We start from the raw sequence: 55,875 nt of genomic DNA on the forward strand, positions 1-55,875 counted from the left end.
CCGAGCATTGCGCGCGGTGATGGCCGGATCAGAGGCGGAGGTGGCCAGATGAGCGAGCACTCGCAGCTGGGCGCCTACGTGCTGGGCGCGCTGGACGCCGACGAGGCCCGCGAGGTGGAGGCGCACCTGGCGGACTGCGCGGAGTGCCGTGCGGAGCTGGTGGAGCTCGAGGAGATGAAGGAGTTCCTCGGGGAGGTACCGCCGGAGGCGTTCCTGGACGGCCCGCCCGAGGGCGGCGACCTGTTGCTGCAGCGCACGGTGCGTGAGGTCCGGGAGGCTGCTGCGCAGGCGCCTCCGGTGGCTGCGGTTGCTCCGGCCGCTCCGGTGCTGAAGAAGCGTGGCCGGTGGCTGTTGGTTGCCGCGGCGGTTGTCGTGGTCGCCGGTGCACTGGGCGGCGGCGTACTGATCGGGCGGCAGACGGTGGAGCAGGCCGACGGACCGGTGCCGGGGTCGGTGAAGGTGACTGCGACCGATTCGGCGTCCGGTGCGACGATGGCGACCACTGTGGAGCCGCGGGAGAACTGGACCTGGGTGCGGGTGCAGATCACCGGGCTGAAGGCCGGCGCCGAGTGTGAGATGTACGTGACCGACAAGGCCGGCAAGGTCTGGACGGCCGGCAGCTGGGTGGTCACGGAGCAGGCTGCCCGGGAGGGGAGCCGGTTCGGTGGCGGTGTGCTGATTCCGCCGGATCAGGTCGAGTCGGTGGAGATCAAGACGGTGCAGGGCGCGCACGTTGTGACCACCACCATCTGAAACCAGTTGTCCCTCGGGAGAGGATGGGCACGTGCCTCCTGCTTCCGCTGCTGACACTCCGGCCCGCCGCAAGGCCGCGGCTGCCAACTGCGACCGTTGGCTCGCCAACCCGCGGACGCCGATGGCGGACCGGCTCCGGCGGCTTGCCGAAGTGACGACCGAGGCGGACGCCGACATCTACGGTTCCGGCGGTGAGGTGAGCGCGCTGGAGCATGAGGTGGCGGAGCTGCTTGGCAAGCCGGCCGCAGTCTTCATGCCGTCCGGGATCATGGCGCAGCAGAGTGTTCTGCGGGTGTACGCCGATCGGGCGGGTACCAGCCGAGTAGCGGTGCACGGCCAGTCCCATCTGCTGGTGCACGAGCTGAACGCGTTGGAAGAGGTCCACCAGTTACGGATCGAGCGTCTGACGTCCGAACCGCGCCAGCCCCGGCCGGACGAGCTGGCCGCCATCCCGGGCAAGCTGGCAGCGGTGTCGTTGGAGCTGCCGCTACGCGACCCCGGCTTCCTGCTGCCGACCTGGGACGAGCTGGTCGTGTTCGCCGAGGCCTGTGCGGCGCGCGGCGTACCGCTGCATCTCGACGGCGCCCGGCTGTGGGAAAGCACGCCGTACCTGGAGCACAGCCTGGCGGAGATCTCCGCACTGGCCAGCTCGGTGTACGTGTCGTTCTACAAGGTGCTCGGCGGGCTGGCCGGTGCGATCCTGGCGGGGCCGGAGGACGTCATCGCCGAGACTCGCCGCTGGCAGCGCCGCCTCGGCGGCAACCTCTTCACACTCGCCCCGTACGCCGTCGCGGCACGCGAGGGACTGCGCACGGTCCTGCCGGTGATGGACGACCTGTACGACCGGGCCGTCCAGATCGCGACCGCCTTACAGGGTGAGGGATTCCGGGTCGTACCGGACCTGCCGCACACCAACTCGTTCCAGGTCTACGCGCCGCGCCCGGCCGAGCTGATGGAGGCAGCCGCGGTCGCCCGGATGGAGCGCACCCGCGAGTCGATCTGCGGCCCGTGGCACGCCGCCGCCGTCCCCGGCTGGTCCTGGATCGAGCTCGTCGTCACCCCCACCACCCTCGACTGGCCCCTCGACGAAATCACCAAGGCTTTCGGGGAACTTTTGCAGCCGTGAGGTCGTCCACCTGGTAGTTCACTGGGGATCTGTGGGGAATCGGGGAAATCGCACGTGGTGACGTTCGTCGTGATGATGGTTGTGCTGCTTCTGCTCGCGGGCCTGGTCCTGCTCGCCGTGGCCCGGAACGAAGGCAAACACTTCGGCTAGTTTGGATCGATGAGACGCCTCATCTTCCAGGAGTTCGTGAGCCTCGACGGCTACGCCGCGAGCGCGGCCGGCGAGGCCGACTTCTTCGACACCGTCCGCGACATCACCGACGAGGACAACCTCGCGCTGCTCGCCGGCGTCGACACGATGGTGCTCGGCGCGGAGACCTACCGGCTCTTCAGCTCGTTCTGGCCGACCGAGGCGTCGGCCGACGAGTCGATCGCCCCGCACCTCAACGCCCTCCACAAGGTCGTCGTCTCCACCACCCTCGAAGCGGCTCCTTGGGGCCCTTACGAACCCGCCGCCGTCGTCCGCGACCTCGACGCCGTCCGCGACCTCAAAGCCACTCCCGGCGGCGACATCATCCTCTGGGGCAGCATCACCCTCTTCCACTCCCTCCTCGCCGCTCACCTCGTCGACGAGATCCAGCTCCGCATCTGCCCCGTCCTCCTCGGCGCCGGCAAACCCGTCTTCCCCCCAGCCAGCACCCCACTCGGCCTCCAGTTGCTGGAAGCCCGCCCCTGGATGACCGGCGGCGTCCTCCTCCGCTACGGCGTCAGCTGACGGCGTTGACGATGGCGATGACGATGGGCGCGGCGACGGTCAGGGTCGGGACGACCAGGAGGGCCACGGCGGCGGTGTAGGTGCTCGCCGCGAGGACGGGGCTGCCTGGGTCGGGGTCGGCCAGGCGCTGGACTCGGAGCAGCGTTCCGGACTTGGCGGCGGCCAGGCCTGCTTCGGGCGCGGGGGAGCCGGCCAGGGCGACCAGAGCGCGGGCCAGCGGGCGGGGGCCGTTGCGGCGGCGGGCGTCGTCGTCGGCGAGGAGTTCGACGAGGGTGCGGGCCTGTTCTAGGGCCAGGTCGCTGCGGACGAAGCGGGGGAAGGCCTGGTGGAGGGCGGTGAAGGCCTCCAGGACGAGGTCGTGGCGGGCGCGGAGGTGCGCCTGCTCGTGGGCCAGGACGGCTCTGAGCTCGCTGTCGTCGAGGCGGTCCAGCGCGCCGACCGAGACGACGACGCGCGCCCCGCGGAGGGCTGGGAGGCAGTAGGCGAGCGGCGTCTGCTCTTCGAGGACGCGCAGGCCGGGGATGAGGCCGTCGGGGGTGGCGAGGATGTCGACGAGGTCGCGGTGCCGCCGACGGCGCGCCCGCGTGCCGACCGCGACGCGGCCGGCGGCCCAGAGCAGCCTGATCACGACGAGAGCGGTCAGGGCGAGGACGGCGGCGGCCACGAGATCACGCGCCGACGACGGGTCGAAACGCGGCTCGCCGGGCTGCCCGGCGGTCGAGTACGACAGGGAGATGCCCGCGCCGAGCGCGGCCAGCACCGCGGCGATCGAGATGGACTGCCAGAGCGCGACCGCCGCGCGCGGCACCCGGTACGGCCACTCGGAACGGGCCAGCAGTGCGGGCGCCGGCCCCGCCAGCACCAGGGCTAACGCGGCCAGCAGAACCGGGGTGATCACCCGGCTCGCCCCGAGGCGTCGCCGTCCTCCAGCTTGGCGAGGGCCTCGCGGAGCAGCGCGGCCTCCTCGTCGCTGACCTGACCCACGAAGCGCACCAGCGCCTCCCGCCGGTCGCCCGCCCGGTCGAGCGCGTCGCGCATCAGGTCGGCGGCCAGCTCCTCCCGCGGAGCGGCGGCGCGGTACCGCCACGCCTTGCCGTCGCGCTCGCGATCGGTCAGCTCCTTCTTCGCGAGCCGGTCGAGGACCGTCATCACGGTCGTGTAGGCGAGGTCGCGGGTCGTCGCGACCCGCTCGTGCACCTGGCGCACGGTCAGCGCGTCGGGCGCCGCCCACAGCTGCTCCATCACCAGGCGCTCGAGGTCGCCGAGCGGGCGCGGCGCCTTCTCCTCAGTCGTCACGTGACCAGTGTAACTACACGTCGTAGTAGATAAGAACTACATCGCGTAGTAGATCCGCGCTACGATCTACTACGTACCGTCGTAGATGCGTCTGGAGGGGTTCGTGGACATCCTGGATCTGGCCCGCTGGCAGTTCGCCGTCACCACCGTGTACCACTTCTTCTTCGTGCCGGTGACGATCTCCCTGGTCGCGATCACGGCCGGGCTGCAGACCGCCTGGTACCGCACCGGCAAGGAGAAGTACCTGCGGCTGACCAAGTTCTACGGCAAGTTGTTCCTGATCAACATCGCGATGGGCGTCGTCACCGGCCTGGTCCAGGAGTTCCAGTTCGGGATGAACTGGTCGGACTACTCGCGCTTCGTCGGTGACGTCTTCGGCGCCCCGCTCGCGCTCGAGGGTCTGCTCGCCTTCTTCGTCGAGTCGACGTTCATCGGCCTCTGGATGTTCGGCTGGGACCGGCTGCCCAAGCTGGTCCACCTGGCCTGTATCTGGATGGTCGTCCTCGGTACGCAGCTGTCGGCCTACTTCATCCTCGCCGCCAACTCCTGGATGCAGAACCCGGTCGGTTTCCGGATCAACCCCGAGCGCGGCCGGGCCGAGCTGACCGATCTGTGGGCGGTGCTGACCAACAAGGTCGTGCTCGTCACCTATCCGCACACGATCTTCGCCGCGTTCATGGTCGGCGGCGCGTTCGTCGCGGCGGTCGCGCTGTGGCACCTGCTCCGCCGGCCCGGCGTCGATCGCGACGTCTTCCGGACGGCGCTGAAGATCGGCGCCGTGATCGTGCTCGCGGCCAGCGCCGGGGTCGCGCTCACCGGGGACCAGCAGGGCAAGGTGATGACCGAGGTGCAGCCGATGAAGATGGCCGCCGCCGAGGCGCTCTACGAGACCGAGAAGCCGGCAGCGCTGTCGCTGTTCACGATCGGCACGCTGGACGGCTCGAAGGAGGTCTTCTCGGTCAAGGTGCCGTACCTGCTGTCCTTCCTCGGGACGGGCAGTTTCGACGGCGAGGTCAAGGGCATCAACTCGCTGCAGGAGGCCTACGAGAAGCTCTACGGCCCCGGCTCCTACAACCCGAACATCCCGCTCGCCTACTGGACGTTCCGGCTGATGATCGGCGTCGGGCTCTCGGCCGGCGCGATCGCGCTGTGGTTGCTCTGGGCAACCAGAAAGGGCCGGGCGCCGGCCCCGTGGCTGATCTGGCTGGTCGCGCCGCTGCCGCTGCTGCCCCTGGTCGCGAACTGCTTCGGCTGGATCTTCACCGAGACCGGCCGCCAGCCCTGGCTGGTGTTCGGCCTGATGCCGACGGCCTCCGGCGTCTCCCCGGGGACGACGGCGACCGAGCTGATCATCTCGCTGGCCGGTTTCACCGTCCTGTACGGCGTCCTCGGGGTCGTCGAGGTGAAGCTGATGCTGCGCACGATCCGGGCCGGCCTGGCCGGGACGGACGCGCCCCCGCCCGAGAGTGCCCCGGACGACGCGCCGGATGCCGCCGAACCGCTGTCGTTCGCTTACTGAGAAGGGCTGGATCATGGAGCTCACGACCGTCTGGTTCCTGCTGATCGCCGGGCTGTGGACCGGGTACTTCGTGCTCGAGGGGTTCGACTTCGGGGTCGGGGCGCTGGTTCGGGTGCTCGGCCGCGACGAGCCCGAGCGGCGCGCGGTGATCACCACGATCGGCCCGGTCTGGGACGGTAACGAGGTCTGGCTGGTGATGGCCGGCGCGGCCATGTTCGCCGCCTTCCCGGAGTGGTATGCGACCGTCTTCAGCGGGTTCTACCTGCCGCTGTTCGCGATCCTGGTCGCGCTGATCCTGCGCGGGGTCGCGATCGAGTACCGCGGTAAACGGGCCGACCTGGAGTGGCGCGGCCGGATGGACACGGTGATCACCGTCGGCTCGGTGCTGCCGCCGCTGCTGTGGGGGATCACCTTCGCCAACCTGGTCCGCGGCGTCCCGCTGGATGCCTCGCACGAGTACATCGGCGGGCTGAGCGAGCTGCTGAACCCGTTCGCCCTGCTCGGCGGGCTGACCTTCACGGCGGTCTTCGTCACCCACGGCGCGATCTTCCTGGCCTTGCGAACCACCGGCGTACTGCGGGAGCGGGCGAACCGGCTGGCTGGTCAGGTCGGTGTGGTCGCCGCAGTCCTCGCTGTCGCCTTCTTGTGGTGGGCTCAGGCGTTGCGCGGGGACACTGCCTCGGCTGTGGTCGCAGCGGCCGCCGCAGCGGCGTTCGTCGGCGGTCTGGTGGCCAACCGGCTCGGCCGGGAGGGCTGGGCCTTCACCGGGTCAGCGGTCGCGACCGGGCTGGCTGTGGTCTCGTTGTTCGCTGCGCTGTTCCCGGCCGTGCTGCCCTCGACGCTGAGCCCGGAGACGACGCTGACCGTGGCCGAGGCGGCGTCGACGGCGTACACGTTGAAGATCTTGACGATCATCGCGGGGATCTTCACACCGCTCGTGCTGCTCTACCAGGGCTGGACGTACTGGGTGTTCCGCAAGCGGGTCGTGGTGGTGGCATGAAGCCGCTTGATCCGCGGCTGCTGCGCCGGGCTCGTGCGGCTCGGAGCTTCCTGGCGGCCTCGGTCCTGATCGGTGTCGCGAGTGGTGCGCTGATCATCGTCCAGGCGGTGCTGCTGGCCAAGGTAATCGCCGGGGTGGTGCTGGCGGGTGCTGACGTGACCGGTGCGGCCTGGGCGCTCGCCGCTGTGGTTGCTGGGCGGGCCGCGTTGCTCTGGGTGCAAGAGGTGGTTGCGCAGCGGTCTGCTGCGGCCGTGAAGTCGACGCTGCGGCGGCAGACGCTGGAGCATGCGCTGAAGCTCGGTCCGGTCTGGCTGAGCGGTGAGCGGAGCAGTTCGCTGACGACCTTGCTCACCAAGGGTCTCGACGACCTCGATCCGTACTTCGCCCGCTACCTCCCGCAGCTGGTGCTGGCCGCGACCGTTCCGGCCGGTGTGATCGGCTGGATGGCGACCGGCGATCTGATCGCCGCCGGGACGGTCGTCATCACCCTGCCGTTGATCCCGATCTTCATGGCGCTGATCGGCTGGGCGACCCAGGCGCACAGCCGGCGCCGGCAGCGCGCGCTCGACCGGCTCGCCCATCACTTCACCGATGTGGTGACCGGTCTGCCGACGCTGAAGCTGTTCGGTCGCGCCAAGGCCCAGAGCGCCGCCGTCCGCCGGGTGACCGATCGGCATCGGGTGACGTCGATGAGCAGCCTGCGGCTCGCGTTCCTGTCCTCGCTCGCGCTGGAGCTGCTCGCCAGCATCTCGGTCGCGTTGGTGGCCGTCGGTGTCGGGCTGCGACTGATCGAGGGCCACCTCGGGCTGGAGACCGCGCTGATGGTGTTGATCCTCGCGCCCGAGGCGTACTTGCCGCTGCGCCAGGTCGGCATGCACTTCCACGCCAGCGCCGACGGCGTCGCCGCGAGTGAGGAGGTCTTCCGCGTGCTGGAGACGCCGCTGCCCGAGCGCGGCGACCGGTCCGACGTCCCGGATCTGCGCACCACCTCCCTGCATCTGTACGACGTGACCGTGCGCTACCCGGGTCGTGACGAGCCGGCGCTGGACGGGTTCGACCTGGAGGTGCGGCCGGGGGAGGTGCTCGCGCTGACCGGGCCGAGCGGCGCCGGTAAGTCGACCGTGCTGGCTGTGCTGCTCGGCTTCGTCGAGCCGGAGCGCGGTGTGGTGGTCGCGGGTGGCAGCGCGGCGGACGAGTTCGAGCCGAGTGCCTGGCGGCGGCAGTTCGCCTGGGTGCCGCAGCGGGCCGGGCTACGGTCGGGGAGTGTCGCGGACAACGTGCGCCTCGGGCAGCCGGAGGCCTCCGATGACGCCGTTCGGCTCGCGCTGCTGGCGGCCGGTGCGGGTGAGTTGGAGCTCGACAAGGCGGTCGGTGAGGGCGGGCAGCTGCTGTCGGGCGGGCAGCAGCGGCGGGTGGCGTTGGCGCGGGCATTGGTGACCGACGCGCCGGTTCTGCTCCTCGATGAGCCGACGGCCGGGCTGGATGCGGATACCGAGGCCGCAGTGATCGCCGGCCTGCGCGCGACCGGCCGCACGGTGTTGATGGTCGCGCACCGGCCTGCGCTGATTGCAGCGGCTGACCGAAGCGTTGTCGTGGGACCACGAGAGTTGGTGCTGGCGTGAGCAGCTGGGAGTTGATCCGGCCGGACCGGCGAGTGTGGTGGCGGCTGGCGTTGGCGCTGCTGGCCGGCGTTGGTGCCGCTGGGTCGGCGGTTGGCCTGTTGGCGACCTCGGCCTGGCTGATCACCACGGCGGCCGCGCAGCCGCCGGTGCTGATCCTGCTGGTCCCGATCGTCGCCGTCCGCGGGTTCGGCGTCGCGCGCGGCGTCTTCCGGTACGTCGAGCGGCTGGTCGGCCACGACGCGGCGTACCGGGTGTTGGGGGAGACCCGGGCCCGGATCACCACGCGGCTGGAGCGGCTGGCTCCGGGCGGGCTGAGTGGGCGGCGGCAAGGTGACCTGCTGGCGCGGCTGGTGCTGGATGTCGATGCGGTGCTCGATCTGTGGTTGCGCGTTCTGCTGCCGGTGGCCGTCGCAGCAGCGACCGCGACCGCGACCGTCGCCTTGATCGCGCTCCTGCTGCCGACGGCGGGTGCGGCCGTCGCTGTCGCCGTGCTGGTCGCGTGCACGGTGGTGCCGTGGCTGACTGCCTGGTCGGCTCGGCGGGCCGAGCGCAGCGTGGCCGGCGCCCGCGGTGACGTCGCAGCGGCGGCGACGGAGACGCTGCTGACCGCAGGTGAGGTGATCGCCTTCAACGCGACCGACCGGGTGCTGGAGGCGTTCAGTGCCCGCGACGCGCGGCTGGCGGCGGCAGAGCGGCGGTCGGCCTGGAGTGCGGGGCTGGGCGGCGCGTTGCTGGTGGTGTGTGTCGGCGGTGCGAGCATCGCCGGTCTGGTGCTGGGCAGTACGGCGAGCATTACCGGCGCGGTGTTCGCCGTACTCGTCCTCACCCCGTTGGCGCTGGCCGATGTCCTCGGCGGCGTCCCCGCGGCGGCGCAGCTGGCGATCAGAGTGCGTTCGGCGCTCGGTCGGGTCCAGGAGCTGGTCGACAGTCCAGAGCCGGTGGCTGAGCCGCAGAAGCCGGCCGCGCTGCCGCAGGGGCGGGGCCTGCAGGTCAGGCAGCTCCGCGTCGGGTACGGCGCCGACAGCGACGTGCTGAGCGAGCTGAGCCTGGACATGCCGGCCGGGAGCCGAGTGGTGATCACCGGGCCGAGCGGCGCCGGCAAGAGCACGCTGGCCGCCGTGCTGCTGCGATTCCTGGAGCCGCGCGCAGGTCAGGTGCTGCTGGACGGCGTCGACCTGGCCAGTCTGGAGGGCGACCAGGTCCGGTCCGTGGTCGGGCTGCTCACGCAGGAGAGCCACGTCTTCGACACGACCATCCGGGAGAATCTCCTGCTCGCGGACCCGGGCGTCAGCGACCTGCGGATCTGGCGAGCGCTCTACCTGGCCCGGCTCGGGGTCTTCGTCGAGCGCCTGCCGGAGGGGCTGGACACACTGGTCGGCGAGCACGGCGCGCGGTTGTCCGGTGGGCAGCGGCAGCGGCTCGCCTTCGCCCGGCTCCTGCTCGCGCAGCGCGACGTCCTGATCCTCGACGAGCCGACCGAGCATCTGGACGAGGAGACCGGCCGCGCGCTGCTGGCCGATCTGTTCGCGGCGGCCGGTGAGCGGACCGTCGTCCTGCTGACCCACCGGCCGGAGCTGGCGCCCGCTCACATAGCGCGACAGGAGGTGCATCTGCGGTGACGGATGCGCTGCGCGGGCCGTGCGTCTGCCAAGATGGGGAATCGTGTCGATCCCTTTGCTGACTGATCAGGTCCTGCTCGCGATCATCATCGCGGCGGTGGTCGTGCTGGGCGCTGTCGCCGGGCTCGTCATCGCCCGCCGCCGGAGGTCGGAGTTGCCGTCGGCGACCACGCCGACGCTGGACGCGGCCGAGCCGACCGTGGGCGAGGACGCCGAGCAGCCCCGGGACACCCCGACCCGCACGCTCGAGGACACCGAGCTGCCCGCCGAACCGGCCGCTCCGGCCGTCGAGAAGCCCGAGTCCGCGCAGGGCCGGCTGGTCCGGCTGCGCGCGCGGCTGGCGCGGTCGCAGGGATCGCTCGGCAAGGGCCTGCTGGCGCTGCTGTCCCGCGACAAGCTGGACGAAGAGACGTGGGAGGACATCGAGACCACGCTGATCACCGCGGACGTCGGCGTCGGCCCCACGCAGGAGCTGGTCGAGAAGCTGCGGACGCGGATGCGCGTCGAGGGCGTCGGCGCCGCGCAGGCCCGCGACGTCCTCCGTGAGGAGCTGATCACGCTGGTCGACCCGTCGATGGACCGTTCGCTCGCGGTCACCCGGAAGGAGTCGCAGCCGGCCGTCGTCCTGGTCGTCGGCGTCAACGGCACCGGCAAGACCACGACCGTCGGCCGGCTCGCCCGCGTGCTCGTCGCCGAGGACAAGCATGTCGTCCTGGGTGCGGCGGACACCTTCCGCGCCGCCGCCGCGGACCAGCTGCAGACCTGGGGTGAGCGCGTCGGCGCCCGGACCGTGCGCGGCCCTGAGGGCGGGGACCCGGCCAGCATCGCGTTCGACGCGGTCAAGCAGGGCATCGCCGAGGAGGCGGACGTCGTCCTGGTCGACACCGCCGGGCGGCTGCACACCAAGACCGGCCTGATGGACGAGCTCGGCAAGGTCAAGCGCGTCATCGAGAAGTCGGCCGAGGTCGACGAGGTGCTGCTCGTCATCGACGCCACCACCGGGCAGAACGGGCTCACCCAGGCGCGCGTGTTCGCCGACGTCATCAACGTGACCGGCCTGGTGCTGACCAAACTGGACGGCACGGCCAAGGGCGGCATCGTGATCGCGGTCCAGCGGGAGCTCGGCGTCCCGGTGAAGCTCGTCGGCCTCGGCGAGGGCGCCGACGACCTGGCGCCGTTCGAGCCGGAGCAGTTCGTCGACGCGTTGCTGGACTGATGTAGAGAACGCCCGCGCAGCTTCGTCCTTCGGTAAAACGGCCCGAAGAAGGAGACGAGAGATGACCAAGTTCCTGCTGCTGATGAACCACGACGGTGGCAACACCGAGACGATCATGCACGACTGGGACGAGGCCGATATGAAGGCCCACATGCAGTACCTGAGTGACAGCGTCGAGCGCCTGCGGGCCAGCGGTGAGCTGGTCGAGGTCCAGGGGCTGACCTGGCCGAAGCACGCCAAGGTCGTCCGCGCGGCGAGCGTCAGCGCGCCGGTGATCACCGACGGCCCGTACGCCGAGGCCAAGGAGGTCCTGGCCGGGTACACGCTGGTCGACGTGGACTCCGAGGAGCGGGCGCTCGAGATCGCCGCGGAGCAGTCCAGCGCGCCCGGCCCGGGTGGTGTGCCGCTCGAACAGCCGATCGAGGTCCGCCGGCTGATGGGGTCGGATGCCGACTTCTGGGACATCTGACGACCTCTTCGAGGGCCTGCTGCGTGAGCTGACGCCGCAGGTCCTCGGCGTGGTCGTCCGGCGCACCGGCGACTTCGCCGCGGCCGAGGACGCCGTACAGGAGGCGTTGCTGGCCGCTGCGACCACCTGGCCGCGGGACGGGCGTCCGGACAACCCGAAGGCCTGGCTGATCCAGACCGCGCTGCGGCGGTTCATCGACGAGGTCCGGCAGGAGCAGGCTCGGCGGCGGCGTGAGGAGAAGGCGGCGCTGCGGGACGTCCCGCCGGAAGAGGTCGAGGAGCAGGACGACACGCTGCGCCTGCTGTTCCTCTGCTGTCACCCGTCGCTCACACCGGCCTCGGCGATCGCGCTGACGCTGCGGGCCGTCGGTGGGCTCACGACGGCCGAGATCGCCACGGCGTACCTGGTGCCGGAGGCAACCATGGCGCAGCGGATCAGTCGGGCGAAGGGGCGGCTCAAGGGCGCCACCTTCGACCTGACGACAGATGCGGACGACCGGCTGCGCAATGTGCTGCATGTGCTGTATCTGATGTTCAACGAGGGCTACGCGAGTAGTAGCGGCCCTGAGCTGCACCGCAGTGACCTGTCGACTGAGGCGATCCGGCTGACGCGCGCAGTGCGCAGCCAGCTCAACAACGGCCAGGTGACTGGCTTGCTGGCGCTCATGTTGCTGACTGATGCTCGCCGCGCCGCGCGGACCGGTAGCGCCGGTGAGCTGATCCCGCTGGCCGAGCAGGACCGCAGCCTCTGGAACCAGGCGTACATCACCGAGGGCGTCGAGCTGGCCGTCCAGGCGTTCAGTTCGCCGCCGCTGGGGGAGTACCAGCTGCAGGCCGCGATCGCCGCGCTGCACGACGAGGTCGGCCGCGCCGAGGACACCGACTGGCCGCAGATCCTTGCGCTCTACGGCCTCCTGGAGAGCCTCTCCGGTAACCCGATGGTCAAGCTCAACCGCGCCATCGCCGCGGCCATGGTCGACGGCCCGGACGCCGGCCTCGAGCTGCTGGCGCCACTCGACGACGAGCTCCGCGGCAACCATCGGCTGGATGCGACGCGCGGCCACCTGTACGAGCTGCGCGGCGACCTCGAAACCGCCGTCGAGTACTTCCGGGCGGCCGCGCGCGGGACGACGAGCATCCCCGAGCGCGACTATCTGAGTCTGAAGGCGGCCGCGCTCAACGATATTGCGCGAAAGCCCCGCTGACGTCGTCCTCATCGGTTGCCAGCAGCAACCGAAGCAGCACCCGCGCCTTGTAGGGATCGAGGAAGCCGCCGTCGATCAGACCGCGCTGCAGCAGGTCGATCTCGGCGCCCGGGCCCGCGTAGGTGTTGCGGAGGATCGAGCCCGCGCCGGTCCGCGTCGTGAGGACGACGGGCATCGTCGCGGCGAGCGCTTCGAGCGCGGGCACGAGCGCGTGCGGGACATGCCCAGCGCCGAGCGCGGCGACGACCAGACCCTGGTGCGTGTCGGCCAAGCCGTTCAGCAGCAGGCCGTCGTCGTCCATCGTGATCGGGTACAGGGCAACCTTGGCCGAGGCGAGCGCACTCGGCTCAACGCTGCCCTGGAGGCCGTCCAGCCTCGCCGGCCGGGTGAGGACCCGGACCTGGTCCTCCACGACGTGGCCGATCGGCCCGGCCACCGGTGACGCGAACGCCGACGTACTGGTGCTGTGCGTCTTGCGGACCCAGCGGGCCGCGTGGATCTCGTCCTTGAACACGACGACCGCGCCGAGGTCGCGGGCCGCGGGGGAGCAGGCGACGCGGCAGGCGGCGAGCAGGTTGGCCGGGCCGTCCGGCCCAGCAAGGGTCGGGTTGCGCATGGCGCCGGTCAGGACGAAGGGCTGCGCGTGCGGCCACACCTGGTCGACCAGGAACGCCGTCTCCTCCAGGGTGTCCGTGCCCTGCGTGACCACGACGCCGGTCGCGCCGGCGGCGATCGCCTTGGACGCCGCGTCGACCACCTCGAGCACCTTGGCCGTGGTCAGGTTCGCGCTCGGCACCGCCTCGACGTCCTGGATCTCGACCGGCCGGCCCAGCGCGGCCAGCCCCGGCACCGCGGCCGTGAGATCGGCTCCGGTCAACCGGCGGTCGCCGGCCATGGCGATGGTGCCGCCCAACGTGAACAACGCGACGCTCACTACCAGCTCCTCACATGTCGACGGCCGCAGATTAGCGGGTCCGCGCCTTGACATGCATCCGCTCCCCTTGCGGCCCGTACAGGCAGAGGATCTCGGCCGGGCCGGGGCCGTCGTTACCGAACCAGTGCGGGACGCGGGTGTCGAACTCGGCCACCTCGCCGGCGCTCAGCACGAAGTCGTTGTCGCCGAGCACCAGGCGGATCTGCCCGGACAGCACGTAGATCCAGTCGTAGCCCTCGTGGGTGCGCTGGTCGACCTCGCCGCCCGGCCAACCGGCCGGCACGATCTGCTTGAAGGCCTGCAGCCCGCCCGGACGCCGGCTGAGCGGGATGACCGTCGCGCCGCCGTGTTTGACCGGTTTCGCGTGGATCCGCGGATCGCCGGTCGTCGGGGCGTCCACCAGCTCGTCGAGCTGCACCTGATGGGCACGGGCCAAGGGCAACAACAGCTCCAGCGTCGGCCGCCGCTGCCCGGACTCCAGCCGGGACAGCGTGCTGACCGAGATCCCGGTCGACTCCGACAACTGGGCGAGCGTCGTCCCGCGCTCGACCCGCAACGCCCGCAGCCGCGGGCCCACCGCTTCCAGCACCTCGTCGAACATCTTGCCATTCTGGCAAAGAAAGTTGTCGAAATCGAGAACGTCGGCGGATCCTCGGGGTAACGAGAGGAGCTGGACATCATGACGACGTACGACGTGATCGTGATCGGGGCCGGTGCGGCCGGGCTGAGTGGGGCGCTGGCGCTGGTGCGGTCGCGCCGGTCCGTGCTGGTCATCGACGACGGCCGGCCGCGCAACGCCCCGGCGGACCACGTGCACAACTTCCTGACCCGCGACGGCACTCCGCCGGCCGAGCTGTACGCGGTCGGCCGTGCCGAGGTCTCCGGGTACGGCGGTGAGTTCGCGACCGGCACCGTGGTCGGCGTCCGCCAGGGCGACGTTTTCACGGTCGAGGTGGCCGACGGGACGACGTACGCGGGACGGCGCGTTCTGGTCACTAGCGGGCTGACTGACGTACTGCCCGACGTACCGGGGCTGGCTGAGCAGTGGGGGACGGGTGTGCTGCATTGCCCGTACTGCCACGGCTGGGAGGTGCGGGACCAGGCAATCGGCGTACTGGCGACCACTCCGATGGCTCTGCACCAAGCGCAGCTGTTCCGGCAGCTGAGCGCTGATGTGACGCTGTTCCTGCACACTGCGGCCGATCCGACCGATGAGCAGTGGGAAGAGCTTGCGGCGCGCGGAATCGCCGTAGTGACCGGAAAGGTCGAGCAGATCGAGACAGTCGACGGGAAGCTCACCGGAGTCCGGCTGGAGGGCGGCAAAGTCGTTGCCCGCGACGTACTGACCGTGCAGACCGGGCTGCGCTCCCGCGCTGGCTTCCTGGTCGAGCTGGGGCTCGAAACCGCCGCAGTGGAGGCGAATGGGATGGTGATCGGCGATGCGCTCCCGGTCGATGCGATGAGCCAGACCGTTGTGCCAGGCGTCTATGCCGCCGGCAACGTGACCGAGCCGATGGCCCAGGTCGTCATGGCCGCGGCGGGTGGTTTGAAGGCCGGTTCGGTGATCAATGCGGATCTGATTCGCGAAGAGACGGGTTTGGCTCTCGCCGCACGAGGTAGTTGAGGAGTTAGATAGCGGCGGGAGGGGTGGATGCTCGAGACGGTCGACCCGGAGTTCGCGTCCTACGTGGACGCGCGACAGGGCAGATGGCTTCGTACTGCGTACCTGGTGTACGGCGACCTGGAGCGAGCCGAACACGCTCTGCTGCAGGCCTTCACCCGGCTGTCACCGCAGTGGTCCAAGGTGGATGACCCGGACGCGTACGTCCAAGGGGCGCTCTACCAACCGGCCCTGACCCGGTGGAGCCGGGTGCGGCCCTTTCCGGATACCGAGAGCCCAGTAGAACAAGCGCTTGCTGGACTGACGCCGACGCAGCGCACTGTCCTGGTGCTGCTGCATCTGGAGGAGCTGACCGAGTTCGAGACGGCAGACGTGCTGACGCTGTCGCAGACCGCCGTCCACGCCCAGGGCATGAGCGCTTTCAGCGCGATGCGCGGCCAGGGCATCGGTCGACGTGAGGACGTCGGTCCGGTACTCGCCGAGGTCGCAGACGAGCTACCCGAGGTCGACCTCGCCGACCGGGCCTGGACCGCCGGCAAGATCCTCAGACGGCGGAGGCGGCGCGCCACCGGGGCAGGAGTGCTGGCTGCCCTGGTGGTCGGCCTCATCGTTGCCCTGGCGTTCCTATCGGGCTGGCTCCCGGTCACGGGCTGACGGCTCGCGGATCACGCGCATCGTCAGCTCCACCAGGTAGTCGACGTCGTCGACGGCGGGCATCGGCTGGTTGATGACCAGCCGCAGGACGAACAGCCCGGACAGCCACTCCACCATCATCACCGGGTTGGCGGACCGGCGGATCGGCTCGCCGCGGGCCCACGCGCGCTCCAGGGCGGCGCGGGTGTGCTCGATACGGCGCTCCAGCAGGCTGCGGTAGATCGCGGCGGACCGCTCGTCGCGGTTCGCCTCGCTGATGCCGAGCCGCATCAGCGCGGCTCCCATCGGGTTGTTCACGAACGTCAAGGCGTTCCCGTAGACCTCGCGCAGGTCGCCTGCCAGCGACCCGGTGTCGGCGTCCGGGATCTCGATGTCGAACAGGTCGGCCATCGCGTCGTTGGCGAGCTCCTCTTTGCTCGCCCACCGGCGGTAGATCGTCGCCTTGCCGACTCCAGCGGCCTCGGCGACGTCGTCCACCGTCATTTTGTCGAACCCACGCTCCAGCAGCAGCTGGACGGCGTAGCGGCGGATCCTCGGCTCGGCGTCCGGATCGCGCGGCCTGCCGCGGCGTGGCGTCACCCCGTGGTCGATCTCCATTTCGTTCCCTACTTCGGACGGGAGCAGTGGCGCGGCTGCGACCCGTGTGGTCCAGGCCAGAGTGCCACAAGAGACCGCTCCGGGCGCTATGTCACGCCGATGTCACCTGGCCGGGCGCTTTGTCACCTGCCGGAAACAAACGAACCGATCGGCTGAAACGGCGCGCCGACACCGTGTGCGATGTGGCTGGGCGCGGGCTCCCCGGAGTTGTGGAGTTCACCCGATCGAGGACGCCGGCCACCCCCAGATGAGCATGGAAGGGATGACGTTGATGGAGATCAACGCCGGCGATACCGCCTGGGTCTTGGCTTGTGCCGCCCTGGTGATGCTGATGACACCGGGCCTGGCTTTCTTCTACGGCGGGATGGTACGCGTCAAAAGCGTGCTGAACATGATGATGATGAGCTTCATCACCATCGCCGTCGTCACTGTCCTGTGGGTGCTGGTCGGTTACTCGCTGACGTTCGGCGGTGACAACGGGCACGTGATCGGGAACTTCTCCGAGGTCGGGCTGAAGGGCCTGATGGCGCCCGAGGCGATCAGCGGCACCACGCCGGAGCTCGCCTTCGTCGCCTTCCAGCTGATGTTCGCGATCATCACCCCGGCGCTGATCTCCGGCGCCATCGCGGACCGGGTGACGTTCCGCGGCTGGATCGCGTTCGTGGCCGGCTGGACCTGCCTGGTCTACTTCCCGGTCGCGCACTCGGTCTGGTTCCTGGACGACGGCAACGGCGGCTGGATCGGCGACAAGCTGAAGGCCATCGACTTCGCCGGCGGTACGGCGGTGCACGTGAACGCCGGTGCGGCCGCGCTGGCCCTGGCGATCGTGCTGGGTAAGCGGATCGGCTGGAAGAAGGACCCGATGCGGCCGCACAGCCTGCCGCTGGTGCTGCTCGGCACCGCGCTGCTGTGGTTCGGCTGGTTCGGTTTCAACGCCGGCTCCGCGCTGAGCGCCGGTAGTACCGCCGCCATCACGTTCGTGAACACCCAGGTGGCCACCGCGGCCGCGGTCATCGGCTGGCTGATCGTGGAGCGCCTCGTCCACGGCAAGGCGACCACGCTGGGCCTGGCGTCCGGTGCGGTGGCCGGTCTGGTCGCGATCACCCCGTCCTGCGGTGCGGTGAGCCCGATCGGCGCGATCATCCTCGGTGTCTTCGCCGGCGCCATCTGCGCCTTCGCCGTCTCGCTGAAGTACAAGCTGGGCTTCGACGACTCGCTCGACGTGGTCGGCGTCCACCTGGTCGGCGGTTTGTTCGGCTCGCTCGCGATCGGCCTCCTCGGCACCGCCGCGGCGCCGTCCGCGGTCGACGGTCTCTTCTACGGCGGCGGCGCGGGTCAGCTCGGCCGGCAGGCGCTGGCCAACGTGGCGGTCGCCGTCTACTCGTTCGCGATCGCCTTCGTCCTCGGCAAGGTGATCGACAAGACCATCGGCTTCCGCCTCAAGGAGGAGGACGAGGTCACCGGTGTCGACCAGGTCGAGCACGCGGAAACGGCGTACGACTTCCTCAGCGCGACCGGCCTGCGCGGCGCGCTGTCGGCCCGGCCGGCGCCGGCTGCCGCCCCGGTCCAGGACAATGGCTCCACCGAGACTTCCGAGAAGGAAGGTGCCAACGCATGAAGCTGATCACCGCGGTGATCAAGCCGCACAAGCTGGACGACGTCCGAGGTGCCCTGGAGACGTTCGGCGTCACCGGGATGACAGTCTCGGAGGTGCTCGGCTACGGTCGCCAGAAGGGCCACACCGAGGTGTACCGCGGCGCGGAGTACGAGGTGGACCTGGTTCCCAAGGTCCGGCTCGAGGTCGTCGTCGAGGACGGCGACGCGGGTGACGTCGTGGATGTGGTCGTCAAGGCCGCGCAGACCGGCAAGATCGGCGACGGCAAGGTCTGGGTGACCTCGGTCGAGTCGATCGTCCGGGTCCGCACCGGCGAGCTGGACGGAGACGCGCTCTAGATGGTGAATCGGGCAGCACAGCGGTGCGCCCGGGCCGAAGAGGCCGACGCGCTGCTGTACCTGCTGCTCTCCAAGGCCTGCGACGCCCTCGGTGTACCCACCGAGGGCGTCGCCCTGGTCGCGGTGGGCGGCTACGGCCGTGAGGAGCTCTCGCCGTACAGCGACCTCGACGTGATGCTCCTGCACGTCGAGGGCTACCCGCGGCTGGACGAGTTGGCCGCCCAGATCTGGTACCCGCTGTGGGACTCGCGGACCAAACTGGACCACAGCGTCCGGACGGTCGCGCAGGCGCAGCAGTCCGCGGCGGACGACGTACGCGTCGCGCTGGGTCTGCTGGACGCGCGCCACGTCGCCGGGGACTCGCACCTCACCCTGCAGCTCCGATCGGTGCTGATGGCTGACTGGCGGCGGACGGCGAAGAAACGGCTGCCCGAGCTGGCCAAGGCGTGCCGCGACCGGGCGACCTCGGTCGGTGAGCTGGCGCATCTGGCCGAGCCGGACCTGAAGGAGGCGTACGGCGGACTGCGGGACGCCGTCGTACTGCGGGCGCTGGTCGCGTCCTGGCTGATCGACGTACCGCATCCTGTGGTGGAGCGGACGCGCCGGGATCTGCTGGATGTCCGTGATGAGCTGCATTCGGTGACTGGTCGCGCTACCGACCGCCTGGTGGCAGATGTGGCCGGGGAAGTCGCTGCCGGGCTTGGCCTGGGCGGACGGGACGAGCTGCTCCGGCATGTGTACGAGACCGGCCGCGCGCTCGCTTACGTCTGTGACATGTCCTGGCGTCGGGTTGAGAGCCTGCTGACCCGGCCGCCGCGGTCCCGGCGGTTGCAGCGGACCGGGGGACCGTTGCTGGTGGCACTCGATGAGGGTGTCGGGCAGCACGAAGGTGAAGTAGTGCTGATGGCGGACGCGCGTCCGGAGCGGGACGCCGTCCTCGGTCTACGCGCTGCCGCGGTCGCTGCGGACCGAGAGCTCGGTCTGTCACCCGCAGTCTGCAATCGACTGGCCACAAAGGCGTTGGCGCTCTCAGAACCCTGGCCTGGTGAGGCGCGGCGGTTGCTGTGCGCACTACTTGGTGCGGGCAACGGTCTGCTCGAAGTCTGGGAGGCCCTCGACCAAGCCGGCTACATCTCACGCATCCTGCCGGAGTGGGACACCGTGCGGTTCCGGCCACCGCAGTCCGCGATCCACCGCTTCACCGTCGACCGGCATCTGCTGGAGACCTGTGTCGAGGCCGCCAAGATGGTGCGCGACGTACGCCGTCCGGACCTGTTGCTCGTCGCCGCACTGCTGCACGATCTCGGCAAGGCGGTCGACGGCGACCACAGCGTCACCGGTGCGGTGATCGCAGCGCGCATCGCGCGCCGGATCGGCTTCAACGACGCCGATGCGGACACCATCACGCTCCTCGTCCGGCAGCACCTCATGCTCGCCCAGGTTGCCACCAGACGCGATCTGGACGACCCGATGACCGTCGACCTCGTCGCCGGCATCGTCCGCGACACCGAGACCCTCGACCTGCTCGAAGCCCTCACGTACGCCGACGCCCGCGCAGCCGGCCCAGCGGCGTCCTCCCCGTGGCGCATCCGCCTCGTCGGCGAGCTGTGCCGTCGCGTCCGCGGTGAGCTCTCCGGCGGCCAGAGCATGTGGACCGACACCCCACCGATCCCAGTGCCCGCGCTCCACCAGGTCGTCGGCATCGGCGGCCTCGGAGTGGCCGTCACCGACCACCACGGCGACCTGCGCGTCAGCGTCGCCGTACCGGACCAAGTAGGCACCCTCTCGACCGTCGCCGCCGTCCTGGCCGTCGAACGGCTCGCAGTCCGCGCCGCCGTCGTCACCTCCGTCGACGGCCTCGGCATCTCCCAATGGACCGTCGCCGGCTCCCCACCCGACCCCGTCCGCCTCCGAGACCGCCTAGCGGTTGCCCTCCGCGACAACACCGACCTCGTCCGCCGCCTGGCCGCCCGAGACTCCTCAGCCCCCAGAGTCGCCAGCCGCGTAGACCTCCTCCCCGGCGCCTCCGAAACCGCCACCGTCCTCCAAGTCCGCGCCCACGACCGCCCAGCCCTCCTCTACGACGTAACCGCCGCCATAGCCGCCACCGGCGCCGACATCCGCTCCGCCCACGTCAGCACCCTCGGCGCCGAATGCGTAGACGTCTTCTACCTCACCGACCGCCACGGCTCCCCCCTCGAAGAAGAAGACGCCCGCACCACCGCCAAAACCGTCCTGGATCGCCTGACCTTCTAATCTCGGCTCTATGCGTCTTATCGAGTCTCTTCAGCGGCAGGCCGGGTGGTGTGAGGGGCTGGGGTCGCCGATGTATGCGGAGTTGTTGCGGCGGGTGGTGGACGACCTCGAGGTGGGTGGGGTGTCTGCTGGGGTGTTGGCGGGGTATGAGGACGCCGGGCCGGGGGATGCGGTGGGGTTGCGGTTGTTGGGGGGTGTGCATGGGCTGGTGCTGGCGGGGGAGGCGCCGGAGTTGGCGGCGTTCTATCCGAGTGTGGGTGGGGTTTGGGATCCGGTGCTCGGGTGGGAGGCGTTCGAGCAGGTGTTGGGGGCTCGGTCGGGTGAGGTGCGGGCGTTGTTGACGCAGCCGCCGCAGACGAATGAGGTGCGGCGGTCGGCGGCGCTGTACGGCGGGCTGTTGCAGCTGGTGCGGGAGGTGCCGTTGCCGGTGCGGCTGTTCGAGATGGGGGCCAGTGCTGGGCTGAACCTGCGGGCTGATCATTTCCAGTACGTCGTGGACGGGCGGTCGTACGGCGCGGTCGACAGCCCGGTGGTCATCGAGGACGCGTGGTCGGGGCGGGTGCTGGAGCCGGTTGAGCTGCGGGTCGCGGAGCGGGTCGGGGCTGACATCGCGCCGGTGAATCCGCTGTCGGAGGAGGGGGCGCAGACGCTGGCGTCGTACGTGTGGGCGGACATGCCTGAGCGGTTGGCGCGGCTGCGGGCTGCGGTGGAGGTCGCGCGGCGGGTGCCGGCTGATGTGCGGCGTGAGGATGCGGTGTCGTTCGTCCGGGGGCTGGAGTTGTCGCCGGGGCATCTGACCGTGCTGTGGCACTCGATCATGTGGCAGTACCTGACAGATGCGGACCGGGCGGCGGTGGATGCGCGGGTGGCTGAGCTGGGGGAGCGGGCCGACGAGACGGCGCCGTTCGCGCGGCTGCGATACGAACCGGGGCCCGAGCAGGGGTTCGTGATCGAGGTGGAGACCTGGCCGGGCGGCGTCCGGCGGGGGCTCGGACGTATCGAGGGTCACGGTCAGGGGCTGGTCTGGGAGCTTCCCTTCGGCGTCAGCTGACGATTAGGGTGAGTTAGGTAAGGCTTACCTATCTCAAGGGAGTTCCCGCTCAGATGATGCGCCGTATCGTTCTGACTCTCACCGCCGCCGTCGCGCTCTCCGCCGGGCTGGTCGCTCCGGCCTCGGCCGCGCCCGGTAGCGCTTCGAATCTTGGCAAGACCCTGAACGCCTCGAACGCGACCGGCCTCGCGAAGGCCGGCGAGACCATCACCGTGACCGGCAGTGGCTACAACCCGGCTCAGGGGTACTACGTGGCGCTGTGCGCCGTCCCGTCGGACTACAGCTACGGCACCAAGCCGAGCCCGTGCGCGGGTGGCGACGGCCAGGGCGGGACGACGGTCGGCCCGTCGGCGTGGGTGACGAACAACCCGCTCGGCGGCAGCGCGTCGTACCCGATCGCGTCGAACGGGACGTTCACCGCGCAGATCCGGATCGCCGAGGTGAACTCGGGTCTCGACTGCAGCGACCCGGACATCACCTGCGCGATCGTCAGCCGCCGCGACCACTTCGCGTCGAACGACCGCACCGGCGACGTCTACATCCCGGTCTCGTTCAGCTGAGCGCTGCCACCAGCGTGTCGGTGAGCTCGGCCGCGTAAATCAGGTCGGGATCGAGATCGGGGTCGTAGATGCCGATGTCGATCCCGACGCAGTTGTCGGCCGCCAGGAGCGGTCGGAGCAGGGCCTGGAGCTGGGCGTGGTCGATGCCGCCCGGGTCCGGGCTGTCGACCGACGGCATGATCGCGGCGTCCAGGATGTCGACGTCCAGATGCACCCAGAAGCCGTCCAGTTCCGGGCGGGTCAGATGTTCGAGGACGCCGTCCGCGGCGGCGGCCGGGTCGGCGCTGATCCGCTGCGCCGACCAGTGCGGGATTCCGGCCTCCTCGAGCGTTTCCAGGTAGGCCTCGTCCTCCCGGTAGCCGAGCATGACGGCGTCGGTGTCGCGGACGTACGGCCCGAGCCCTTCCAGGTCCGTGAGGTCGGCCTGCCCGCGCCCGGTGACGAGCGCGAGCGCCTCGCCGCCGGCGGCGCCGACGTACTCGTCGTTGTCGACCGTCCGCATGTCCGAGTGGCCGTCGAGGTAGGCGACGCCATACCGCCCCAGCCGCTTCAGCGCCAGCGCCGGCCCGAGCAGGTTGCTGCACTCGCCGCCGAGCAGGACGACGAACTTGCCCTCGGCAACAAATCCGCCGACCCGATCGGCCAGCCGCTCGCTGTACGCCGCCATCGCCGCCGCGTTGAAGACGCCGTCACCCGGCCGCCACCCCTCCCGGTCGTACCGCGGCGGCACCACGCAACCGCCGTCCAGTGCGCCGATCCGCTCCCGGATCCCCTGGTCCCGCAACGCCCCTGCCAGCTTGTAGCACCCGGGCACAGCTCCCACCGCCGGTGGCCGCAACCCCAGGTTCGACGGCCCGTCCACCAGAACCCGCATCTCCACCCCTAACCATTAAATACACTTCGACCGGTTATCGCACCTTATCTCGGCCGGGTCCGGTTGTCAGGCGCGAGCGGCCGCGGCGGGGCCGGTAGACTCGGGGAGTTGTTCGAGGCTCGCTAGAGGATGGGTGTTCCCGTGTTCGACACGCTTTCCGATCGGTTGTCCGCTGCGTTCAAGAATCTGCGCGGCAAGGGCAAGCTGACCGACGCCGATATCGAGGCGACCACGCGGGAGATCCGGATCGCGCTGCTGGAGGCGGATGTCGCGCTGCCGGTGGTGCGGGAGTTCATCGCCAAGGTGCGCGAGCGGGCCGGCGGCGCCGAGGTGCGCGGCGGGCTGAACCCGGCGCAGCAGGTGATCAAGATCGTCAACGAGGAACTGGTCAGCATCCTCGGCGGCGAGACGCGCGAGCTGCGGATGGCCAAGCGGCCGCCGACGGTCATCATGCTCGCCGGTCTGCAGGGCGCGGGTAAGACGACCCTGGCCGGAAAGCTCGCCAAGTGGCTCAAGGAGACCAAGCACCAGACGCCGATCCTGGTCGCGGCGGACCTCCAGCGGCCGAACGCGGTGACCCAGCTGCAGGTGGTCGGCGAGCGGGCCGGCGTACCGGTCTACGCGCCCGAACCGGGGAACGGCGTCGGTGACCCGGTCGAGGTCGCGCGCAAGGCGATGGACGAGGCGCGCGCCAAACAGCACAGCGTGGTGATCGTCGACACCGCCGGCCGGCTGGGCGTCGACGAGGAGCTGATGAAGCAGGCCGCGGACATCCGCGACGCCGTCACACCTGACGAGATCCTCTTCGTCGTCGACGCGATGATCGGTCAGGACGCCGTCACCACCGCGCAGGCCTTCCTGGACGGCGTCGGCTTCGACGGCGTCGTCCTGTCCAAGCTGGACGGCGACGCCCGCGGTGGCGCCGCGCTGTCGATCGCCCAGGTCACCGGCCGCCAGGTGATGTTCGCCAGCAACGGCGAGAAGCTCGAGGACTTCGACGTCTTCCACCCCGACCGGATGGCATCGCGCATCCTCGGGATGGGCGACGTGATGAGCCTGATCGAGCAGGCCGAGCGCACCTTCGACGCGGAGGCGGCGGCCAAGACCGCGGCCAAACTGCAGAAGAAGGGCGGCAAGGACTTCACCCTGGACGACTTCCTCGCCCAGATGCAGTCGGTGCGCAAGATGGGCCCGCTGACCAAGATCTTCGGCATGCTGCCCGGCGCGAACCAGTTCAAGGACCAGCTGGAGAACTTCGACGAGCGGGAGATCGACCGGATCGAGGCCGTCATCCACTCGATGACGCCGGCCGAGCGTAACGACCCCAACATCATCAACGGCTCCCGCCGGGCCCGGATCGCCAAGGGCTCCGGGACGGAGGTGGCCACCGTCAGCGGCCTGGTCGAGCGGTTCTTCGAGGCCCGCAAGATGATGGCGGCGATGGCGTCCGGCAAGGGCATCCCCGGGATGCCGGGTATGCCGGGGATGCCCGGCGGCGGTGGCCGCAAGGCCAAGCAGCAACAGCAGAAGAAGGCCAAGAAGCGCGGCTCGGGCAACCCGGCCAAGCGGGCCGGCCAGGGCGCTCCGCAGCCGCAGGAGCCGCAGCCGGGCCAGCTCCCGGCGGCCTTCGGCGGCGGCGCGGGCGGCGGCGACTTCGAGCTCCCGGACGACCTGAAGAAGATGCTCGGCGGGGGTAAGTAGCCCCGCCGCGCCGCCCGTCCGGACAACCGGTCACTGCAGCAAGTGACACCCCGTTACCGGTTGTCGATGATCCGGAGCCCGCTAAGATCGTCCCTACGCCCGGATGGACAGACACTGCGGAACGTCGAAGGACGGATCGGATGAGGCAGCAGTTCAAGAACCTGGACACCTGGCGGGGCAAGCTGACCGCCACCTGGGTCTGCTTGGCTCCGCCTACCGCGATGGTCGCCGTTTTCGTGGTCGGCGGCGTGACGTCGAACACCTTCATCGTGGACGCGCACGCGCTGGCGCAGCCCCGGCCGGACTCCGTCTTCGACGAGCTGGCCAACAACCTGCCGAACCAGCCCGGCGTCGACGGCAGCCTGCCGACGCAGGACAAGTCGACCATCCAGGTCCCGATCACCGGCACCACCGACGGCACGGTCAATCCGATCCAGGGCGTCTCCGGGAACACCGCCGGCATCCCGAACACCGTGCTCGCGGCGTACCAGAAGGTCGCCACCGACCTGGCCACGGCGAAACCGGGCTGCCACCTGACCTGGCCGCTGCTGGCCGGGATCGGCAAGATCGAGTCCGATCACGCCAAGGGCGGCAAGGTCGACGCCAAGGGCGACACCCGCGGCCAGATCCTCGGCCCGGTGCTGAACGGCGGCCCGGGGATGGCGGCGATCTCCGATACCGACCAGGGCCAGTTCGACGGTGACCGGCAGTGGGACCGCGCGGTCGGCCCGATGCAGTTCATCCCCGGCACCTGGAAGGCCTTCGGCGCCGACGGGAACGGCGACGGCCTCAAGAACCCGCACAACATCTACGACGCCGCCCGCGCGGCCGGCGACTACCTGTGCTCCGGCGGCTCCAACCTGGCCGACGCCCAGGCGCTCGTGCAGGCCGTGCTGCGCTACAACCACTCGATGGACTACGTGTCCAAGGTGCTGCGCTGGATGCAGTCCTACAGCAAGCAGACGGTGACCGTGCCGAACGACGACGGCTCGATCGACAACCCCGGTGACGACGGCAACGCGAACGACCCCGGCCGCACCGACACCACGCCGACGCCGACCCCGACTCCGACGGTCACGCCGTCCCCGACGAAGCCGACGTCGCCGAAGCCGAGCACCAAGCCGACGAACACCCCGGGCGGGACGCCGTCGTCCCCGAAGCCGTCGACGCCGCCGCCGAGTACGCCGAAACCCCCGGTGACGCCGCCGACGAAGTACACGCCGCGGCCGACGCCCACGCCGACGACGCCGACCACCCCGACGTCGCCGACGCCCACGCCGCCGGCCTGCCCGCCGACCTCGACCCCGACGCCGGAGGAGACTCCGTCGACCACGCCGGAGGGCACCCCGACCGGGCAGGCCAAGGCCGAGGTACAGGCCGAGGAGCCGACGCCGACCTGCACGACCCCGCCGCCGAACCCCGACGCGGCCGCCGCGAGCCCGCAGGACGCGCCGAAATCCGGTAGCTGATTGCCTCTTGGGGCACCCTTCGGTGCCCGTTGCCGGCCGGGTTTGCGGGTCAGGTAACTTTGCGTCGTCTTGATGTAACTTTTTGGCGCATCGGTCGTTGACGAGATCATGCGCCTAACCCGTAGTGGTAACCGTCGGGTCAAAATAATCATCGCGTCACTGTGTACGGTCCCGCTCCTGGTCGGGGCCATCGTCACGGTGGCCTCGGGCGGGGCCGGTGCCTCCGGTCAGCTCGCGGCGGACAGTCCGGTGGCTCCTTCGCCTGGAGCCGGGCTGAACAGCGGTGAGTTCGACGAACTGACGATGATCGTGCCGCAGCGTCCCGGAGTGGACGGCCGGCTCGGTTCCGACAAACCCGCCCGTGCCGACGTGCCCGTCCAAGGGGCCACCGACGGCCGCTCGGTCGTCCGTCCCGGGCGCCCGGGTGCCGTCAACGGCATCCCGCGCGGGGTCTTCCCCGCCTACCGCCGCGCCACCGCGAATCTCGCCGTGGTCCGGCCGAACTGCGGTCTCACCTGGCCGCTGCTGGCCGGTATCGGCAAGGTCGAGTCCGACCACGCGAGCGGCGGCCGGGTCGACGTCGCGGGTACCACCCGCGGCAAGATCCTCGGCCCCCAGCTGAACGGCAAGGGCGGCAACGGCCGGATCACCGACAGCGACAAGGGTAAGTTCGACGGCGACCTGGTCTGGGACCGCGCGGTCGGGCCGATGCAGATCATCCCGCAGGTCTGGGACGACTTCGGCGCCGACGGCAACGGCGACGGCTTCCGCAACCCGAACAACGTCTACGACGCCGTCACGACGGTCGCCGTCTACCTGTGCGCCGAGGGCGACGACCTGAAGCGCCCGCGCGACCTGGTCGAGTCCCTGCTGCGCTACCAGCACTCGAAGGACTTCGTCGCCACCGTCCTGAAGTGGATGCGCGTCTACAGCAAGAACGCCGTCCTCGTCCCGAACGAGAAGGGCCTGCTGTCGGTCCCGAAGCCGGCCGGTAACGCCGAGCGCAAGACCGACCCGCGCGAGGTCCCGGACATCCCGGACGGTACGAAGACGCCGACCCCGACGCCGACGAAGAAGCCGACTGTGACGCCGCCGACCGGCACCCCGGACCCGGTGGACCCGACGACCACGACGCCGACCCAGAAGCCGACGAAGCCGCCGACACAGCGGCCCACGCCGACCCCGACGCCGACTCCCACGCCGACGCCGACCCCCACACCCACCCCGACGCCCACTCCCACGCCGACCCCCACGGAGACGCCCACCAGCTCTCCCTGTACGGCCGACCCCACGACCCCCACCTGCACCCCAGGCGGCGGCTCGCACGGGTAACCCCAGGGTTCCAGCAAGGCGTACGCCGAGCCCCTCCACCTCTGCAACTGAGGTGGAGGGGCTCGCGGCGCGGCAGCCGGGGTGCGGGCGTCCAGACCGGGATACGGTCGGGGTATGACCGTACTGAGGCTGGTCGGGACGGTGCTGCCGTCTGGTGAGCGGCAGGAAGTTTTCGTTCACGGTGATCGGGTGGTGGAGCGGCCGACCACGGCCGAGGTGACGACTGTGCACACCGGTGGGTGGATCCTGCCGGGGTTGGTGGACGCGCATTGTCATATCGGGCTGGATCAGCACGGGGGCGTCGACCGGGAGACGGCGGAGCGGCAGGCGGTCGCGGATCGGGACGCCGGGGCGTTGCTCGTCCGGGACGCCGGGTCGCCGACGGACACCCGGTGGATCGACGACCGGCCGGATCTGCCGAAGATCATCCGCGCGGGCCGGCACATTGCCCGCTCGAAGCGCTACATCCGCAACTACGGCTGGGAGATCGAGCCTGACGAGCTGGTCCGGTTCGTCGAGCAGGAGGCCCGCGCCGGTGACGGCTGGGTCAAACTCGTCGGCGACTGGATCGACCGCGCGGCCGGCGACCTGACGCCGTGCTGGCCGGCCGACGCGCTCACGGCGGCGATCGCCCGCGCCCACGAACTCGGCGCCCGCGTGACCGCGCACGTCTTCGGCGAGCACGCCCTCCCCGATCTGCTCGCAGCCGGGATCGACTGCATCGAGCACGGCACCGGCGTCGAGCCCGACCTGCTCGCACACATGGTCGAGCACCAGGTGGCCGTCGTCCCGACGCTGATCCAGCTGGAGAACTTCCCGGAGTACGCCGAGCAGGCCGCCGACAAGTTCCCGGTCTACTCGGCCCACATGACCGACCTGTACGAACGTCGCCTGCACCGGCTCCGCGACGCGTTCGAGGCCGGCGTCCCGGTGTACGCCGGGACGGACGCGGGCGGCGTCCTCGGGCACGGCCTGGTCGCGCAGGAGATCCAGGCGCTGACCGGGATCGGGATGTCGGGGGAGCAGGCGCTCGCGGCCGGCTCGTGGGCCGCCCGCGAGTGGCTGGGCGCGCCGAGCACGCTGCAGCCGGGTGACCCGGCCGACCTGGTCGTGTACGCCGAGGATCCGCGCGCCACTCCGGCGGTCCTCACCCACCCGAGTCTGATCCTGTTGCGTGGAATGATTCCCTGAGTTCGGACAGTGACGGGAAAAAGTTCACCCCAACCACTGGTCATGGCGGAAGTTTTTGGCTTAGCGTGCTGATCGGAGTCCCCGACGCCCCTCGGAGACCCGACCAAGGGAAGGAACACCCATGGGGAAAACCGCCCGAGTACCCGTGTCCAAGCTCTCCGCCCTGCTGGCCGCCGCGGCCGCCGGCACGCTCGCGCTGAGCGCCCTGCCGAGTAGCGCCGTCCAGCCCGTCCAGCCGGTGGGCTCCGTCGACATCTCGACCGCGTTCACGAACGCCGCCGCGAAGTACGACGTCCCGCGCGAGGTCCTGGTCGCCGTCGGCTACGCCGAGTCGCACCTGGACGGCCACGACGGCAAGCCCAGCCAGGCCAACGGCTACGGCGTCATGCACCTGGTCAGCAACAACCAGAACCCGACCATGTCCGAGGCCGCGAAGCTGACCGGTCTGCCGGTCGAGAAGCTCGCCAAGGACACCCCGTCGAATATCGACGGCGCCGCCGCCGTCCTCGATTCCTACGCCGACGCCGCCGGCCTGGCCGGTGACGCCCGCAAGGACGCCGGACGCTGGTACGAGGTCGTCGCCAAGTACTCGCACTCGGCCGACGCGCCGACCGCCCGTCTCTACACCGATGAGGTCTTCCGGATCATCAACGCCGGCGTCCAGGCCCCTGGGGTCAGCGTCGCGCCGAAGAAGGTCGCACCGGCCCGCGGCGCCTACACCAAGGTCGCCCCGCTCGGCACCCGGACGGAGTCCTCGATCCAGGCCGTCGACTACCCCGGCGCGATCTGGAACGCCGCCAGCAGCAGCAACTACCGCGTCGGCCGGACGTCGGCGATCTCGACGATCGTCATCCACGTCACCCAGGGCTCGTACGCCGGCACGATCAGCTGGTTCAAGAACCCGTCGTCCCAGGTCAGCGCGCACTACGTGATCCGCTCGTCCGACGGGCAGGTGACCCAGATGGTGGCCGAGAAGGACACCGCCTGGCACGTCCGCTCGGCGAACCCGTACACGATCGGTCTCGAGCACGAGGGCTTCGTCAACCAGCCGTCCTGGTTCACCGACGCGATGTACCGCTCGTCGGCCGCGGTCACCCGCAACATCGCCGACCGCCGGGGGATCCCGAAGGACCGGGCCCACATCAAGGGCCACAGCGAGGTACCGGGGAACGACCACACCGACCCCGGGCCGAACTGGAACTGGAACTACTACATGCAGCTGGTGAACGGCGGTAACCCGAACCCGCCGACCTACAACTTCACCACCTACGGCAGCGGCGTCCGGGTCCGCTCGGCGCCCCGGCTGAACGCCTCGATCGTCACCGAGCTGCCCGGCCCGACGCAGGTCTACGTCACCTGCCAGATCCAGGGCGACGCCGTCACCGCCGAAGGCACCACCAACAACTGGTGGGCCAAGCTGCGCGACCAGAACGGCTACATGACCAACATCTACATCGACCACCCGGACGCGAAGCTCCCGAACGTGCCGGTCTGCACAAGTTAGTCACACAGTCGTCACAGGGCCCAGGGTGCGAATCCTGGGCCCTGTGGTGTTTTCTGGAGAGGGAAGAGTAGAGCCTGCTGTACCGACGGACGCGCCGCTCGTGCCGGAGGATCGAGGGGACGGACGACGGAGGAGGCTGTAGAGATGGTGAGCAGGGTGCTGGCCCGCGGGGTGGCGGCGTGTGGGTACTTGACGGTCCGCTACCTGAAGTCGATGGTGCTGTTCGCGGCCACACCGATCAGCCTGCTGGTCGGCTGGGCGATCCCAGGAGTGACGGCCGGGCTGGTCCGGCTGGCGAACAGTGAGCTGGCCGCAGCACACCGCTATCTGGGCCGACCGGCCGCGCCACAGCTCCCACCGGCGGCAGCGCGGACGGCGGGTGACGTGGCGACGCTGATCTGGGACAAGTCGTTCCGGCGCAGCCTCTGGCTCTACCTCGGCTGTCTGGTCATGATTCCGGAGCTGTTCCTCGCAGTGGCGGCGTTCTTCGCCATTCCGGCCGCACTGCTGACCGCAGTGCTCTGGCCGCTCGACCCCGGCAACTTCACCATGATGGGCGTTCCGGTCGACAGCTGGTGGGACATCGCCTATCTGGCGCCGCTGCAGCTCCTGTTCGCGGTAGGCCTGCTCAGCTGGCTGACTCCGGCCGCGGCGCGTGGCCACGCCAAGGCAGTCAGCAAACTGCTGGCGCCTACCCCTGACCAGCTGGAGAACGCCCGGCTGGCTCAGCGCGTCGAGGAGCTGACCCGGACGCGCGCCGGCGCTGTGGACTCGCATGGCGCGGAGCTGCGCCGGATCGAGCGTGACCTGCACGACGGTACCCAGGCCCAGCTGGTCTCGCTCGCGATGCGGATCGGCATCGCCAAGCAGACCATGGCCGACGACCCGGAAAAGGCCGCCAAACTGCTCGACGACGCCCGGGACGGCGCAGAGCAGGCCATGCACGAGCTACGCGGCGTCCTGCGGACCATGTACCCGCCGATCCTGCAGGACCGCGGTCTGACCGGTGCCGTCGCCGCACTGTGCGCCCGCTGCCCGCTACCGGTCGAGCTGCGCATGGGCGAGCTCGGCGACGTCCCGGCCGCGGTCGAGGCCGCTGCGTACTTCGTCGTGGCCGAGTCGCTCACGAACGTCACCAAGCACTCCGCCGCCGGCCATGTCGACCTCCTGCTCGAACGCCGCGACCACGAGCTCTATCTGGCCATCACGGACGACGGAATCGGTGGCGCGCGCATCAACGAGCAGTCCGACCTGCTGGGCCGGGGGAGTGGTCTGCATGGCATGCTGCACCGGGTGCAAGCAATTGACGGCCACCTGGAGCTGACCAGCCCGATCGGCGGGCCCACCACGGTCGAGGTGCTCCTGCCGTGCGAGTGATCATCCTCGAGGACAATCCGATCCTTGCCGAGGGCCTCGGTCTGCTGCTCGGCAACTCGGGTTTCGAGGTCGCCGCGGTGGCGGCGGACGTCGATGAGTTCGCCCGGGCGATGACCGAGCACGAGGTGGACATCGCGGTCGTCGACGTCCGGCTGCCGCCGACGTTCACCGACGAGGGACTGCGGGCCGCGATCGACGCCCGCAAGGCCCGGCCCGGCCTGCCGGTGCTGGTTTTCTCGCAGTACGTCGAGGAAATCTACGCGGCCGAGCTGCTCGCGGCCGGCAGCGAAGGCGTCGGCTACCTGCTGAAGGACCGGGTGTCCCGCGTCGACGAGTTCCTCGAGGCGGTCCGCCGGGTGGCGGCCGGCGGGACCGTGCTCGACCCCGAGGTCGTCAGTCAGTTGATGATCAAGAAGAGCAATCCGCTCGATCGGCTGACCGCGAGAGAACGCGAAGTCCTCGCGCTGATGGCCGAGGGATTGGGTAACACCGCCATCGCGGACAAGCTGGTCGTCTCCGAAGGCGCCGTGCACAAACACGTTGGAAACGTTTTCCTCAAATTGGACCTGCCGCCGTCGGATTCCGGGCATCGCCGCGTGCTCGCCGTCCTGGCCTACTTGGGACTCTGACCGCCGCGGTCTTGACGCGCGCCGGAACGTCCGCCACTCTCGGTCCAGAGAGCGCTCTCACACCCACCGAAACCGCCCCTAGGTGAGGAGAGATCCATGAAGGTTCTGATTGCCGCCGTGCTCGCGGCCGGTGCGCTGAGCGTGCCCGGCGCCGGCCAAGCTGTTGCCGCAGGCATCGATCAGCCATTGGCCGGGCCCGGCCAGGCGGCCGCGATGCAGCAGGCGTTCGGGCTGACCGAGCAGCAGATGACCGCGCGGCTGAAGTCCGAGACCGACGCCGCCAAGCTGTTGCCGACGGCCCAGCGCGCGGCCGGCGCCGAGTACGGCGGCGCCTGGTACGACGCCGCCACCAGCAAGCTCGTCGTCGGACTCGCGGGCTCGTCGCGGACCGCCGCCGTCCAGGCGACCGGTGTCGAGACGATCGCCGTCCCGAAGAGCGCCGCGGTGCTCGACAAGCAGAAGAACGCCGTCGACAAACTGGCCGGGAAGTCGGTACCCGCCGCGGTCAGCGGCTGGGCCGCCGACCCGAAGACCGGCAGTGTCGTGGTGAATGTTCAAGCAGGTAAGCGGTCTCCGGCGGTCGACGCCTTTGTGGCGAAAGTGGCCAAGGCCGGTGCGGTGACGGTTCGCGAGGTCGCGGCCCAGGCGCCGCAGACCTTCGCGGCCGGCACGGTCGGCGGCGATCCGTACTACGTCGGCAACATCCGCTGCTCGATCGGCTTCTCGGTGCACGGCGGTTACGTCACCGCGGGGCACTGCGGCCGCGGCGGCATCGTCCGCGGCTGGGACGGTTCGAACCAGGGCGAGTTCCGCGGCTGGTCGTTCCCGGGTAACGACTATGCCTGGGTGCAGACCGGCTACGGCTGGTGGACCGTTCCCGTCGTCCTCGGCTGGGGTAACGGCGACCGGCTCGTCCGCGGCTCCTGGGAGGCGCCGGTCGGCTCGTCGATCTGTCGCAGCGGCTCGACCACGCACTGGCGCTGTGGCACCGTCCTGGCCAAGAACGAGACGGTGAACTACGGCAACGGTCAGTTGTTCTACGGAGCGACCAAGACCAGTGCCTGCGCCGAGGGCGGCGACTCGGGCGGGTCGTTCATCACCGGCGACCAGGCCCAGGGCGTCACCTCCGGCGGCTGGGGTAACTGCAGCAGCGGCGGGGAGACCTGGTTCCAGCCGGTGAACGAGATCCTCCAGGCGTACGGCCTGACCCTGCACACGGCGTAACGGACAGGTGTCCCGGATCCCCCGCGCAACAAGGGATCCGGGACACCTGGTTCAGCAGAGATCCACGCCGGGCAGTCGGGCGTCCGGGTGGTCGATGTAGATGTTGGTCATGAACCCGTTCTGGTCACGCAGCTTGGACCACCAGTTGTGCGAGTAGCCCTCGGCGCTGACCGTGTCGCCCTGGGTCTGGCACAGCACGTAGACCGTGGTCGGTCCGCCCAGCGTCGTCACGATCGACGCATTCAGCCGCGGCTGGGAGCGGACGTTGATCCCGGACCCCCAGGTCCGGAACTGCTTTCCGGGCCCACCGCAACCGTTGTCGCTGGTCAGGTGGTGGCTGCCGTAGGAGCCCGGGTAGGCGAGCCCGCTGCCGTTGATGACGATGTTCTGCCCGACACCGTTGTACAGCTGCTCGTAGTGGATGTGCGGACCGCTCGAAGCGCCGGTGCTACCGGTCACCCCGATCTGCTGGCCTTGGGAAACGGCTTGCCCGTTGGCCACCGAGTACGCGGACAGGTGGAAGTAGTAGGTCTTCCAGCCGCTGCCGTGCTCGACGGCGATGTAGTTGCCGGCGCCTCCGGGCTGTGAGAACCGGTACGCCGTACCGCCCGCGGAAGCGAGCACCGGCGTACCGTTCGTGGTGCCCCCGTCGGAGCGGATGAAGTCCAGCGCGCGCCGGACCTCCTGGGAGTGGTGGCTGTAGGTCCACTTTTGGCCACACGGGAACGGGGCCTTGAAATTCGGCGCGGCCTGCGCCTGCGTCGGTATCGCCACCAAAGTGGCGATACCGAGCAGCAGCGCGGCGAAAACTGCTAGCAATCTTCTGGGCGGCATTTTTTCAGTGTCGTGGTGAGTGACAAACCACGCAACAGCCCAGGTCGTGAATTTTTGTCAGACGGTCTGGTCGAGCGCCGGCTTGGCCTCGTCGCCCTTGCTGTTCAGCGATTCGATCAGCTGCTTGGCCAGCGCGAAACCGGAGCCGCCCATCGTGATCGTCTTGACCAGGGTGTCCTCGATGCCCTGGGCACCGTTCAGCACGACCATGTTGCCGACCTTCTCGAACGAGCTCGCCGCGGCGGACACGATCTCCGGGTAGGCCTCGGCCAGCTGCTGGGCGACGACGGCGTCGGTGTTGGTGGCCAGCGCCTCGGCGCGCGCCTTGATACCGGCCGCCTCGGCCATCGCCTTCGCCTGGACGGCGGCGGCCTCGGCCTTACCGGTCAGCTCGGTCGCCTTCGCCTCGGCCTCACCGCGCAGCTGGACCTCGCGGGCGTTCGCCTCGGCGGCCGCGATCTGCGCGTCGCGGGCGGCGGCGGCCAGCGTCCGCTGCCGGTACGCCTCGGCGTCGGCCGGCTTCAGCACCGACGACTCCAGCTGCTTCTCGGCCAGCGACGCGTTCAGCTTGGCGGTCTCGGTCTCGGCGACCACGACCTCCTGGCGGGCCAGCGCCTCGGCCAGCGGGCCGGACTGCGAGGCCTTCGAGTTCGCCTGGTCGACCTCGGCCTGGTAACCGGCCTGGGCGATCGAGCTCTGCCGGACGGCGGCGGCCTTCGCGGCGGCGGCGACCTGCTCGCGCTCGGTGGCCTCCTTGTCCCGCTCGGCCTGGGCGATCCGGGCCGCGGCCTCGACCGCGGCGGCCTGCGGGCGGCCGAGGTTGCGGATGTAGCCGGACTCGTCGTCGATCTCCTGGATCTGCAGCGAGTCGACCACCAGGCCGAGCTTCTCCATGTCGCCGGCCAGCGAGCCGCGGATGTTCGTGGTCAGCGTCTCGCGGTCGTGCAGCATCTCCTCGACCGTGGTGGAGCCGACGATCGCGCGCAGGTGACCGGCGAACAGCTCGTGGATGGTGCCCATGACCTGCTCGTCGCTCTGCTCCAGGAATCGGCGGGCGGCGTTCGCGATCGAGCCGTAGTCGTCACCGACCTTGTACGCCGTGACGCCCTTGATGTGCAGCGGGATGCCCTGTGACGACACGCACGTGACGGTCAGCGGCGTGGCCCGGATGTCCAGCGGCAACCGGCGGACGGTCTGGAAACCCGGCAGGACGGCGGTACCGCGGCCGACGACGATCTTGAAGCCCAGCGTCTCGTTGACCTGCTCGGTGCTGGAATGCGCGCCGAGGCCGGAGATGATGAGCGCCTCGTTCGGTTCGGCGACCCGCCAGACCATCCGGAAGATGATGAGCAGAACCACCAGCGCCACCGCGGCGGTGATCACGTACGTCCAGAGCATTACCCCTCCAGGGAACCCGATTTTCTACAGAGCGCGGGACACGTAGACCGTGCGCGGCGGGTCGTAGTCCACGACCACGACCTGCGCGCCGACCTCGATCACGTCGTCGACCGCGGGGTAAGCGTAGAAGGCTTCGGTGGCACCGCGAACCGGCAGCATCACCTCGCCGACGATTCCCGGTGCGATCCGCCCGATCACACGCCCCCGCTTGCCAATCATGACGCCCCTCCGACGTACCGCTGCTGCTCCCGGTTCCGCCGAAGCTTATCCCCTGACCGCGCCCTCGGTGGCGCCCTTGATGAACTGGCGCGCGAACACGATGAAGACCACGATCAGCGGGACCATCGCCATCAGCGCGCCGGTCATCACCATCGAGTAGTCGACGCCGTGCGAGCGGTTCAGCGACGACAGCGCGACCTGCAGGGTCAGGTGATCGGGATTCGTCAGCACCACCAACGGCCAGAAGTAGTCGTTCCAGGAGCCGACGAAGGTGAAGATGCCGAGGAACGCCAGCGCCGGCCGGGCCGACGGCAGCGCCACGTGCCGGTAGACGCCGAGGAAACCGCAGCCGTCCAGCGTCGCGGCCTCGACCAGCTCGTCGTGGATCGAGCTGGAGAAGTACTGCCGCAACCAGAAGATGCCGAACGCGTTGGCCGCCGCCGGGATGATGAGGGCCTTCAGCGAACCGACCCAGCCGAACGCCGCCATCGTCTGGAACTGCGGGATCGCGCCCAGCTGCGCGGGCAGCAGCATCGTCGCCAGCAGGATCACGAACAACGCGTTCCGGCCCGGGAACCGGTACTTCGCGAACGTGAACGCCGCCAGCGAGTCGAAGAACAGCACCAGCAGCGTCGTCGAGACCGCCACGATCAGCGTGTTGCCCATCGACTGGAAGAACGCGACGTTCTCGAGGACCGCGCGGATGTTGTCGTCCAGCTGCGAGCCGAGGGTGAACTTCGGCGGGAACCGGTAGATGTCGGCCGTCGTGTTGGTCGCCATCACGAGCGTCCAGTAGAACGGGAACAGGCTCAGGATCGCGGCCAGCGCCAGGGCGATGTGCAGCGTCACGCCTCGCCAGCGCCACCTCATTGTTTACCCCTTCCGCCGACCAGCTTCCAGTTGATCGCCGTGAACAGCAGCACCAGCATGAAGATGCTCAGCGCGATCGCGGCGGCGTACCCGTAGTCGTTGTTCAGGAAGGCCTGTTGGTAGAAGTACATGACGATCGTCAGGCCGCTCTGGCCGACGCCGCCGCTGTTGCCGACCATCACCTGAGGTTCGGTGAAGGTCTGCAGGCCGCCGATCGTGGCCGTGACGACGGTGAACAGCACGACCGGCCGTAGCTGCGGCAGCGTGATCGAGAAGAAGGTCCGGACGGCGCCGGCGCCGTCCACCTTGGCCGCCTCGTACTGCTCGCGCGGGATCGCCTGCAGCCCGGCCAGGTAGATGATCGTGTTGTAGCCGGCCCACTGCCACACGATCATCGTGGAGATCGCGATCTTGATCCCCCACGGTTCGCCGAGCCAGTCCTGCGCCGTGACGCCGAGCGCTCGCAGACCGGAGTTGATCAGCCCGAAGTTCGTGCTGAAGACGGCCGCGAAGAAGATCGCGGCGGCCACCAGCGAGGTGATGTTCGGGATGAAGTAGGCGATCCGGTAGACGCCGGAGAACCGGACGGCGGAGTTCAGCATCACGGCCAGCACGAGCGCGATCGCCAGCGTCGGCACGGTCGACATGAAGAACAGCACCACGGTGTTCTTCAGCGCCAGCCAGAACGTGCTGTCCTCGATCAGGAACGCGAAGTTCTGCAGGCCGACGAACGTGCGCGGGGTGAACCCGTCCCACTTCTGGAAGCCGAGCAGGATCGTGGAGGCCATCGGGTAGAGGCCGAAGACCAGGAACAGCAGGTAGAACGGCGACAGCGCCAGGTAGAACCGCCAGTACGACCGGATGCTGCGCCGGCGCCTCGGCTCGACCGGCCGGGGCGCCTTCGCGGGGGTTGTCGCCGTCAGCGTCACTGAACGCCCTGACGTTTGCCGATCTGCTTGGCCTTCGCGACGGCCTCGGTCCAAGCCGCGTCGGAGGTCTTCTTACCGACCTGCACCAGTTTCAGCGCGTCGGTGAACGGGACGGCGATCGCGGCGTCCAGCGGCGCCTCGTACGCGATCGGGATGTTCTGCGCGGCCGGGCCGAAGACCTCGATCGGCACCTGGCCGCCGAAGAACGGGTCGGCCGCCTTCAGCTGCGGTTTGTCGTAGGCCGCCGGGGTGGCCGGGAAGATCTGCGCGTCGGCGAAGGCCTTGGCTTCGTTGTCCGGGCTGAGCATGTACTTGATCACCTCGAAGGCGGCCTTCGGGTCGGCGGCGTTCTTGGTGACGGCCAGGAACGAGCCGCCGAAGTTCGCCGGGCCGCCCGGGGTCGGCGCCACCCGCCACTTGCCGACGCTGGTCTTGGCCGCCGACTTGATGTCCAGCGCGACCCAGGCCGCGCCGACCACGGTCGGGACGGTGCCCTGGTCGAGACCGGCGTTCCAGTCGTTCGAGCCGCCGAGCGTCCGGCCGTCGACCTTGGCCGTCATCGCCTTCACCGCGGTGTCCCAGGCCTTGCGGATGTGGTCCTGGTCGCCGATGAACTTGTTGTCCTTGTCGATGTAGCGCGCCGTGCCCTGGTTGACGATCGTGCCGTACATGTCGACGGCGTCGGCGACGATCGGGGCCTTCGGGTTCTTCTTCAGCAGCTCGACGCCGGCGGCGATCAGGTCGTCCCAGGTCTTGATCTGCTCGGCCACCTGCTTCGGGTCGCCCGGCAGGCCGCCCGCGGTGAAGATGTCCTCGCGGTAGAACAGTGCGGTCGGGCCGATGTCGATCGGGATGCCGAGCACCTGGCCGTCCAGCGTGGTGGCCTGCTTGACCTTCCAGTCCAGGTACTGGCCGAGGAAGGCGTCGTCCGCGCCGATCGTCTTCAGGTCCACGAACCGGCTGGCCTGCGGCAGCAGCGAGGCGATGTCCTCGCCCTTGATCCCGGTGATGTCCGGGATCGACGTCCCGCCGCTGAACGTGGTGAGCAGCTTCTGCTTGAAGTCGCCGCCGACCTCGGAGTACTTGATCTTCTGGTCGGAGAAGTGCGCGATCGTGTCGTCCAGGACGGACTTGCCCAGACCGCCCGGCCAGCACCACAGCGCCAGGTTCCCGGTGGCGTTCTTCTTGGTCGTGCCGGTGTCCATTCCGGACGAACAGGCGACGACCGTGCCGCCGACAACGGCTGCGAGGCCCCCAGCAAGCAGCGTTCGACGTGACAGCTCCATGGTCTTACCTTCCTGAGTGAGCGCTGATCAGCGCGTGGAGGTGACGGTCTTCGGGGTGGGCGGTCTGCCACCGGGCCAGATCCGCCCAGCGCGGCGCGGAGTCCGCGCCGCCGAGCCGGGTGACGGACAGGGCCGCGGTGAGGGCGGCGAACCGGACCCGCTGCGCGAGCGGCAGCTCCCACAGCGTGGCCGCGATGAAGCCGGCGGCGAACACATCACCCGCCCCGGTGGTGTCCGCCGCCGGAACGGGGTAGGCCGGGACGGCGACGCGTTCGCCCGTCCGGCCGTCGACGGCCAGAGCGCCGTCCGCGCCGTCGGACACCACGACGACGGCGACCTCGGTCGCCAGCGCGTCCAGGGCCGCGGCGGGTGTGGTGGTGCGGGTGTAGGCCATCGCCTCGTCCGCGTTCGGTAGGAAGACGTCGCAGTACTCGAGTTGCTCGAGGACGGCGGGATCCCAGCGCTCGCTCGGATCCCAGCCTACGTCGGCGAACACCAGACTCCCGGCAGCCTTCGCCTTGGCCAGCCACTCGTTCGGCCACGGGCCGATGTGCGCGGCAACGGCTTTCGCTGTCGGAGCCGAGCTGATCAGGTCGTCCGCCGTCAGCGGGGGAGCGCTGCCGCGGGTGACCAGGGCGCGGTCGTTGTCATAGGCAAGGGCCACGGTGAGCGGGGTGGGCCAGCCGGGAACGCTTCTGGACAGGCTCAGGTCGATACCCTCGCCGGCCAGGTCGTCGTAGAGGCGGGCGCCCAGGTCGTCGGCGCCGAAGACGGCGGCCATGCCGGTGCGCAGGCCGAGCCGGGCGAGCGCGACGGCGAAGTTGGCGATCCCGCCAGGGCTTTCGTGTGAGTCCGTCGCCCAGACCTCGGTACCGGGGCGCGGGGGCGTGGGCAGGCCGAGCACCAGATCCTGGAAGACCAGGCCGGATACGACTACGTCAAGCTCTGCCATGAGCTGCCCCACACTCCTGCACTTTTGATCAAACTCGTGCATGAATCTTGGATCGCTTCGTCAACTTCCGCAATACCTGAGCATACTCATGACTGAAAATGACGGAGTTTGCGTGATACGGTCGTGATGTGTTGCCGAAGCAGCGTCAGGACGAGATCGTGCGCGCCCTCCGGGTCGACAAGGCCGGGGGTGTGAAGGTGCTGGCTGCCCGCCTGGGCGTCAGCGAGGCGACCATTCGGCGTGACTTGGAGCAGCTGCACGACGAGGGCCGGCTGACCCGGGTGTACGGCGGTGCGCTGGCGGTCGACGGCGGTGACGAGCCGTTCGCCGACGTGAACGCCGTCCACGCCGCGGAGAAGGACCGGATCGCCCGGCGTGCGGCCGAGCTCATTCAGGACGGCGAGTCCGTGCTGCTCGACATCGGGACGACGGCGCTGCGGGTCGCCCAGCATCTGCACGGCCGGTCGCTGACCGTTGTCACCAGCAACCTCGCCGTACTCGAAGAGCTGCAGAACGACGAGTCGATCGAGCTGATCATCCTCGGCGGGTTCGTGCGGCGCAGCTACCGGTCGCTGGTGGGCTATCTGACCGAGGAGAGCCTGCGGCAGATCCACGTCGACTGGCTCTTCCTGGGGACGAGCGGCGTCCGTCCGGACGGGCGGGTGATGGACAGCACGATGATCGAGGTGCCGGTCAAGCGCGCGATGATCCGGGCCGCCGACCGCGTCGTCCTCCTCGCCGACGCGACGAAGTTCCCCGGCCACGGCGTCGCTCGCGTCTGCGAGCCCGGCGAGCTGCACATGCTCGTCACCGAGTCGGCCGCCGACGCGGCGACGCGGACGCAACTGACAGAAGCAGGAGTCCAGGTGGTGCTGGCGTGAGCGGACAGGTGGTTGTGGCGTGAGACTGACGATCCTCGGCGGCGGCGGATTCCGGGTCCCCCTCGTCTACCACGCCCTCCTCGGCGACCACGGCCCCGGCCGCATCACCCAGGTAACCCTCTACGACACCGACCCCCGTCGCCTGTCGTCCATAGCCGCAGTCCTCCGCCAGCAGGCTCTCGCCGCGGCTGAACCACCGGTCGTGCGAGAGACGACCGACCTGGACGACGCGCTGCGCGGAGCGGACTTCATCTTCTCGGCGATTCGGGTGGGTGGGCTCGAGGGGCGGACGGTCGACGAGCGGGTGGCGCTCGACCTCGGCGTCCTGGGGCAGGAGACCGTGGGCGCGGGCGGGATCGCGTACGGGTTGCGGACGATCCCGGTGGCGACGGCGATCGCGCGGCGGATCGCGGCGCTCGCGCCGGAGGCGTGGACGATCAACTTCACCAACCCGGCGGGCATGGTGACCGAGGCGATGATCCCGTACCTGGGCGACCGGGTGATCGGGATCTGCGACTCGCCGTCCGGGCTGGGCCGGCGGGCCGCGCTGGCGCTCGGGGTGGACCCGGCGACGGCGTTCTACGACTACGCGGGCCTCAACCACCTGGGCTGGCTGCGCGGGCTGCGCTCCGGCGGGGTCGACCGGCTGCCCGAGCTGCTCACCTCGACCGAGGAGCTGACGTCCTTCGAGGAGGGCCGGCTGTTCGGCGTCGACTGGCTGCGCTCACTCGGCTCGATCCCGAACGAGTACCTGCACTACTACTACTTCGCCCGCGAGACGCTGGCCGCCGTCCAAGCTGTCCGGCAGACGCGCGGCACGTTCCTCCTGGAGCAGCAGTCCGCCTTCTACGCCGAGACCGCGCGGCACCCCGAGCAGGCGCTGGAGCTGTGGCAGAAGACCCGCGCCGAGCGCGAATCGACGTACATGGTCGAGAGCCGCGAGGTCGCCGACGCCGGTGAGCGCGACGAGCGCGACATGGCCGCCGGCGGCTACGAGCAGGTCGCCCTCTCGCTGATGCGCGCGATCGCGCACAACGAGCGCGCCGCCCTGATCCTGAACGTCCGCAACCGCGGCATCCTGCACCACCTGGACGACGACGCCGTCGTCGAGATCCCGTGCACGGTGGACGCCAACGGCGCGCTCCCGGTCGCCGTGACCCAGCTCACCGACCACCAGGCCGGTCTCGTCACCGCCGTCAAGGCCGTCGAGCGCTCCACCATCGAGGCGGCCACCTCCGCCTCCCGCTCAGCCGCCCTCCGCGCCCTCGCCTGGCACCCCCTCGTCGACTCCGTCACCGCCGCCGGCCAGCTGCTGGAGTCGTACGTCGACCACCTCCCCGACCTGTCCTACCTGCGGGCCTGAGGACCGGATTGGTCCCGGTGGCACCGCATCTGGCAGAATGTTCGGTTGAGTCCGTCCAGGTTCGTGCAGCCCTCTAACTCCACTGCCTGGTTCGGCCCATTCGAGCGGTCACTCGTTGTCCCCACGACGCCGTGCTGCTCACCCAAGACATGTAATCCCGAGGGAGTTCCCGCAAACGTGGCAGTCAAGATCCGTTTGAAGCGCATCGGCAAGAAGCGTGCGCCGCACTACCGCATCGTCGTGATGGACGCCCGCAACAAGCGTGACGGCCGCGCCATCGAGGAGATCGGTAAGTACAACCCGAAGGCCGAGCCGTCGTTCATCCACGTCGAGTCGGACCGGGCGCAGTACTGGCTGGGCGTCGGCGCGCAGCCGACCGAGGCCGTCGAGGCCATCTTCAAGGCCTCCGGTGACTGGCAGAAGTTCAAGGGCCTGGAGGCTCCGGCCCCGCTGCGGGTCAAGGAGCCGAAGCGGGACAAGCAGGAGATCTTCAACGAGGCGCTGGCCGAGGCCCACGGCACGCTGAAGACCGAGGCCGTCACCGCCAAGAAGACGGCGAAGAAGGCCGCTGCCAAGGACGAGGCCCCCAAGGCCGACGCCAAGGCGGACGAGGCCAAGGCCGACGAGCCGAAGGCCGACGAGGCTGCTGCCGAGGCCCCGGCCGCGGACGCCGCCGACGCCAAGGCCTGACGGTGATGGAGACCGAGGCGCTGGAGCACCTGGTCCGCGGCATCGTCGACAACCCGGACGAGGTCAGTGTCCGGGCCCGGAACCTGCGGCGCGGCCGGACGCTCGAGGTGCACGTGCACGCCGACGACATCGGCAAGGTGATCGGCCGTAACGGCCGGACCGCTACCGCGATCCGCACCGTCGTCGGAGCGCTCAGCGCCGAGCAGTCGCTGCGTATCGACTTCGTCGACGAAGGCAACCGGCGCCCGCGCCGGTAGGCCGAGGTAGGTAGTACTTCGAAGGGCCGCACCCGTTCGGTGCGGCCCTTCGCTTGTCACACACGAGAAGAGGTTGTGCGGGGTGCTGGTGATTGTCGGCCGGATCGGCCGTGCGCACGGGATCAAGGGCGAGGTCGGCATGATCGTCCGGACGGACGAGCCCGACCTGCGCTTCGCCGACGGCGCGCGGCTGGTGACGGTCTCGAAGCCGCCGAAGACGCTCACCGTGGCCGCCAGCCGCTGGCACAGCGGCCGGCTGCTGGTGAAGTTCGCCGAGTCGCCGGACCGGACCGCGGCCGAGCTGCTGCGCAATCTGGAGGTCCAGGCCGAGATCGGCGCGGACGAGCGGCCGGAGGACCCGGAGGAGTTCTACGACCGGGAGCTGATCGGGCTCAAGGTCCGTACCACCGACGGCGTCGAGGCGGGTGAGGTCATCGACGTCATCCACCTCCCGTCCCAGGACCTGCTGGAGATCCGGCGGCCGGCCGGCAACGCCGTCCTGGTGCCGCTGGTCGAGCAGCTGGTGCCGGAGATCGACCTGGACGCGAAGTACGTCACGGTCGCGGATCGGCCGGGCCTCCTCGACCCGGAGGGCGCCGAGGTCGTGCCGACCGAGCCGGACGGCGACCGATGAGGCTCGACGTCCTCACGATCTTCCCGGAGTACCTGGCCGCGCTGGACGTGTCACTGGTCGGCAAGGCGGCCCAGAGTGGGCTGCTCGACGTCCGGTTGCACGATCTGCGCCAGTGGACGCACGACCGGCACCGGACCGTCGACGACACGCCGTACGGCGGTGGCGCGGGCATGGTGATGAAGCCGGAGCCGTGGGGCGAGGCCCTGGACGCCGTGGCGCCGCCGGATGGTCCTTCCCAGCCCCGGCTGATCGTGCCGACCCCGGCGGGGCGGCCGTTCACCCAGAAGCTCGCGTACGAGCTGGCCGAGGAGTCATGGCTCGCGTTCGCGTGCGGTCGCTACGAAGGCATCGATGCGCGCGTGGCGTTGTACGCGGGGGAGCGGATGCGGGTCGACGAGGTGTCGATCGGCGACTACGTGCTGAACGGCGGCGAGGTCGCCGTCCTGGTCATGGTCGAGGCTGTGGCTCGGCTGCTGCCCGGCGTGATCGGGAACCCGGAGTCCCTGGCCGAGGAGTCGCACTCCGGCGACGGCCTGCTGGAGTACCCGGTCTACACGAAGCCGGTCAGCTGGCGGGGGCACGACGTACCGGAGATCCTGCTGTCGGGGCACCACGCCAAGATCGTCGCGTGGCAGCGCGAGCAGTCGATCGCCCGGACGGCGGAGCGCCGTCCGGATCTGCTGGCCGCGTGGGGCGACGTACTGGACGAGAAGGGGGATCCGGACGGTATCCGGATCCTGCCCGCAACGCCGGGGGACGCGGGGGAGATCCACACCCTCCAGCTGGCCGCCTTCCTGTCGGAGGGACAGCTGTACGACGAGTACGCCATACCACCGTTGACCGAGACCCCTGCGGAGGCTGCCGAGCGGCTGAAGGAGGGGCTCGTGCTGAAGGCGGTAGCGGGTGCCCGGATCGTCGGATCGGTCCAGCTGACCGTCAACGGCCCGGTCGGCTACGTCGGCCGGATCGCGGTCGCTCCCGATTGGCAGGGGCGCGGCCTCGGGACCAGGCTGCTGCGGTCCGCCGAGAAGCTGGCCCCGGCCGAGGTGACCGGTTTCGAGCTGAACACCGGCGACCGGAGCGAACGGAATCTGGCGATCTATGCCAAGGCCGGCTACCGCGAGGTCCGGCGCGAGGCGCAGACGCCGAAGGTGGACCTGGTGCACCTGGCCAAGCGCCGCCGGAAAAAGTAACCGCCATCACGCTGCGCTGCCGGGGCGGGCGGATTTCGTTACCGTGCGGGGCGTGTGGCAAACTTGTCTGCTGCTGCTCTTTCGGTGCTCCTGCCACAGGGGGTGACCACCGATCGGCAGCTTTTCGATGACTCTCACCACCGACTTTCGTGGGTGACCTGTGGCACGCGCGAGAAAGAGACACCTGATGAGCAACATCCTGAACGAGCTCGACAACGCGAGCAAGCGCGACGACATCCCGGCCTTCCGCGCCGGTGACACCGTGAACGTGCACGTGAAGGTCGTCGAAGGCAACCGGTCCCGCGTCCAGGTGTTCAAGGGTGTCGTGATCCGCCGGCACGGCGGCGGCCTGCAGGAGACCTTCACGGTCCGCAAGGTCAGCTTCGGCGTCGGCGTCGAGCGCACGTTCCCGCTGCACACCCCGATCGTCGAGAAGGTCGAGGTCGTCACCCGCGGCGACGTCCGCCGCGCGAAGCTGTACTACCTGCGCGAGCTGCGCGGCAAGGCAGCCAAGATCAAGGAGAAGCGGGACGTTCCGGCCTCCTCCTGAGTCCGCGCGTACCTGACGACGGTCACCTATGGCGCCGAGCACCGCGACTCGCGCTCGCCCGCGCTCCGCACCGCGCAGGGCTCGCCGCAGTAAGGGACGTCACCGCAGGCTGAAGCAGCGGAATCCGCTGCTCAGCCTGCTCACCGAGATGACCACCGTGACAGTGCTCGCGCTGGTCATCACGGTGGTTCTCCGGTTGTTCGTCGCCGAGGCGTTCTACGTCCCCTCGGAGTCGATGTACGACACGTTGACCACGAACGACCGGATCCTCGCGGAGAAGATCAGCTATCTGCACCGCGATGTCGCCCGTGGCGACATCATCGTCTTCAAGGACCCGGGCAACTGGCTGGACGAGGCGCCGGTGCAGCCGGGGCCGTTCCGCCGGGTCGGTGAGTTCGTCGGCATCCTGCCGCGCAGCGGTGAGGGGCACCTGGTCAAGCGCGTCATCGGCATCGGCGGCGACAAGGTCGTGTGCTGTGACCGCGACGGCCGCGTCACCGTCAACGGCATCGCGCTGGACGAGCGTGAGTACCTGCTGCCCGACGCCAATCCGTCCGATGTGCCGTTCGAGGTCGTCGTACCGCAGGGATACCTGTGGGTGATGGGCGACAATCGGGCCCAGTCCGCGGACTCCCGGGCCCATATGGGCGGGCCCGGCGGCGGGGTCGTCCCGGTCGAGAACGTGGTTGGCCGGGCCTGTTGCGTAATCTGGCCGTCTGACCGGATGACGATGCTGCGTCCTCCGGAAACCTTCAAGAAGCCGGGGCTGAAGAAGTGACCGATACACCGACGAAGACGGACACCGCCAAACCCGCTCATCGTTCGGGATTCGCGGCGGCCGCCCGCGAGTTCGTGCTGATCGTGGTCGGAGCGCTGATCGTCTCCTCGATCCTGCGGGCGTTCGTCGGGCAGATGTTCATCATCCCGAGTGAGTCGATGGAGAACACGCTGCTGGTCGGTGACCGGGTCGTGGTCGAGAAGATCACCGACGTCAAGCGCGGCGACGTGGTCGTCTTCGAGGATCCGGGCGGCTGGCTCGGCGCCGAGGAGAGCGGCCAGAAGCGCGGTTCGGTCGGCCGGTTCTTCGAGGTCGTCGGCCTGCTGCCGGACTCCAGCCACGGCCACCTGATCAAGCGCCTGATCGGGATGCCGGGTGACAAGATCGCCTGCTGCGACTCCCAGGGCCGCCTGCTCGTCAACGGCCAGCCGCTCGACGAGACCGCCTACCTGTACCCGGGTGACGCGCCCTCGCAGATGGACTTCCAGGTCACCGTCCCGGCCGGCCGCGTCTTCGTGATGGGCGACCACCGCTCCGCCTCCGGCGACTCCCGCGTCCACCTCCAGGACGTCGATGCCGAGGGCGGCAACCCCGGCGACGCCGCCTTCGTCCCCCTCGACAAGGTCACCGGCCGCGCCATCCTCGTCGTCTGGCCCGCCGGCCGCTGGTCCAAACTCGGCGTCCCCGAGACCTTCAAAGCCGTCCCCGCCCCGACCGGCCCGCCTCCCGCCAAACCCTCCATCTCCCTGACCCCACCTCCCAAGTAGCCCCCCTGAGCGCCCGGGCTCACCCGGCCTGTGCTCGAGCTGGGGGAGCGCGCCGGTGGGTTCGGTGTTGGTCGGTGGGATTGCCTAGGGTGGATCGTGTGATGCGGAGGGTTGGATGAGCGTGTTGCCCCGCGGGAGCACGGTGCGCCGGGACGCCGGTCTGTACGGGTACGAGCGCGCCCTGCGCCGCGTCGGCCTGGATCCGATCGCCGGCGTCGACGAGGCCGGCCGCGGCCCGTGCGCCGGTCCGCTGGTCGCCGCGGCGGTGATCCTGCCCGACGGCAAACGCGGCCAGATCCCCGAGCTGGCCGACTCCAAGCTGCTCACCGCGAAGGCCCGCGAGCGCTGTTACGACCAGATCCGCGCCCGCGCCCTGGCCTGGTCGGTCGTCTCCATCGAGGCCCCCGAATGCGACCGCCTCGGTATGCACGTGGCGAACCTCGAAGCTCTGCGCCGCGCCCTGTTCCGCCTCGACGTCCGCCCGTCGTACGTACTGACCGACGGGTTCAGCGTCGACGGCCTCGGCGTCCCGGGCCTGGCGATCTGGAAGGGCGACCGCGTGGCGGCTTGTATCGCCGCCGCATCCGTGATCGCCAAGGTGACCCGCGATCGCGTGATGGAACGCTGGGACAAGGAGTACCCGGAGTACGGCTTCGGGATCCACAAGGGTTATTGCACGTCTGAACACCAGGCGGCGTTGGACGAATACGGCCCGTGCCCGCAACATCGACGGCGGTTCGAGAATGTCCGCCGCAGTCTGCGGCCCGACATGGGACAGAATGTCAGCAGTCCCACCGGAGCGGAGAGCAGCGGATGAGCGCGGAAGACCTCGAGAAGTACGAGAACGATATGGAGCTTCAGCTCTATCGCGAGTACAAGGACGTCGTCGGGATCTTCAAGTACGTCGTCGAGACCGAACGGCGCTTCTACCTGTGCAACGCGGTCGACCTGAAGGTCCGGACCGAGGGCGGCGACGTCTACTTCGAGGTCACCATGGCCGACGCCTGGGTGTGGGACGTCTACCGCTCCGCCCGGTTCGTCAAGAACGCCAAGGTCGTCACCTTCCGTGACGTCAACATCGAAGAGCTGGCCAAGTCGGATCTCGAGGTACCGAAGGACTCGGACTTCGGCCGCTGACCACAGCGCCGCCGGATCGGCGATGCTGTGGGGATGGAGTACGTGTCCAGGCCGCCGCGGCCGCCGCTGGACGGGCTGATCGACGACCTCTACTACCTGGAGGGCGCGGCGCCGTACGCGCGGCTGATGCTGCCACCGAGCCCGTCGGCGCTGCTGATCGTCAACCTTGGGGCACCGTTCCGGATCCGGGGCGGCACCGACGCCGAGCCGGCCGAGTATGCCGACGGCTGCGTGCTCACCGTGCCGACCCGCGCGATGGAGTTCGGCTACCCAGCCTGGACGCGGTCCGTCGGCGTGCACTTCAAGCCGTGGGGCCTGGCGCCGATCGTCCCGATGCCCGCGGCCGAGCTCTGCGACCGGCCGGTGACGATCGAGCAGGTCTGGGGCCGGCGGGCGGTCGCTGAGCTTCGCGACCGGCTTGCGACGGCGTCCAGGCCGCACGAGATGCTGTCGCTGCTCGAAGCCGAGCTGATCCGCCGGCTGCGCGAGACCGCCGGTCTGGGCTTGGTCCGCGACGCGAGCAGCGTTATCGCGGCGACCAGCGGTGCCGTGACCATCGGCGACCTGAGCCTGGACGCCGGGGTCAGCACGACGCACCTGGCGCAACGGTTCAAGGAGCTGATCGGTGTCACACCGAAGCGGCTGGCTCGCAGCTACCGCTTCACCACCACACTGCTCGCGATCAACCCCGCCGAACAGATCGACTGGGGTGATGTCGCCGCTCGCGCGGGCTACTTCGACCAAGCCCACTTCGGCCACGAGTTCCGGGCGTTCACCGGCCTCACGCCGACCCGCTACCTCGAAGTCCGGCGACGCTTCCTGCGCGAACACCCCGGCCACACACTGGACAGCTGGCCGCTCCCGGCCGATTGATTTCTTACAAGAACGACCGCCCTCGGGAGCGCTACTTTTGGCCCACCTCAAGTAAAGGAGAACTCCCGTGGGCAAGGTCGTCATGTACAGCTCGGTCTCGGTGGACGGCTTCATCGCCGACCAGAACGACCAGCCCGGACCGCTGTTCGACTGGCTGACCAGTGGCGACGTCCCCCTGGACGAGAGCGGCGTCCTGAACGTCTCACAGGTGTCCTACGACTACACCCGCTCGTACTGGGACCAGATCGGCGTCACGATCGCCGGCCGGCACGTCTTCGACCTCACCGACGGCTGGGACGGCAAGCCCCCGGCCGGAGTCGAGCACGTCGTCGTCGTGACCCACCGCCCACAACCCGAAGGCTGGGATCCCGCGGCGCCCTTCCACTTCGTCGACAGCATCGAGGCCGCCGCGGCCAAGGCCCAGGAGCTCGCCGGCGACCGCGTCGTCGAGGTCGCCGCCGGTGACGTCGGCGGCCAAATGCTCGCCGCCGGCCTCGTCGACGAAGTCCGCATGGACGTCGTCCCCGTCGTCCTCGGCACCGGCAAACGCTACTTCGGCTCCGTCGACGCCCAGCACCTCCTCGAGAACCCCGAAGTCCTCCAGGGCAACCGCGTCCTGCACCTGCGCTATCAACTGCGAGCCGCAGAGTAGACCAAGTGGTTGATGAGGCACCGCCCACCTCGGGGACCAAGCACCAGGGTCCACAAGCGGCCTGCCGCCGATCCGGACCGCGGCGATGCGTCACGCGGTGAACAGCGTGTCGTTGCGCCCGGCAACCGTGCAGGTGGTCATAAGTTCCTGCGGTCAGGTCCAGCCAGTAAGGAGGGCTCCGCCGGCAGGTGCGGACGCCGTGGAGGTGTTTGGTGAGGCGGTTGCGGGCCGGTTCGGTGGTAGTCCTCACCGTGGTCGTCGTCGCGTCCGGATGCACCGCCTCCGAGGACGCCCGCGGATGCCTGTCCGGCAGCCTGATCTACAGCTACCACGACGCCGCCCAGGGCAAGAGCAAGCCGCTGGTATCTGCCGTCGCGCGCAACGCCGCCTGGACGCTACACAGCGGGCCCGGGCCTGATGCGCCGCAACTGGCGCAAGGCACAACTGGTGACGACGGCACGTTCGAAGCCTGTTCCGACCAGGCCGACGCAGATCTGCAGCTCACCTTCAGCTCGGGCAACACCCTGTGGCGGGTCGTTCAGGGCAACTCGCCATCCGCGCCCGAATACTCCTTCTCCACGCGCGCCTACCCGAACACCGCGGGCACTCAAGATGTCGGCGAGATCAAGGTCCCCGACAACCTTCACAACGCCTGGCACGTCGTCGACACCCTGAACCTTCTGTACGAGCGCCGCGCCAATCCCGACAGTAGCTGTTGGACGCGTCACCAAGCCGACGGTCACTGCGACCCGCTGACCGTCGTCTGGCACCGCAGCGGCACCGACGGCGGCTACTGGGACCGCGGCGGCACCTCCAATGTCGTACTGGCCGGCGACATGACCGACAGCCGCAGCCTCGTACTGCACGAAGCAGGACACTGGTGGCAATGGCAGCTCTACAACCACCAGTTTCCCGAGGTCACCGGTTGTGAAGGCCACACCATCGAAAACACGAGCACGACCAGCTGCGCCTGGACCGAGGCCTTCGCTGACGCCGTGGCCGCCTACGCCCTCGACGAGCGTCGCTATTTCGACGAGGACGGCGTCTCCACCAGCCTCGAAGGTGGCGACGATTCCAGCGACTGGGACGAAGGCGACGACGTCCAAGGCCGCGTCGGCTGCGCCCTGCTCGACCTCTGGGCGACAGACGGCAACTGGGACGGCACCATAAAGCTGATGACGGACACGATCAGCCCCGACTTCCACAGCTACTTCACCGCCCGCGCCCGGGCGACCCCGCCGCTGGCCACAACCGGCGAGGCCGCTGACATCCTGACTGCCAACACGATCGACTACTGATTGCTCTCCACAACCCGATCAAGGCCGAGCTCTAAAGGTCAGATGGTCAGGTGGTCAGGTGGGTGGGAGGAGGTGCCAGCCGGTGGGGGAGTGGTGGGTGAGGGAGAGGGCAGCTAGGGCCTCCAGGGCGGCTTGGGTGGTGGGGACGTCGAGGCCGGCGGTGACGGCTATGCGGGTGGCTGGGACGGGGTGGTTGACGGGGACGGCGTCCAGGACGCGGCGGAGCTCGTGGGAGAGCTCATCGATGGCTGTGTTGGGGGCGCGGGGGTAGGACGTCAGGCCGGAGCCCAAGGGCGAGACGGCCTCGATGATTTCAGCGACGTTGGTGACGAGGACGGCGTCCCGTTCGCGGACGAGGACGTGGGTGCCGGCGGACATGCGGGAGGTGATCGGGCCTGGGACGGCGAGGACCGGTCGGCCGCATAGCTCTGCCCAGCCGGCGCTGTTGAGAGCGCCGCTGCGGACGGCGGCTTCGATGACGACTGTGCCGAGGCTGCCGGCCGCGATCAGCCGGTTGCGGCTGAGGAAGCGCAGTTTGGTCGGTGAGCAGCCGGGCGGTAGCTCGCTCACCACCAGCCCACGCTCGACGATCCGGCTGAAGAGGGCCGCGTTGCTGCGCGGGTAGCTGACGTCGACGCCGCAGGCGAGCACGGCCAGCGTCACGCCGTCCGCGGCGAGTACTCCGCGGTGTGCAGCTGCGTCGATGCCGTACGCACCACCCGACACGATCGCGAACCCGCTCTCAGCGAGCCCGGAGGCCAGCTCACCGGCGACATGTTCGCCGTACGCCGAGCACGCGCGCGCCCCGACGATCGCCACCGACTTCTCCAGCGCGGTTCGGAGGACGCCGCTGCCACGCACCCACAGGCCGAACGGCGCACCAGCCCGCCGGGAGACCCGGCCCGCCTCCTCCAGTACGTCGAGTTGCTCCGGCCACTCGTCATCGCCGGGGATCACGAACCGCGCATTCGCCGCCGCACCCCGCTCCAGATCGCGCTCCGGCTGCGTCGCTGCAACCCGTGGCCCCCACCGCTCGGTACCGGTCTCCTTCCGCCGGAGGCGCTCCCAGATCTCCACCGGCCCCAACCCCTCGAACGCACGCACAGCCGCGCTATCACCCGGCTCGATCACCCTCCCCAAAGCCACCCGCGCCAGCCGCTCGTCATCCCCCGCACCACCCGCCCTCGCCTGACCCACCCCCGCCGGCCCCTGCGGCCCATCGCCACCGCCCGCCGCGCCACCAGCCCCCGCCCGAGCACCGCCCAAGCCGCCGCCCTCGGCACCCATCACCACCAATCGCTCCTCCCGCTCCACCACCTCACACCCGGTCTGCACGACACACCCCCTCCCGTCCCCGACCACCGGCGAAGACTTCGCCGGTGGTCCAGCAGTCGGCGCCGGAAGGGAAAGACGAAGCGATGCGATCCGTGCCTACACCTGAGGCCGGGATCATCCTGTTGGCAGGAGCAGGAGCAGGAGCAGGAGCAGGAGCAGGAGCAGGAGCAGGAGCAGGAGCAGGAGCAGGAGCAGGAGCAGATGCTGCGTGTTCTGGGGTGGGTGTGGGGGCCGGGGTGGGAGCGGGCGCAGGTGCTGCGTGTTCTGGGGTGGGGGCGGGAGCGGGGGCAGGTGCTGCGTGTTCTGGGGTGGGTGTCGGGGCCGGGGCGGGAGCAGGAGTGGGGGCAGGTGCTGCGTGTTCTGGGGTGGGTGTGGGGGCGGGAGTAGGGGGCGAGGGTGGGGGGAGGGTCATCGTGTTGGTCCTTTGAGGGGGCGGTGGTCGGTGTGGGGGGTGAGGGGTTCGCCGGTGCGGAGTTGGAAGGCTTCGTGGGTTTGGTCGAGGGTGGGTTGGGGCGTGCCTTGGAGGTCGGCGAGTGTCCAGGCGACGCGGACGACGCGGTCGAAGCCGCGGCCGGTCAGGCGGCCGGTGGCGTAGTGGTCTTCGAGGAGTTGCTGGGCGGAGGGGGCGATCGGGAAGTCGCGGCGGAGGACTGAGCCGGGGACCTGGCTGTTGAGAGTCCAGGAGGTGTCGCGATAGCGGGCCAATTGGCGGTCTCGGGCGGCGCGGACGCGCTCGGCGACCGCCGCGGTCGGCTCGGAGACGTCGGAACCGCCCGAGATCCGGCCGGAAGGCGCGATCTGGCGCTGGATGTCCAGGCGGTCCTTGATCGGGCCGCTGATCCGCTGCTGATAGCGAGCGAGGACCTGCGGCGTGCAGTTGCAGATCGCGTTCTTGACGCCGGAGAGGCCACAGGGACAGGGATTCGCCGCCAGGACGAGCATGAAGCGGGCCGGGAACTTGGCCACGGCGGCGGACCGGTGCACCTCGATGAAGCCGGACTCCAACGGCTGCCGCAACGTGTCGAGGGTCAGCGGATGCATCTCCGGCGCCTCGTCGATGAACAGGACGCCGCGATGGGCACAGCTGATCGCGCCGGGCCGCGGTACGCCGGAGCCGCCGCCGACCAAGCTGGACAGCGACGCGGTGTGATGCGGCGCGATGAAAGGCGGACGCCGAACCAGCTCGGCTTCGCCGTTGAGCAGGCCGGCCAGCGAATGCACCGCGGACACTTCGAGGGCCTCATCCGTACTCAGCTCCGGCATCAGGCCGGCCAGCCGCTCGGCCAGCATCGTCTTCCCCGAGCCGGGCGGCCCGTGCAGGAACAGGTGATGACCACCGGCGGCGGCCGCTTCGATCGCCCGCCGGCCCTCCTGCTGACCGATCACATCGTGCAGATCCACCTCCGGGACGCGGGTCAGCGACTCCGACAGCAGCCGCGGCTCGGCCTGCGGAAGCTCCTCGTCCGGGACCTCGACGCCACGCATCAGCGCGAGGACCTGGCGCAACGAGCGCACGCCGTACACCTCGATTCCGGGAACGAGCCGGGCCTCGCCCGCGTTCAGCTCGGGGACGACGATCCGGTCGAAACCGGAGCGGGCCACCGCCAGCGTCATCGCGAGCGCGCCGCGCACCTCACGGATCCGGCCGTCGAGGCCGAGCTCGCCGATGATCGCCGTCCGCCGGGAGGACGCGACCTCGACGGCGCCGGCCGCGGCGAGTAGAGCGACCGCGATGGCGACGTCGTAATGCGAGCCGGTCTTCGGCAGTGTCGCGGGGGACAGGCCGATCGTGACCTTGCGGTCGGGGAATCGCTCGCCGCTGTTCACCACGGCCGCGCGGACCCGGTCGCGGGCCTCGGACAACGACGCGTCCGGCAGGCCGATCAGCGAGGTCTTGGGCAGGCCCTGCGCGATATCGGCCTCGACCTCGACGAGATGGCCTTCGAGACCGACCAGCGCGACGGACCACGTCTGCGCCAGCGTCATCAGGCCGCTCCCCGCAGATGGTCGACCCGGGGCGGCGCGTTCTTGTCGAGAAGAATGGCGATGATGTCGATCCGAATCGCCGCCGGCCGGAGCTGGTGGCATTGCAGCCAGGCGCCGGCGAGTTTCCGCAGGGTGACGAGTTTGCGATAAGTGATGGATTCCAGCGGGGAGCCGTAGCCGAGGCCGCGGCGGGTTTTCACCTCGCAGACGACAAGGGTGTCGCCCTCCCGCGCGACGATGTCGATCTCGCCCAGCTCACAGCGCCAGTTGCGCTCGAGGACGGCGAAACCGTTGGTCGTGAGATATCTGGCGGCGAGCTCTTCGCCGAATCGCCCGACGGCATTCCTGGTCCGCATCGTTGACCACCTCCGACCAAGAACATGCCGAGTTCGGAGGCTGTTTCGAACACGACTTCGCCGCCTGTGGAAAACCACAGACGGCGAAGTGGGTGAAACTGTTCGCGCGGTGCGTCAGTTGCGCATGTGTTTACCGCGGCCGGGTTTTTGCGGCGGTGGATTCCGGACGGCGCGCAGCTCACCGGTGCGGGACTCCGGCGCCGGGCGGACCGGCTGAAGGCCGCCCGTCCCAGGATCGGTGTCGCCGATGTCGAAGTCCCAGCTGTCTTCGTTGGCCAGGCGGCTGTGCCAGCGCCCGTACAGGCCGTAGATGGCCAGGCCGAGCAGCATCCAGAGGCCGAACTTGGCCCACGTGCTGGTCTTGAGGTTCAGCATCAGCCAGACCGTCGCGGCCAGCGACAGCAGCGGGATCAGCGGCACCATCGGCACCCGGAAGCCGCGCTCGAGGTTCGGCTCGGAGCGGCGCAGGGTGAGTACGCCGACCGCGCAGAACGCGAAGCAGAACAAGGCTCCGATGACGAGCAGCTCCTCGAGCTCCAGCACCTTCGGGTACAGCGTCAGAGCCAGCGCGGCCAGCCCAGCCGCTCCGGCGGCGCGCGCAGGCGAGGAGTAGACGCGGCTGACCCGGCCCAGGCTCTTCGGCAGCAGGCCGTCGCGGCCCATGTTGAACAGGACGCGGCTCTGCGCGATCAGGACCACCATGATGACGGTCATCAGCGCCAGCAAGGCGCCTAGATTGACCACTTTCGCGGCCCAGCCGACGCCGACCGCGGACAGCGCGCTGGACACCGGCGCGCTCCCGCCGAGCTGGCCGTAGGGCCGCATGCCGACCAGGACGACGGCCATCGCGATGTACAGGATCGTCACGGCGCCGACGCCGAGCAGCATGCCCTGCGGGACGGTCTTGCGCGGGTTCCGCGCGTCCTCGGAGGCGGTCGCGATCAGGTCGAAGCCGATGTAGGCGAACACGATCGTGCTGGCGGCGGTGAAGATGCCCATCGTGCCGAAGGTGCCGAACGAGGAGTCGAGGATCCAACTCAGCAATGTCGGGCTGGCGGTCGCCGAGGCGGCTCGCGGCATCGGCACGAACGGCTTGTAGTTGTCCCAGTTGATGTGGGTCGCGCCGACCACGATCACCATCAGGATGACGGCGACCTTCGCGGCCACCACCA

Annotated in this window: 57 protein-coding genes (2 of these 57 running past the window's edge); 40 read left to right on the forward strand and 17 right to left on the reverse strand. The window is 69.7% G+C overall.

Annotated elements, in window-relative coordinates; all coding sequences use genetic code 11:
* From ACZ6ZD_RS35045 to ACZ6ZD_RS35060, 4 genes are all read left to right on the forward strand, one after another.
* On the forward strand, positions 1–52 hold the 3' portion of the coding sequence (locus ACZ6ZD_RS35045) for a sigma-70 family RNA polymerase sigma factor (RefSeq protein WP_465678701.1). It extends 479 nt beyond the left edge of the window; only the last 52 of its 531 coding nucleotides appear in the window; its start codon lies beyond the left edge, outside the window; its stop codon occupies positions 50–52.
* Positions 49–753 (forward strand): anti-sigma factor family protein, encoded by a 705-nt coding sequence (locus ACZ6ZD_RS35050; protein WP_465678703.1) that lies wholly within the window; start codon positions 49–51, stop codon positions 751–753. The genes ACZ6ZD_RS35045 and ACZ6ZD_RS35050 overlap by 4 nt, the downstream gene beginning before the upstream one ends.
* Positions 754–784: 31 nt before the next feature.
* Complete coding sequence (locus ACZ6ZD_RS35055; protein WP_465678704.1) at positions 785–1,879, forward strand: threonine aldolase family protein; 1,095 nt, start codon at positions 785–787, stop codon at positions 1,877–1,879.
* Positions 1,880–2,038: 159 nt separating this feature from the next.
* The gene (locus tag ACZ6ZD_RS35060; RefSeq protein ID WP_465678705.1) at positions 2,039–2,593 is read left to right on the forward strand and encodes a dihydrofolate reductase family protein; all 555 of its coding nucleotides are present in this window, start codon (positions 2,039–2,041) and stop codon (positions 2,591–2,593) included.
* Here the strand turns inward: ACZ6ZD_RS35060 and ACZ6ZD_RS35065 are convergent.
* Both ACZ6ZD_RS35065 and ACZ6ZD_RS35070 read right to left on the reverse strand, forming a co-directional pair.
* Complete coding sequence (locus ACZ6ZD_RS35065; RefSeq protein ID WP_465678707.1) at positions 2,586–3,491, reverse strand: M56 family metallopeptidase; 906 nt, start codon at positions 3,489–3,491, stop codon at positions 2,586–2,588. The two genes, ACZ6ZD_RS35060 and ACZ6ZD_RS35065, sit on opposite strands and share 8 nt — an antisense overlap.
* Positions 3,488–3,889 (reverse strand): BlaI/MecI/CopY family transcriptional regulator, encoded by a 402-nt coding sequence (locus tag ACZ6ZD_RS35070; protein ID WP_465678708.1) that lies wholly within the window; start codon positions 3,887–3,889, stop codon positions 3,488–3,490. The genes ACZ6ZD_RS35065 and ACZ6ZD_RS35070 overlap by 4 nt, the downstream gene beginning before the upstream one ends.
* A gap of 103 nt (positions 3,890–3,992) precedes the next feature.
* Here ACZ6ZD_RS35070 and ACZ6ZD_RS35075 point away from each other — a divergent pair, with 103 nt between their 5' ends.
* The 7 genes from ACZ6ZD_RS35075 (at position 3,993) to ACZ6ZD_RS35105 (ending at position 12,538) form a co-directional block, all read left to right on the forward strand.
* Complete coding sequence (locus ACZ6ZD_RS35075; protein ID WP_465678860.1) at positions 3,993–5,408, forward strand: cytochrome ubiquinol oxidase subunit I; 1,416 nt, start codon at positions 3,993–3,995, stop codon at positions 5,406–5,408.
* A gap of 13 nt (positions 5,409–5,421) precedes the next feature.
* Entirely contained in the window at positions 5,422–6,408 is a 987-nt protein-coding gene (gene cydB, locus ACZ6ZD_RS35080; RefSeq protein ID WP_465678710.1) for a cytochrome d ubiquinol oxidase subunit II, read from the forward strand.
* Positions 6,405–8,030: a thiol reductant ABC exporter subunit CydD gene (gene cydD / locus ACZ6ZD_RS35085; RefSeq protein WP_465678711.1), complete on the forward strand. Its 1,626-nt coding sequence runs from the start codon at positions 6,405–6,407 to the stop codon at positions 8,028–8,030. The genes cydB and cydD overlap by 4 nt, the downstream gene beginning before the upstream one ends.
* A complete protein-coding gene (gene cydC, locus ACZ6ZD_RS35090) occupies positions 8,027–9,649 on the forward strand; it encodes a thiol reductant ABC exporter subunit CydC (RefSeq protein WP_465678712.1) in 1,623 nt (540 codons plus the stop codon). The genes cydD and cydC overlap by 4 nt, the downstream gene beginning before the upstream one ends.
* Before the next feature lie 43 nt (positions 9,650–9,692).
* Entirely contained in the window at positions 9,693–10,865 is a 1,173-nt protein-coding gene (gene ftsY, locus ACZ6ZD_RS35095; protein ID WP_465678714.1) for a signal recognition particle-docking protein FtsY, read from the forward strand.
* Between the two features lie 61 nt (positions 10,866–10,926).
* Positions 10,927–11,334, forward strand: coding sequence for a YciI family protein (locus ACZ6ZD_RS35100; protein WP_465678715.1), 408 nt, complete (start codon positions 10,927–10,929; stop codon positions 11,332–11,334).
* Positions 11,312–12,538 carry an RNA polymerase sigma factor gene (locus tag ACZ6ZD_RS35105; protein ID WP_465678716.1) on the forward strand — a complete coding sequence of 409 codons (1,227 nt, stop codon included), beginning with the start codon at positions 11,312–11,314 and terminating at the stop codon, positions 12,536–12,538. Before ACZ6ZD_RS35100 ends, ACZ6ZD_RS35105 begins: the two co-directional genes overlap by 23 nt.
* Here the strand turns inward: ACZ6ZD_RS35105 and ACZ6ZD_RS35110 are convergent.
* Both ACZ6ZD_RS35110 and ACZ6ZD_RS35115 read right to left on the reverse strand, forming a co-directional pair.
* Entirely contained in the window at positions 12,510–13,472 is a 963-nt protein-coding gene (locus ACZ6ZD_RS35110) for an asparaginase (RefSeq protein WP_465678718.1), read from the reverse strand. The two genes, ACZ6ZD_RS35105 and ACZ6ZD_RS35110, sit on opposite strands and share 29 nt — an antisense overlap.
* Before the next feature lie 31 nt (positions 13,473–13,503).
* The gene (locus tag ACZ6ZD_RS35115; RefSeq protein WP_465678719.1) at positions 13,504–14,073 is read right to left on the reverse strand and encodes a helix-turn-helix domain-containing protein; all 570 of its coding nucleotides are present in this window, start codon (positions 14,071–14,073) and stop codon (positions 13,504–13,506) included.
* A 78-nt stretch (positions 14,074–14,151) separates the two neighbouring features.
* On the opposite strand from ACZ6ZD_RS35115, the gene ACZ6ZD_RS35120 reads away from it, so the two are divergent.
* Complete coding sequence (locus tag ACZ6ZD_RS35120) at positions 14,152–15,096, forward strand: NAD(P)/FAD-dependent oxidoreductase (RefSeq protein WP_465678721.1); 945 nt, start codon at positions 14,152–14,154, stop codon at positions 15,094–15,096.
* Positions 15,097–15,123: 27 nt separating this feature from the next.
* Positions 15,124–15,747, forward strand: a complete 624-nt coding sequence (locus ACZ6ZD_RS35125; protein WP_465678722.1) for a sigma factor-like helix-turn-helix DNA-binding protein — start codon at positions 15,124–15,126, stop codon at positions 15,745–15,747.
* On the opposite strand, the gene ACZ6ZD_RS35130 is transcribed toward ACZ6ZD_RS35125, so the two are convergent.
* Complete coding sequence (locus ACZ6ZD_RS35130) at positions 15,718–16,344, reverse strand: TetR/AcrR family transcriptional regulator (protein ID WP_465678724.1); 627 nt, start codon at positions 16,342–16,344, stop codon at positions 15,718–15,720. The genes ACZ6ZD_RS35125 and ACZ6ZD_RS35130 overlap by 30 nt on opposite strands.
* Before the next feature lie 262 nt (positions 16,345–16,606).
* On the opposite strand from ACZ6ZD_RS35130, the gene ACZ6ZD_RS35135 reads away from it, so the two are divergent.
* The 5 genes from ACZ6ZD_RS35135 to ACZ6ZD_RS35155 are packed head-to-tail and all read left to right on the forward strand — an operon-like array spanning position 16,607 to position 22,164.
* The gene (locus ACZ6ZD_RS35135; protein ID WP_465678725.1) at positions 16,607–17,962 is read left to right on the forward strand and encodes an ammonium transporter; all 1,356 of its coding nucleotides are present in this window, start codon (positions 16,607–16,609) and stop codon (positions 17,960–17,962) included.
* Positions 17,959–18,297: a P-II family nitrogen regulator gene (locus tag ACZ6ZD_RS35140; RefSeq protein WP_465678726.1), complete on the forward strand. Its 339-nt coding sequence runs from the start codon at positions 17,959–17,961 to the stop codon at positions 18,295–18,297. Before ACZ6ZD_RS35135 ends, ACZ6ZD_RS35140 begins: the two co-directional genes overlap by 4 nt.
* Positions 18,298–20,553 (forward strand): [protein-PII] uridylyltransferase, encoded by a 2,256-nt coding sequence (locus tag ACZ6ZD_RS35145; protein ID WP_465678727.1) that lies wholly within the window; start codon positions 18,298–18,300, stop codon positions 20,551–20,553. It abuts the gene before it with no gap.
* Positions 20,554–20,563: 10 nt separating this feature from the next.
* A complete protein-coding gene (locus ACZ6ZD_RS35150) occupies positions 20,564–21,604 on the forward strand; it encodes a DUF2332 domain-containing protein (protein WP_465678729.1) in 1,041 nt (346 codons plus the stop codon).
* 53 nt (positions 21,605–21,657) lie between these two features.
* Complete coding sequence (locus tag ACZ6ZD_RS35155; RefSeq protein WP_465678730.1) at positions 21,658–22,164, forward strand: hypothetical protein; 507 nt, start codon at positions 21,658–21,660, stop codon at positions 22,162–22,164.
* Here ACZ6ZD_RS35155 and ACZ6ZD_RS35160 read toward each other — a convergent pair.
* Entirely contained in the window at positions 22,157–23,038 is an 882-nt protein-coding gene (locus ACZ6ZD_RS35160) for an arginase family protein (RefSeq protein ID WP_465678731.1), read from the reverse strand. The two genes, ACZ6ZD_RS35155 and ACZ6ZD_RS35160, sit on opposite strands and share 8 nt — an antisense overlap.
* 141 nt (positions 23,039–23,179) lie before the next feature.
* On the opposite strand from ACZ6ZD_RS35160, the gene ffh reads away from it, so the two are divergent.
* The 8 genes from ffh to ACZ6ZD_RS35200 all read left to right on the forward strand — a co-directional run bounded on the left by ffh (position 23,180) and on the right by ACZ6ZD_RS35200 (position 33,465).
* Positions 23,180–24,739, forward strand: a complete 1,560-nt coding sequence (gene ffh, locus ACZ6ZD_RS35165; protein WP_465678733.1) for a signal recognition particle protein — start codon at positions 23,180–23,182, stop codon at positions 24,737–24,739.
* Positions 24,740–24,879: 140 nt separating this feature from the next.
* Positions 24,880–26,208 carry a lytic transglycosylase domain-containing protein gene (locus ACZ6ZD_RS35170; protein WP_465678734.1) on the forward strand — a complete coding sequence of 443 codons (1,329 nt, stop codon included), beginning with the start codon at positions 24,880–24,882 and terminating at the stop codon, positions 26,206–26,208.
* Between the two features lie 249 nt (positions 26,209–26,457).
* Positions 26,458–27,540: a lytic transglycosylase domain-containing protein gene (locus ACZ6ZD_RS35175; RefSeq protein ID WP_465678735.1), complete on the forward strand. Its 1,083-nt coding sequence runs from the start codon at positions 26,458–26,460 to the stop codon at positions 27,538–27,540.
* A 114-nt stretch (positions 27,541–27,654) separates the two neighbouring features.
* A complete protein-coding gene (locus ACZ6ZD_RS35180; RefSeq protein ID WP_465678737.1) occupies positions 27,655–28,731 on the forward strand; it encodes an amidohydrolase family protein in 1,077 nt (358 codons plus the stop codon).
* A 121-nt stretch (positions 28,732–28,852) separates the two neighbouring features.
* Positions 28,853–30,235, forward strand: coding sequence for an N-acetylmuramoyl-L-alanine amidase (locus ACZ6ZD_RS35185; protein WP_465678738.1), 1,383 nt, complete (start codon positions 28,853–28,855; stop codon positions 30,233–30,235).
* 144 nt (positions 30,236–30,379) lie between these two features.
* Entirely contained in the window at positions 30,380–31,612 is a 1,233-nt protein-coding gene (locus ACZ6ZD_RS35190) for a sensor histidine kinase (RefSeq protein ID WP_465678739.1), read from the forward strand.
* Positions 31,603–32,241: a response regulator gene (locus ACZ6ZD_RS35195; RefSeq protein ID WP_465678741.1), complete on the forward strand. Its 639-nt coding sequence runs from the start codon at positions 31,603–31,605 to the stop codon at positions 32,239–32,241. The genes ACZ6ZD_RS35190 and ACZ6ZD_RS35195 overlap by 10 nt, the downstream gene beginning before the upstream one ends.
* Before the next feature lie 96 nt (positions 32,242–32,337).
* On the forward strand, positions 32,338–33,465 hold the full coding sequence (locus ACZ6ZD_RS35200; protein ID WP_465678742.1) for a S1 family peptidase: 1,128 nt from the start codon (positions 32,338–32,340) through the stop codon (positions 33,463–33,465).
* 51 nt (positions 33,466–33,516) lie between these two features.
* On the opposite strand, the gene ACZ6ZD_RS35205 is transcribed toward ACZ6ZD_RS35200, so the two are convergent.
* The 7 genes from ACZ6ZD_RS35205 to ACZ6ZD_RS35235 are packed head-to-tail and all read right to left on the reverse strand — an operon-like array spanning position 33,517 to position 39,953.
* Complete coding sequence (locus ACZ6ZD_RS35205) at positions 33,517–34,299, reverse strand: peptidoglycan DD-metalloendopeptidase family protein (RefSeq protein WP_465678743.1); 783 nt, start codon at positions 34,297–34,299, stop codon at positions 33,517–33,519.
* A 57-nt stretch (positions 34,300–34,356) separates the two neighbouring features.
* Positions 34,357–35,697, reverse strand: coding sequence for a flotillin family protein (locus ACZ6ZD_RS35210; RefSeq protein ID WP_465678745.1), 1,341 nt, complete (start codon positions 35,695–35,697; stop codon positions 34,357–34,359).
* 24 nt (positions 35,698–35,721) lie between these two features.
* Positions 35,722–35,916: a hypothetical protein gene (locus ACZ6ZD_RS35215; protein WP_465678746.1), complete on the reverse strand. Its 195-nt coding sequence runs from the start codon at positions 35,914–35,916 to the stop codon at positions 35,722–35,724.
* A gap of 45 nt (positions 35,917–35,961) precedes the next feature.
* Complete coding sequence (locus ACZ6ZD_RS35220; RefSeq protein ID WP_465678747.1) at positions 35,962–36,786, reverse strand: carbohydrate ABC transporter permease; 825 nt, start codon at positions 36,784–36,786, stop codon at positions 35,962–35,964.
* The gene (locus ACZ6ZD_RS35225; protein WP_465678749.1) at positions 36,783–37,715 is read right to left on the reverse strand and encodes a carbohydrate ABC transporter permease; all 933 of its coding nucleotides are present in this window, start codon (positions 37,713–37,715) and stop codon (positions 36,783–36,785) included. Before ACZ6ZD_RS35225 ends, ACZ6ZD_RS35220 begins: the two co-directional genes overlap by 4 nt.
* The gene (locus ACZ6ZD_RS35230) at positions 37,712–39,001 is read right to left on the reverse strand and encodes an ABC transporter substrate-binding protein (protein ID WP_465678750.1); all 1,290 of its coding nucleotides are present in this window, start codon (positions 38,999–39,001) and stop codon (positions 37,712–37,714) included. Before ACZ6ZD_RS35230 ends, ACZ6ZD_RS35225 begins: the two co-directional genes overlap by 4 nt.
* A 4-nt stretch (positions 39,002–39,005) precedes the next feature.
* Positions 39,006–39,953 carry a carbohydrate kinase family protein gene (locus ACZ6ZD_RS35235; RefSeq protein WP_465678751.1) on the reverse strand — a complete coding sequence of 316 codons (948 nt, stop codon included), beginning with the start codon at positions 39,951–39,953 and terminating at the stop codon, positions 39,006–39,008.
* 128 nt (positions 39,954–40,081) lie between these two features.
* Here ACZ6ZD_RS35235 and ACZ6ZD_RS35240 point away from each other — a divergent pair, with 128 nt between their 5' ends.
* The 14 genes from ACZ6ZD_RS35240 (at position 40,082) to ACZ6ZD_RS35305 (ending at position 51,026) form a co-directional block, all read left to right on the forward strand.
* Positions 40,082–40,834 (forward strand): DeoR/GlpR family DNA-binding transcription regulator, encoded by a 753-nt coding sequence (locus ACZ6ZD_RS35240; RefSeq protein ID WP_465678753.1) that lies wholly within the window; start codon positions 40,082–40,084, stop codon positions 40,832–40,834.
* Positions 40,835–40,853: 19 nt separating this feature from the next.
* On the forward strand, positions 40,854–42,197 hold the full coding sequence (locus ACZ6ZD_RS35245; RefSeq protein ID WP_465678754.1) for a 6-phospho-beta-glucosidase: 1,344 nt from the start codon (positions 40,854–40,856) through the stop codon (positions 42,195–42,197).
* Between the two features lie 177 nt (positions 42,198–42,374).
* Complete coding sequence (gene rpsP / locus ACZ6ZD_RS35250; protein WP_465678755.1) at positions 42,375–42,887, forward strand: 30S ribosomal protein S16; 513 nt, start codon at positions 42,375–42,377, stop codon at positions 42,885–42,887.
* A 5-nt stretch (positions 42,888–42,892) separates the two neighbouring features.
* Entirely contained in the window at positions 42,893–43,144 is a 252-nt protein-coding gene (locus tag ACZ6ZD_RS35255; RefSeq protein ID WP_465678861.1) for an RNA-binding protein, read from the forward strand.
* Positions 43,145–43,226: 82 nt separating this feature from the next.
* Positions 43,227–43,778 (forward strand): ribosome maturation factor RimM, encoded by a 552-nt coding sequence (rimM, locus tag ACZ6ZD_RS35260; RefSeq protein WP_465678757.1) that lies wholly within the window; start codon positions 43,227–43,229, stop codon positions 43,776–43,778.
* Positions 43,775–44,971: a tRNA (guanosine(37)-N1)-methyltransferase TrmD gene (gene trmD / locus ACZ6ZD_RS35265; RefSeq protein WP_465678758.1), complete on the forward strand. Its 1,197-nt coding sequence runs from the start codon at positions 43,775–43,777 to the stop codon at positions 44,969–44,971. Before rimM ends, trmD begins: the two co-directional genes overlap by 4 nt.
* Positions 44,972–45,158: 187 nt before the next feature.
* Positions 45,159–45,521, forward strand: a complete 363-nt coding sequence (rplS, locus tag ACZ6ZD_RS35270) for a 50S ribosomal protein L19 (RefSeq protein WP_465678760.1) — start codon at positions 45,159–45,161, stop codon at positions 45,519–45,521.
* Between the two features lie 148 nt (positions 45,522–45,669).
* A complete protein-coding gene (gene lepB, locus ACZ6ZD_RS35275) occupies positions 45,670–46,299 on the forward strand; it encodes a signal peptidase I (protein ID WP_465678762.1) in 630 nt (209 codons plus the stop codon).
* Positions 46,296–47,066: a signal peptidase I gene (gene lepB, locus ACZ6ZD_RS35280; protein WP_465678763.1), complete on the forward strand. Its 771-nt coding sequence runs from the start codon at positions 46,296–46,298 to the stop codon at positions 47,064–47,066. The genes lepB (ACZ6ZD_RS35275) and lepB (ACZ6ZD_RS35280) overlap by 4 nt, the downstream gene beginning before the upstream one ends.
* Before the next feature lie 115 nt (positions 47,067–47,181).
* Positions 47,182–47,883 carry a ribonuclease HII gene (locus tag ACZ6ZD_RS35285; protein WP_465678764.1) on the forward strand — a complete coding sequence of 234 codons (702 nt, stop codon included), beginning with the start codon at positions 47,182–47,184 and terminating at the stop codon, positions 47,881–47,883.
* Positions 47,880–48,203: a DUF2469 family protein gene (locus ACZ6ZD_RS35290; RefSeq protein WP_171676967.1), complete on the forward strand. Its 324-nt coding sequence runs from the start codon at positions 47,880–47,882 to the stop codon at positions 48,201–48,203. Before ACZ6ZD_RS35285 ends, ACZ6ZD_RS35290 begins: the two co-directional genes overlap by 4 nt.
* A gap of 33 nt (positions 48,204–48,236) precedes the next feature.
* Complete coding sequence (locus ACZ6ZD_RS35295; RefSeq protein WP_465678766.1) at positions 48,237–49,076, forward strand: AraC family transcriptional regulator; 840 nt, start codon at positions 48,237–48,239, stop codon at positions 49,074–49,076.
* 67 nt (positions 49,077–49,143) lie between these two features.
* Complete coding sequence (locus tag ACZ6ZD_RS35300; protein WP_465678767.1) at positions 49,144–49,728, forward strand: dihydrofolate reductase family protein; 585 nt, start codon at positions 49,144–49,146, stop codon at positions 49,726–49,728.
* 251 nt (positions 49,729–49,979) lie between these two features.
* Positions 49,980–51,026, forward strand: coding sequence for a metalloprotease (locus tag ACZ6ZD_RS35305; RefSeq protein WP_465678768.1), 1,047 nt, complete (start codon positions 49,980–49,982; stop codon positions 51,024–51,026).
* 54 nt (positions 51,027–51,080) lie between these two features.
* On the opposite strand, the gene dprA is transcribed toward ACZ6ZD_RS35305, so the two are convergent.
* The 4 genes from dprA to ACZ6ZD_RS35325 all read right to left on the reverse strand — a co-directional run.
* The gene (gene dprA, locus ACZ6ZD_RS35310) at positions 51,081–52,361 is read right to left on the reverse strand and encodes a DNA-processing protein DprA (protein WP_465678770.1); all 1,281 of its coding nucleotides are present in this window, start codon (positions 52,359–52,361) and stop codon (positions 51,081–51,083) included.
* A 408-nt stretch (positions 52,362–52,769) separates the two neighbouring features.
* A complete protein-coding gene (locus ACZ6ZD_RS35315) occupies positions 52,770–54,347 on the reverse strand; it encodes a YifB family Mg chelatase-like AAA ATPase (protein ID WP_465678771.1) in 1,578 nt (525 codons plus the stop codon).
* Positions 54,347–54,703 carry a YraN family protein gene (locus ACZ6ZD_RS35320; protein ID WP_171676963.1) on the reverse strand — a complete coding sequence of 119 codons (357 nt, stop codon included), beginning with the start codon at positions 54,701–54,703 and terminating at the stop codon, positions 54,347–54,349. Before ACZ6ZD_RS35320 ends, ACZ6ZD_RS35315 begins: the two co-directional genes overlap by 1 nt.
* A gap of 114 nt (positions 54,704–54,817) precedes the next feature.
* Positions 54,818–55,875, reverse strand: partial view of an APC family permease gene (locus tag ACZ6ZD_RS35325; RefSeq protein ID WP_465678772.1) — the 3' portion only. It continues 571 nt past the right edge of the window; 1,058 of the gene's 1,629 nt are visible here — the last part of the coding sequence; its start codon lies beyond the right edge, outside the window; it ends in the stop codon at positions 54,818–54,820.

It is taken from the genome of Kribbella sp. NPDC104218, assembly GCF_055584105.1.

Excerpts from the sequence above, each read along its gene's own strand:
- ACZ6ZD_RS35115 (WP_465678719.1), bottom strand. The coding sequence starts at position 14,073 with ATGTTCGACGAGGTGCTGGAAGCGGTGGGCCCGCGGCTGCGGGCGTTG.
- ACZ6ZD_RS35185 (WP_465678738.1), top strand. The coding sequence starts at position 28,853 with ATGGGGAAAACCGCCCGAGTACCCGTGTCCAAGCTCTCCGCCCTGCTG.
- cydB (WP_465678710.1), top strand. The coding sequence starts at position 5,422 with ATGGAGCTCACGACCGTCTGGTTCCTGCTGATCGCCGGGCTGTGGACC.
- ACZ6ZD_RS35230 (WP_465678750.1), bottom strand. The coding sequence starts at position 39,001 with ATGGAGCTGTCACGTCGAACGCTGCTTGCTGGGGGCCTCGCAGCCGTT.
- ACZ6ZD_RS35150 (WP_465678729.1), top strand. The coding sequence starts at position 20,564 with ATGCGTCTTATCGAGTCTCTTCAGCGGCAGGCCGGGTGGTGTGAGGGG.
- ACZ6ZD_RS35120 (WP_465678721.1), top strand. The coding sequence starts at position 14,152 with ATGACGACGTACGACGTGATCGTGATCGGGGCCGGTGCGGCCGGGCTG.
- ACZ6ZD_RS35205 (WP_465678743.1), bottom strand. The coding sequence starts at position 34,299 with ATGCCGCCCAGAAGATTGCTAGCAGTTTTCGCCGCGCTGCTGCTCGGT.
- ACZ6ZD_RS35140 (WP_465678726.1), top strand. The coding sequence starts at position 17,959 with ATGAAGCTGATCACCGCGGTGATCAAGCCGCACAAGCTGGACGACGTC.
- ACZ6ZD_RS35180 (WP_465678737.1), top strand. The coding sequence starts at position 27,655 with ATGACCGTACTGAGGCTGGTCGGGACGGTGCTGCCGTCTGGTGAGCGG.
- rplS (WP_465678760.1), top strand. The coding sequence starts at position 45,159 with ATGAGCAACATCCTGAACGAGCTCGACAACGCGAGCAAGCGCGACGAC.
- ACZ6ZD_RS35220 (WP_465678747.1), bottom strand. The coding sequence starts at position 36,786 with ATGAGGTGGCGCTGGCGAGGCGTGACGCTGCACATCGCCCTGGCGCTG.
- ACZ6ZD_RS35100 (WP_465678715.1), top strand. The coding sequence starts at position 10,927 with ATGACCAAGTTCCTGCTGCTGATGAACCACGACGGTGGCAACACCGAG.
- ACZ6ZD_RS35145 (WP_465678727.1), top strand. The coding sequence starts at position 18,298 with ATGGTGAATCGGGCAGCACAGCGGTGCGCCCGGGCCGAAGAGGCCGAC.
- ACZ6ZD_RS35155 (WP_465678730.1), top strand. The coding sequence starts at position 21,658 with ATGATGCGCCGTATCGTTCTGACTCTCACCGCCGCCGTCGCGCTCTCC.
- ACZ6ZD_RS35060 (WP_465678705.1), top strand. The coding sequence starts at position 2,039 with ATGAGACGCCTCATCTTCCAGGAGTTCGTGAGCCTCGACGGCTACGCC.
- ACZ6ZD_RS35135 (WP_465678725.1), top strand. The coding sequence starts at position 16,607 with ATGACGTTGATGGAGATCAACGCCGGCGATACCGCCTGGGTCTTGGCT.
- ACZ6ZD_RS35255 (WP_465678861.1), top strand. The coding sequence starts at position 42,893 with ATGGAGACCGAGGCGCTGGAGCACCTGGTCCGCGGCATCGTCGACAAC.
- ACZ6ZD_RS35125 (WP_465678722.1), top strand. The coding sequence starts at position 15,124 with ATGCTCGAGACGGTCGACCCGGAGTTCGCGTCCTACGTGGACGCGCGA.
- ACZ6ZD_RS35295 (WP_465678766.1), top strand. The coding sequence starts at position 48,237 with ATGGAGTACGTGTCCAGGCCGCCGCGGCCGCCGCTGGACGGGCTGATC.
- ACZ6ZD_RS35285 (WP_465678764.1), top strand. The coding sequence starts at position 47,182 with ATGAGCGTGTTGCCCCGCGGGAGCACGGTGCGCCGGGACGCCGGTCTG.
- ACZ6ZD_RS35320 (WP_171676963.1), bottom strand. The coding sequence starts at position 54,703 with ATGCGGACCAGGAATGCCGTCGGGCGATTCGGCGAAGAGCTCGCCGCC.
- ACZ6ZD_RS35210 (WP_465678745.1), bottom strand. The coding sequence starts at position 35,697 with ATGCTCTGGACGTACGTGATCACCGCCGCGGTGGCGCTGGTGGTTCTG.
- ACZ6ZD_RS35290 (WP_171676967.1), top strand. The coding sequence starts at position 47,880 with ATGAGCGCGGAAGACCTCGAGAAGTACGAGAACGATATGGAGCTTCAG.
- ACZ6ZD_RS35190 (WP_465678739.1), top strand. The coding sequence starts at position 30,380 with ATGGTGAGCAGGGTGCTGGCCCGCGGGGTGGCGGCGTGTGGGTACTTG.
- ACZ6ZD_RS35200 (WP_465678742.1), top strand. The coding sequence starts at position 32,338 with ATGAAGGTTCTGATTGCCGCCGTGCTCGCGGCCGGTGCGCTGAGCGTG.
- ACZ6ZD_RS35315 (WP_465678771.1), bottom strand. The coding sequence starts at position 54,347 with ATGACGCTGGCGCAGACGTGGTCCGTCGCGCTGGTCGGTCTCGAAGGC.
- ACZ6ZD_RS35215 (WP_465678746.1), bottom strand. The coding sequence starts at position 35,916 with ATGATTGGCAAGCGGGGGCGTGTGATCGGGCGGATCGCACCGGGAATC.
- ACZ6ZD_RS35160 (WP_465678731.1), bottom strand. The coding sequence starts at position 23,038 with ATGCGGGTTCTGGTGGACGGGCCGTCGAACCTGGGGTTGCGGCCACCG.
- ACZ6ZD_RS35105 (WP_465678716.1), top strand. The coding sequence starts at position 11,312 with ATGCCGACTTCTGGGACATCTGACGACCTCTTCGAGGGCCTGCTGCGT.
- cydD (WP_465678711.1), top strand. The coding sequence starts at position 6,405 with ATGAAGCCGCTTGATCCGCGGCTGCTGCGCCGGGCTCGTGCGGCTCGG.
- lepB (WP_465678762.1), top strand. The coding sequence starts at position 45,670 with ATGACCACCGTGACAGTGCTCGCGCTGGTCATCACGGTGGTTCTCCGG.
- trmD (WP_465678758.1), top strand. The coding sequence starts at position 43,775 with ATGAGGCTCGACGTCCTCACGATCTTCCCGGAGTACCTGGCCGCGCTG.
- ACZ6ZD_RS35050 (WP_465678703.1), top strand. The coding sequence starts at position 49 with ATGAGCGAGCACTCGCAGCTGGGCGCCTACGTGCTGGGCGCGCTGGAC.
- ACZ6ZD_RS35130 (WP_465678724.1), bottom strand. The coding sequence starts at position 16,344 with ATGGAGATCGACCACGGGGTGACGCCACGCCGCGGCAGGCCGCGCGAT.
- ACZ6ZD_RS35170 (WP_465678734.1), top strand. The coding sequence starts at position 24,880 with ATGAGGCAGCAGTTCAAGAACCTGGACACCTGGCGGGGCAAGCTGACC.
- ACZ6ZD_RS35235 (WP_465678751.1), bottom strand. The coding sequence starts at position 39,953 with ATGGCAGAGCTTGACGTAGTCGTATCCGGCCTGGTCTTCCAGGATCTG.